Below are 57,671 nucleotides of genomic sequence, written 5' to 3' on the forward strand. Positions count from 1 at the left end.
CGTGGTGCTGTGCCTGGCGTGGATGCTGGGTGTGCGTGCCGCGGCGACACTGCTGGTGCCTTTCCTTGTTCTGGTGGTTGGTTTGTTCGCGGCGCTGTATTTCTTCCGTTCGAACTGGCGGGCCACCCTCGCCGGTAGAGCCCTGCTGTATTCGAAACTTTCGCTGCTGGTGCTCAGCAGCTACGGCGCGACGGTGCTGATCCTCGATGAGTTCCCGGCTCGTGACTGGGTTCGCTTAACGGTGTATCTGGTGGTCGCTTTGACGCAATTGAATCTGCTTTTGACGTTTATACGTGTTCAGAACGAGAGGGAACGGTCCCGATGACTAGTGCGCTGGATTTGGGCAAGGTGTTCGGTTTCGATGTGGTGAAGGAGATTCACCCTCGCATCAAGATTTGCCGTATCCCCACCGAGAACGGGTTGCCGCTTGAGCAGGCGTTCATGGTGCTCACCCCGGCTGATGGGGCGCTTGGTTTGCCTGCTGGGGATAAGGGCGATAAGGGTGATCAGGGTGAGCCTGCCCCGGCGTGGAAGCTGGAACCGGATATTCTTCCGGGGCGTTCGTCGCTTCCTGACTGGCTGACGAACGCGCCCGTGGATCGGGGTAAAGCGTGGTTCGTCAAAGACGGTGATGATTACGAGCTCGCGTATTGGACGGGCACTACCTGGAACTATTACCCGAGCATTGTGATCCCTGGGCCGAAGGGTGACCCGCCGGTCATTGATGGTGTGACCGTTGAGATGCTGGACGCGGAAGCTGAGCCTGTCGGTTCGGTGACTGGTGAGGACGGATCGTACGCGATTCATGTCGGTATTCCGGTGGAGCCGGGACCGCCAGGCCCGCAGGGCTCCACGATCATCAACGCATCATCGTTCACGACCACGCCGGACGAAGGATCGCTGCTGGGGTGGGACGCGGACGCGCAGAAGCTGAAGCCGATCATCCCGACCATCCCGATCGGTCCGATCACGATCCCGCCGAGCGGGTTCACTGGTGCAGCGATCCCCTCGAACCAATCGAACACACGCGTCACTGTCGCGACCCTGCAGCTCCCCTCGCTGCCGTTTTACTACTTCATCGACACCACCGGCTGGGTGGAGATCTCGTCAGGCTCCTCGACACGGATCGATGTGGAAGTCCGGCTCGGTGGCGATACCACGGCACAAAAACTCGTCGCGTATGGCGGCGGTGTGCGTGGCAACAACTGGCAAGCGGTGCGGTTTAGCACAGCGTTTGATGACCCGCTCGATCCGTTGTCGTCTCAGTCGGGGTACAGCGGTGTGATGATCCCACCGAACACGTCCGGCCCGTCAACCACGATCCATGTCGTGGCGGCGAAGATTGAAGGCCCAAACCAGTCATGGCAGGTCCGCCCGGATCGTGCGCAGTTAGTTGTGCGGATCATCCCGGCACCGATCCACCTGTGGGAGACCTGATGTATGGGTTCGGGGAGCTAGTCCCCCAGTCGATCCCGGATTCTGACAAGTTGTCGCGGGTGCAGGAGATCCGGGAACAGATGGCGCAATTACAGGATGAACTGAATCAGTTGTTGCGGGAAGTCAGGGGTGGACGCTGATGGACCCTCGTCTGCTTGAAGGGTTCGGTAATTTCGCGCAGCGTCAATACGTTGATGACCAATTGGATTCTAAGCTAGGCAAGTTCGGTGAAACGTTCACGGAGGATCTAGCGCGGAAGGCGGACCGGTCGCAGATCCCCGCGCCTCCTCTGTGGCAATCACTGGTGGAGTCGGAGGATGTGTCGTTCCCGCGATTGTTCCTGAACCGCAGAGTGCATAGCGTCGCGTCATCGACGGGCTTCACGAACTCGGGAAGTAACCACAATCATTCGATCTCATCGACGCAGGCACCGTTCTACACGCCGAACATCAACGAGATCCATCTCGCTTTTATCCGTGCCGCGCATGACCGGATCTATGACACGGTCGGTTTGATGGTCGGGAAAGCCCCGTTGCCGGTACGGAACTTGACGATCAGCCTGTACCGGATGCTGCCGAACGGTGACCTTGAGCATCTGTTCACCCAATCCAACATGAACCAGTGGATGACCCCAGGGCAAGCCGACCTTCGGCTACCGTTGCCGGTCGCGCTGGAGGCATACAGAAACGAGATCTTCGCGGTCGGTATCCACCAGTCCGGGTCGGGGAACACGCGCCCGTTGGCGGGGATTCAGATGGAGTCGTTCGAGGTGTCTCACACGGTGTATCCGCGCGGGCATTCAGCGGTGGCGTTCGTGTCTCCCGGCCAGAACATCAGCCGTTCCCAGTTGGGGTTTCACGATGTGCAGTGGCTTCCGTGGTGCGCTTTGGGTGAGTCCGGGCAGATCCTTGATTTCTCTACGCAGGCGTACGCGGACAGCTTCAGCCGCTCGAACTCCAAGGATCTGGGGATCAATTGGACGACGTTCGGGCCGATTGAGATTCACAATCAGAATGTGCGCCGTGAGTGGGAATCGGGTAACGGAACATCTGGCGCACTGTGGGTTCAGCCGCTGAATTATGACGACATGGAAGTTGAGTGCACGATCGGGTCGTGGGTGCAGGGTGACGCGCTCACACAGGTCCCATCGTGGCTGGTGCTTCGCTCGAACTCGGAGTTCACGCAGGGCATGGCGGTGCAGTTCGTGAACGCGAGCTTCCGGTTCGGGCTCGCAAGGATCACAGGCTTCAACACCACGTCGAGCGCGCTCGCTACTGCGTCGTCGTCCACGTCGTTGCAAACGGGGCAGCAAATCCGGTTCCGCGTCGAGGGCAACCGGTACCGCGTCTACCAGAACAACGTACTCAGGATTGACTGGACGGATCCGCAACCGAACTTCGCGAGGGGCCCAGAGAACCGGTTCTGCGGCTTCTACGTGTCCGGAGTGCATCCCGCGTTCGCGAACTATGTTCCATCGACTCATATCGGTGCGTGGGCTGCCCGCGACCTCGCCACCACAAGCTAAGGAGCGATTGTGCCTGCTGAGAAAGTATTCACGCATTTCGTGTTTCAGGGCGCGCAACTGAACCCTGACGGTGGTGACGCTGATGATCTGCCGGATAAGGCGTATTGGCGGGGCTGGGTAAGCCTGATCCCGCATGTGTCGCAGGGCGGGAAAATGGTGCCGATGCATGAAGCGCGGGAAGTGATCCGCGCGGACCTGCCCGGCGGTTGGGAAACCATCAGCCTGGCGCGTGAGTTCCGCATGTCCCTCGATGAGAACGGTGTCGCTAGGTACCGGGGGGAAGAAGGCATTTGGGTGCCTGCCCCGGGTGAATGGTCACCGGGTCAGGAGTGGGTGTATCAGGTCCGGTTCCGCGCGATCACGGTGAATGACGAGCCTGTTCCGGCGCCGCTGCCGTTCTTCGTGAACGCCCCGGTGAACGAGATGGTGGATCTGACGCAGGTTGGCCGTGTGATCGGCACGACCGGGCCGGGTGGCACAGCGATCGGTCCCCCTGGTCGGGGGATCGCGAGCGTGACCATCAAGAATGGTGCGTTCGTGTTCACGTTCGATGACGAGAACGCGACGACGAACACTGTGCCTCTGCCGGGGTATGAGGATCTCACCGAGTCTTTGATTGAGGCGCGGGACGCGGCGGAGGACGCGGCGGCATCGGCTACCGCGAGCGAGGGGAACGCGGCAGCGTCGGCTACGGCTGCGGGTTCGTCGGCGTCTGCGGCTGCTTCGTCGGCTTCTGAGGCTGAGGCGGCACGTGATGCGGCAGCTTCGTCCGCGTCTGCGGCGGCATCGTCGGAAACGAACACTGCAGCGAGTGAGCAGGCCGCGATAACCGCAGCATCGGGTGCGGCGCAGTCGGAGTCGAACGCTGGTTTGTCTGAGAGTAATGCGGCGGCGAGTGAGGGGAACGCGGCTCAGTCCGCGAGTGACGCCGCGGATTCCGCGACACAAGCTGCGAGTTCGGCTACCGCTGCTTCACAGTCTGCCTCCGAAGCGGCAGGGTCAGCGGACGCCGCGAACACATCATCGCTAGCAGCGTCGGAGTCTGAGAGTAACGCGGCAACGTCGGAAACGAACGCGGCGCAGTCGGCTTTGGAAGCGTCGGGGTATGCGTCGTCCGCAGGTTCGTCAGCAGCGTTGGCGTCGGACAGCGCAGGGGCCGCAGCGGCGAGCGAAGCGAACGCGGACGCGAGCGCTACCGCTGCGAGTGAGTCGGAAACGAACGCAGCGGACTCCGCTACCGCAGCCGCAACCAGTGAAACGAACGCGGCGCAGTCAGCGTCGGACGCGGCGGACAGCGCGGCGAGTATCGGCACCGCAGTCACCGACGCGCAGGACGCCGCGACTTTGGCCGGCCAGCATAAGGACGCAGCGGAAACCGCTCGGACTGGTGCGGAAACCGCGCAAGCAGCTGCGGAGCAAGCAGCGCAGGACGCGCAGGAAGCCGCGAATGTGGGGCCAGCAACGGACACCACAGCGGGTATCGTCCGGCTGCCGGGTAACGCGCCTGGCGTGCTGGGCGGCACCTCCAACAACCCCACCGTGACGGGGTGGGATGACAAAGCGGACGCCGATCACGATCACAGTGCAGATGACATTTGGGACGCTACCACCGTTGGTATTGATGTGTTGCGGGCATCGAACCAGCAGGCTGCCCGGGATGTGATCGGTGCGGGCACCTCGAACTTGCAGCTTGGGTCGAGTGGTTCGACCGCTGCTCCGGGTGATCACACGCACGGGCCGGGTGAGATCACGGGTGTGACCCCAACGGGTCAATCCCTAATGGAGGCTGCTGATGGTGCGGCGGCTCGGTCGGCGATCGGTGCGGGCACGTCAAGCCTTGAGCTTGGATCCGGCGCGAACAACGCTGCACCTGGTAATCACACGCACGTCGCCGCGCAAATTGATGACGCGACGACCGTGGGCAAGAACGTTCTTACCGCGGCGGACATGCAAACCGCACGTGATTCGATCGGTCTCAGCAATGTTGACAACACCAGTGATGCGGAAAAACCGGTGTCGACGGCGGTGGCGTACGAGTTCAATCAGGTCGCTAACGCTCTTGCGGACAAGGTGGATTCCGGTGATGTGGATGAGATGCAGCTGGTAGCGAACGAGGCAGCGGCTCTCTCTGCTGGTACTGGTGTGTTCGCGTTCTGGACGGAGTGAGCATGGGTATCGCGTTCAACGGGCAGAAACTAGCGGGGGCCGCATTCAACGGCGCAAAGGTCGCGGGCATCGCCCACAACGGGCAAGTGATCTGGACGTCAAGCCAAGCAGTCGCCATGGGCATGGACCTCGCTACGTATCAAACCCCACCTAGCCAGTCACCCCCAGACTGGACGACACTGACAGACTGGGTGGCATCCGCAGGGTTCCCTGAAACGGTCATCACGAGTGGCGCACTGATGCTCCCCGCTGGCACCTATGACCTCGACCTGTACCTTCACCTCAACAACCCGGTTGCCAGCACATACAGGGTGCGACTGATTGATAGTGACGACAACCAGCTGGTCTACAGCGAGAGCGGCTCCCACATCTCGATCATCACGTCCGGGCTCGTGGTTCCGGCTGGTGGCATCCGGTTCCAGGTGTCCAACTCGGCGGGTACAACGTCGCGTCGCGGTATCACGACCAACACGTATTGCAGGCTAGTTCCTTCGTCCTGATCGGCATTGAGAGAAACGACCAACTGCCCCTCACCTTTTTACCGGGTGAGGGGCAGCATTCGTCGTCTCAAGGGTCTAGTAGCCGCGTGAGTGGCAGATCTGTGGATGCACGTAGCCTTCAGCACAGCCCTCAGCGATCTCGCTTTCGCTCAGCCCGTCGGGTGAGTCGGGTGAGTAGATACGTACCTGGCCAGACGGACCGTGAACTTCAGGCGCAGGCGGGCCCGACTGGTAATTCTCGTTGGGGATCTCAACTCCCGTGTACGGGTTCCTGCACACCGCACCGTCGCACTCGAAAGTGTTCGCTTCTCGTTCCCCGCGTAGCACTTCGTCGTGTACTGATTGGCAGTAGTCGGAGTAGCCGGTGACGGTGCCGTCTGACCAGTACGTCACGATCGGTCCGAGACCTGTTTGACAGTCCACGATCACCGGTGGAGGTGCCGCTTCCGGTGCGACCGGTGCGGGCGGGGCTGGTGGAGCGGGTTCAGGTTCTGGTGTTTCTGTTGGTTCGGTGGTTTCAACGACCGTTGTCACGGTCGGCTCGGTAGTAGTTGGTGCGGGATCACGAACGTCGTTGTTCCCGCCGCACCCCGCGACCGCGAGAGCAAACACGATTACAGCGAGCGGTTTAAGCCGCTGCACGAGTAGCAGCCTCCACATTCCTCGCGGACGTGATCTCAGCAAGCGTGTTGATTCGGCGCTGTACATACCTCGGGGTGGACAGGAACCACAGCCCGGACCATAGCCACGTCATCACTGGTGAGACACGCACACTCGACCCCGCCTGCGAGTGCGCCGCATTCAAGCGTTTCGCTGTCCGCGATAGGGCGATGAGTCCGTAGAACGGGATCAACTGGGACCACCAGCGCGTCCATGCTGCACGCTCGCTACCAGTGACAGTGGCGAGTTCGGTGTTGATCCGGTCGAACCACACGAGATAATAGATCCCGAACGTGATCATGCACAGCCACCACAGGCCCCATGCGCCTTGTTTACGGATCGGGGCAGTTTCAATAGTCATACGATAGTCCTTACCCGTTCTTGAATGTTCCTGGTAGCCCCAGAACTAGGGGCACAGCTACGCCGCGCAGAGTCCGGGTCCGTCGCTGACATCCCTCAAAACAGCCGTCAATTCCGGTAACCCATCAACCAGGTCCGCTAGACGTTGCGGCGCTACCCGCGTGTACAACGACGTCATTTCAAGCGTCCTATGCCCCAGCATCTCCTGCACCAGACGTAAATCACCAGACATCTCCATAGCCCGAGTGCCAGCCCAATGCCGCAACGAATGCAACGTCGACGACGCCCCCGACTTATGCAGATGGTCGTTACACAACTGGCTCACATGCTGCGCAGTGACCGGGCCGGTGCCGCGTTCCCGCTGCCAGCACGGCCCGCTGTCCGCCATTAACGGTTCAATCACTTCCCAGATCTGCTGAGCAATCGGCAACATCCGCTCATCACCGCCCTTAGTGATACGCAGGTGCACGAACACGCGACCGTGGTGCCGAACGAAATCCTCCCGCCGAAGGTTAGCGATCTCCACGGCACGTAAACCGGGCCAGCACGCAAGCAGCAGCCACGGTAAGACACGCACCGGCGCGGTTCTGATCGCTGCCTGTAACTCCGGTGTCGGTATCGGTCGGGGGATACCCCGATTCGCTTGCGGTGTCACCAGCAGCGCAGCGGGGTTGTCCTCCCGATACCCTTTCTGGTGAATCCACTTGTAATACGGCCTGATCACGCTGGTTGAGTACCGGATGTTGCTCGGTTTCAGTGTGTCCTGCCAGTCTTCGAGTTCGTCAGTGCTGGCGTCAACGGGGTCACGTTTGAGGTGCTCGCTGAGGTAGTGCATGTACATGCGGCGCGCTTTGATGGTGTGTTTCGCGCGGCCCGCGCGTTTCATCCACCTGCAATGCTCATCGAGATACGACACGGCGTGTCCGTATTGTGCTCCTGGGATTAGTGACACGATGATGGCTCCTTCCCTGTAGGGAAGTTGATCATCACGTGCGTGTCGCGGGCATGTCCCAGGTTTGACTATTTCCACTATGCGGCAGTGGGGAATTGGATAAGCTGGCCTGGTTGACCAGTGTTATCGCGCCTACTCGATCAGCCTGCGGCTGGTTCCTGCAGACAGCTGATCAAGGCAATGCTTGGATGAGGCTCGCGGCGTCCACGCGCGGACCGGTAAAGAACGGAATCTCTTCGCGAACGTGGAGCCTCGCCTCCGTCGCACGGAGATCCCGCATCAGGTCGACAATGCGATGCAGTTCCGGAGCTTCGAAGGCGAGAATCCACTCATAGTCTCCGAGCGCGAACGAGCTGACGGTGTTCGCACGGACGTCAGGGTAACCGCGCGCAGCTTTGCCGTGGTCTGCGAGCATCTTGCGCCGCTCGTCGTCCGGGAGCAGATACCACTCATACGAGCGAACGAAGGGATAGACGCAGATGTATGCGCCCGGATCCTCCCCCGCGAGGAACGCAGGGATGTGGCTCTTGTTGAATTCTGCGGGCCGGTGCAAAGCCACTGAACTCCACACCGGCGCACTCACACGCCCCAATGTCGTAGTGCGCCGAAAATCTTGGTAAGCGGCCTGAAGATCCTCGACCTGTTCGGCGTGCGTCCAGATCATGAAGTCCGCGTCTGCCCGCAGTCCGGAAACGTCATAGACGCCGCGCACGACGATGCCGCGTTCTTCGAGCGACGCGACGAACGCATCGAACTCCTTGATCGCCGCGTCCCGCTCGTCACCGAGAATTCCCGGTTCAACCTGGAACACCGAGAACATGAGGTAGCGGATCGTATCGTTGAGTGCCTTGTAATCAAGCCGTGCCATGGCCCCTATCCTGCCACGTCGCCAATTGCTTTCGTGACGGCAGCGTCCGCGGAGGCGATGCACGCTGGTACACCCACGCCATGCAGGTAGCCGCCCGCCACCCCGATACCGGGCAACTGGAGAATGCCTTCTTCGATAGCCTTCACGCGGCGCTGATGGCCTGGCTCGTACTGCGGGAGGCCATCGGGCCAGCGCTGCACAGTCGCTGCCCTCGGATCCACATCGATTCCAGTTAGTACTCGCAAATCCGCCCGAGCGACCCGAACCAGGCTCTCGTCCGGGAACGCCGTGACAGGCGGATCGTCACCAAAGCGCCCGAGTGACACCCGCAACAGCCCGCGACCGCCCTGATGCGGCCACTTGCGGCTTGTCAGCGTGACAGCCTTAGCATCGAGCTTCTCACCGGCCGCAACGAGCACCCCCGACCATTCAGGCAGCACCGAGTCGTCTCCAAAAGAGAACGTCACGACTGCGCTGCTCGCATGTCTGATCTCACCGGCAGCTGCCGCAGCGGCAGGTGCATGACCGGATAAGAGGCCTGCGAGTGCGTGCCCCGGCAAAGCCAGAATGACGATATCCGCATCGCTCGCGACGTCTGTCCTCCAGCGTTGCCCCGCGCGGCTCAGGACTCGCGCCGAAGCGGAAAGCCGAACTTCGGCACCAGCCGCTCGCGCCAGCGCGTTCAGCAGCGTCTGGTAGCCGTTTCGGAAGGTCGCGAAAACCGGCCCGCTCCCCGCCGTGGGCGTGAACGCGCCGCGGACGGCTGCTGTCAGAGTCGCCGCACCTGAATCGAGTGCCCGGGCTAGTTCCGGGATCGCCGCGCGGACCCCCACCGTGCTCGAGTCACCGGCATACACACCAGCGATGAGCGGGTCGATGGATTTGCGGACGACTTCCTCACCGAAACGCTCGCGAACAAGCTCCGCGAGGCTCAGGTCCGCACCAGGTTCCCACGTAAAGGGGCGCTCAGCTTCCCCCGCTGCGTAACGCTCAGCTGCCGGACTGACGAGGCCTTTCAGGCCCTTGATGCTGGCTTCGGAGGCTGGTATCCCCATGAACGCACCTGGTGGCAAAGTATGCGCGGATCCGTCCGCCCAAATGACAGGACGAACGCTCGACGGCGTGACCAGCTCGGCACTCAGGCCGAGTTCCCCGGCAAGGCTGAGGACTTCGGGGCGCCGCCGAATGAAGGCTTCCGCCCCCACATCGACAGGTCCGCTGTCCATAGTGAGCGTTCGAAGCTTGCCCCCCACGCTCGCTGACGCCTCACATACGGTGATGTCGACTTCTGGTCCCAATGCCTGCCGCAGCCGGTAGGCGGCGGTGAGCCCAGCGATGCCACCACCGATCACGACTGCGTGCCGCACGCGAATACTCACGGGAGCCTCACAGCGAGTGAACGAGCTCCACAACGCGAGTGAGCACCGTCGGGTCAGTTTCCGGCAACACGCCATGACCGAGGTTGAAGATGTGCCCGCGCGCTCCGATTCCCACCGCGGCGTCAGCTTCCCGAACGATACGCCGCACTTCCCGCTCGATCGCGTCCCAGCCCGCGAAGAGCAGTGCGGGGTCGAGGTTGCCCTGCAGCGCCTTACCCTTGCCGACACGGCGCGCAGCCTCGTGCAGCGGGATGCGGAAATCGACACCGACGACGTCGGCCCCCGCCTCGCCCATCGCGCCGAGCAGTTCACCAGTGCCCAAACCGAAATGGATCCGCGGAACGCCGGCTTCCTCGAGCTCGTCGAAGATGCGGATCGAGTGCGGCAGTACGAACTCGCGGTATTCAGCGAGCGACAGAGCTCCCGCCCAGGAGTCGAAAAGCTGCACCGCATCTACCCCGGCCTGTGCCTGTGCCTTCAGGAACACGATTGCGATATCAGTGAGCTTTCCCAGCAGCTGATGCCACACATCGGGCGCGCTGTGCATCAGCGCTTTCGTTTGAGCGTGGTGGCGGCTAGGCCCACCTTCGACCAGATAGGAGGCAAGAGTGAAGGGCGCTCCCGCGAATCCGATCAGCGGGATCGAGCCCAATTCGCCTGTGAGCAGTGTTACCGCCTCGGCGACCGCCGCAACCTCATCTGGCTGCAACCGCGGAAGCCGCGCGACATCCGCACTGGAACGTATGGGTTCCGCGACAACGGGGCCCCGTCCTGCGACGATGTCGAGGTCAACACCGGCGGCCTTCAGCGGCACGACGATGTCGGAGAAGAGGATCGCCGCATCGACGTTGTGGCGGCGTACCGGCTGCATCGTGATCTCACAGACCAGCTCTGGGCGGAAACACGATTCGAGCATTCCGATACCCGCCCGGAGTTCGCGGTACTCGGGGAGCGATCGGCCCGCTTGCCGCATAAACCACACTGGACGGTGCGCGGGCTGGCGTCCGTCGGCGGCCGCAAGGAAAGGCGCGTCGGTCAGGACTCGACGGTGGGGGTAGGCGAGACTGCTATGCGAAGTGGCGCTCATGATGGCTCCATCTTCGCATGCGGGGCAGAGTGAGGTGCCACCAGATAACGCTAAGGACGCAGAGAAAATTCAATTCAGTACAGATCCACTCCACTCAGGCGTGGGTCGGCGCGCCTCCTCTAAGCGCAGTGTGATCCACACTACCGTCCGAACCTGTGACGACGCCAAGCCCTCATTCCGAACCGGAGCAGTTCCGCACCGCGGTTGAATCAATGTCGAGTGCGGCAGTCCGCCCAGAAATCGTGGTCGGCCCCATCCGGCCGCCACAGCGACTCGCGCCCTACAGCTACGCGGTCGGAGCGGAAGTCAAACACCCCGGCAGCGACATCGTGCGGGAGTTCTCAGAGGGCGACGCGTTCGGGCGTCTCATTCTGTTGTACGACCCCAACGGTGACGAAGCCTGGAACGGAATTTTCCGGCTGGTCTCCTACATCCAGGCTGACGTGGATGCCGCGCTGGCTGAGGATCCTCTGCTTCCCGAGGTCGCATGGAGCTGGCTCAAGGACGCACTTGATGCCCGGACAAACGAGTACACGGCGCTTGGGGGCACTGTCACTGCCACAACGTCAGTTCGGTATGGCGATATCGCAGGGCCGCCAAAAGCACACCAGCTGGAGATGCGCGCCTCGTGGACACCACAGACCCTGGACCTTAAGCCACAGGTTGAAGCTTTCTGCGAGGTACTCGAATACGCGGCAGGTTTGCCGCCCATCGGGATCACCTCGATCAACGGCCGCTTTCGGACGCAGTGACGCCAAGCCTCGTAGCCCAGTCTGCCTGCTCGCAGCCTATTCCTCCCGTACGCTAGCGCTTTATGAGCGAGGTCAGATCAGGCGGCGACGGTAGCGAACCCGTGCCGCTGTTAGCGCCGCGCGAGGGCCTTCCGCCGCTCATCGAACAGGCAAACGACCTTGCGGCGGCGGCTCGCGCAATCGAAGCTGGGACAGGCCCACTCGCGCTCGACGCGGAACGCGCATCGGCATATCGTTACTCCGCACGGGCCTACTTAATCCAATTGCGCCGCGCCGGGTCCGGAACATTTCTGATCGACCCGATCCCACTGCGAGGCTCCTTCGCGCCGCTCGCCACAGTCATCAACCCCCTCGAATGGGTACTTCACGCGGCGGACCAAGATTTGCCAGGGCTCGCGGAACTAGGGCTCACTCCGACCGCGCTCTTCGACACGGAGCTTGCCAGCCGACTCGCCGGCCTTGAACGCGTCGGGCTTGCAGCGATTTCCGAAAGTCTCCTCGGATTCACACTTGCGAAAGGGCACGGGGCAGCCGACTGGTCCTCCCGGCCCCTTCCCTCCTCGTGGCTCAACTATGCCGCCCTCGACGTCGAAATTCTGCTGGACCTACGCGAAGCACTCGATCAGGAACTCGCCGAGCAGGGTAAACGCGAGTGGGCTGCCGAAGAGTTCGAATTCGTGCGCACCCGGCCGGCTCTTCCGCCGTCACCCGAACGGTGGCGGCGAACCGCGAACATCCACACCATCCGTGACAAGCGTGGGCTCGCTACGGCACGCGAGCTGTGGTTCACACGCGACATGGTTGCCGAACAAGAAGACATCGCACCAAAGCGGATACTTCCTGACTCAGCTATCGTGGCCGCTGCAGCGCGGCGTCCGCGTACCGCAGCGGACCTCCGCACGGTTCCCGGGTTCGGTGGCCCACGCCAGCGACGCAGAGCCCGAGTCTGGCTGGACGCCGTCGAGCGGGCACGCACGCTCCCCGGGTCCCAGTTGCCGCCGCTTCGAGCGCCCGCTGATTCCACAGCCCGCGGCGCGGCGCGGCCCCGCCCGGGTACGGACGCCGCGAACCGGCTGTCAGCGGTGCGGAAGGAACTCGCGGTGGTCAGTGACGAGGTCTCAGTTCCGGTCGAGAACCTGCTTGCACCGGACCTCGTACGGAGATTATGTGCTAGCCCACCCGAGCCCGCTACCAGCGACTCTCTCATGCAGGCACTGAAGGAAGGCGAGGCGCGGCCCTGGCAGATAGCGCTCGCAGTACAGCCCCTTGTGACGGCCCTATCGGCCCCCGTCTCCGCATACGAAAAGGACGCGTAATGACGCGAAGAATTGCCTCTTCCGCTCTCTGTGCGGCGCTAGCCCTCGTTGCACTCGTTCCTGCATGTACAGGGGGCATTCTCGGCAACCGCGGCGGTGACACGCGATGCGGGGACTTCCTGTCGCAGGACGAGCAGGCGCAGCGGGAAACTATCCGGACCTATCTGAGCGAAAGCGGCGAAGATCCGGTCAATCTGCAGATTGACACCACACGGGTGGTCGTGATCGGCTTCTGCCGCACTCTCGGCCGTGACGATGACCCAATCCGCAGAATCGAAGGGTGAATTCGGCGCTGCTGGCGGCTAGGAGCCCGTGACGGGCGCTGAGCTATCAAGTCCAGCGTCGCTGATTGCTGTGCTTCCCAGTCGCGCGGCCCACCCAGTCACCTGCCGCGCGATGTTCTGGGCCGTGATCCCGAGTTCATCCAGCACCTGGTCGCGTGACGCGTGGTCGAGGAAGCGCTGTGGGATGCCCAGCTCACGGGTGCGGACATCGACCCCGCCCGCACGCAGCACCGCACCGACCGAGGACCCCACTCCGCCGTGCACGCCACAATCTTCGATTGTGACCACGAGACGATGCTCCTCGGCAAGCTTCACGAGCTCCTCGCTCACCGGCAGCACCCACCTCGGATCGATGACTGTGGTGCCGATCCCGTGTTTCTTGAGTAGGTCGACCACGTCGAGCGCAAGGCGCGCAAACGGTCCCACAGCAACAAGGAGAACATCCGCATCCGCGTCGCGATGGAGAACATCCACACCGTCACCAATGCGCTCGAGCGCGGGAATGTCCGGCCCCACCGCACCCTTGGGGAAACGCAGCGCTGTAGGCCCATCCACAATCGACACTGCTTCCGCGAGTTCCTCGCGCAAGGTGGCGGCATCGCGTGGGGCTGCTACCCGCATACCGGGCACAATGCCCAGGATCGACAGGTCCCACATTCCGTTGTGGCTGGCTCCGTCGGCGCCGGTTACGCCCGCTCGGTCGAGGACGAGTGTGACAGGCTGCTTCAGCAACGCGACGTCCATCAAAAGCTGGTCAAAAGCGCGGTTCAGGAAGGTCGAGTAAACAGCCACCACGGGGTGCATTCCGCCGAGAGCGAGGCCAGCCGCCGACGTAAGTGCGTGCTGCTCCGCGATCCCGACGTCGAACATGCGGTTCGGGTACTTCTTGCCGAAAGCGGCAAGCCCTGTGGGGCCAGCCATCGCTGCCGTGATCGCGACGATCTCTTCCCGTTCGCGCGCTAGTTCGATGAGTTCCTCAGAGAACACCGACGTCCAGTCACGAGGGGGTTTACTCTTCGCCAGACCTGTCTCCGGATCGATCACGCCCGTCGCGTGCATCTGATCGTCGATGTGGTTCTCGGCATGGAGGTAGCCCATACCCTTACGGGTGACAGCATGAACGATCACCGTGCCGCCGAAATCCTTCGCACGCCGCAGCGCGGACTCCACTGCGCCGAGATCATGCCCGTCGACCGGGCCGAGGTACTTGATTCCGAGGTCAGAAAACAGGGCCTGTGGACTAACGGCGTCCTTGATTCCCGCTTTCATTCCGTGCAACATCGCGTATGCCGCATCACCGACCATCGGGATACCTTTGATCGCTTTACGGCCGCTCGCCAGCATTTTCTCGTAGCCGGGCTGCAGCCGGAGCGCAGAGAGGTGATCGGCGAGCCCGCCAATCGTGGGCGCGTATGACCGCCCATTGTCGTTGACCACGATGACAAGCGGCCGCTGCTTGTCGAGTGCGATATTGTTCAGCGCTTCCCAGCACATCCCGCCGGTAAGTGCCCCATCGCCAACGATCGCAACCACGTGCCGGGAGTGCTGCCCGGTCAGGCTGAAGGCCTTCGCGAGTCCGTCAGCGTAGGACAACGCCGCGGACGCGTGTGAGGATTCGACCCAGTCATGCTCGCTCTCCGAACGCGCGGGGTAACCCGAGAGGCCACCCTGCTTGCGTAACGTGTCGAACTGGTCTGCGCGGCCGGTGAGAATCTTGTGCACGTAGGCCTGGTGGCCGGTGTCGAAAAGAAGCGCGTCGTGGGGGGAATCGAATACGCGGTGCAGCGCGAGTGTGAGTTCAACGACACCCAAGTTCGGGCCAAGATGGCCACCGGTGGCGGACACCTTGCGAACCAGGAAGTCCCTGATCTCGCCCACAAGAACCGCAAGATCCTCGGGTGCGAGCTCCTTGACGTCACCAGGAGTTCGAACGCGCTCCAGAAACCCCAACGAGCAACTCCATTCGTTCGAGCGGCACGGACCTCACCGTCCCAGCGTCATGGTTCTGTCCAGTCTACGGATATAGCGGGCTGCTTCCAGCCAATGTGGGCCAATCAACGGTTTCTCACGAACTTACCCACGCACTCGACATGGTGTGTGAGTGGGAACGCGTCGAACGCACGCAACTCTGCCAGACTGTAGCCTGCGGCGCGATACAGTGCGCAATCACGCGCGAAGGCAGCAGGGTCGCAGCCAATATGAATGATCCGGCTCGGGGCCGCGGCGGCGACTTTGCTGATTACCGCGCGGCCGGCACCCACCCGTGGGGGATCCAGAACTACTACAGCGGGGTTTGCCGAGAGGTTATCGATCACGCGCTCAGTTGCGCCCCGATGGAAACGGACCTGCGGAAGGTCCGCGACGGCGGCCGCACCGTCGTGAACAGATTGCGGTGCAGCCTCGACCGCCTCGACGTAACCTCCGCTGCCGGTCTGAGGTCCGAGTACCGAGGCGAAGACTCCAGCCCCGCTATAGAGATCCCAGGCGCCCTCACCCGGTCGCAGATCGGCCCATTCCGCAACGATCCCAGCGTACTGCTCCGCTGCGTTTTTGTGTGCCTGCCAGAATCCAGATGCGGCGATCTCAAAAGGTCGTCCATGCACGTATTCGACGGCGCGACCCGACCCTTCGCGCACCGCCTCCGAACGGGGACGGGCGCGTGCGGCACGGCGGGCAGCCGCTGAACGCCGTTGCTGCTCCGCCGAGTCGGTACGGCTGGGCCGGCGTCCCCCCGCGTGAGCCGGTGCGATCTCGACGATGTGCCTGGTGCCATTACCGTCCCGAACCACCTGAAGCTCCGCCCCCGGCGTCCATTTGCGGGAACCGATGCCGGACAGAAGGTCAGGCACAGGCTGTGGGCAATCGAGCCGCGTCACGAGGTCGTTGCTCCGGTGGCGACGGAAGCCAGCAGCGCCCGTGCGGTCCACGCCAAGCCGGACCCTCGTCCGCCAGCCACCGATGCTGACCGCTCCGGGGCTCAGGTCTCCCTGCAGCGCCTCGACACTGACCACCCGGTCAATGTGCGCAATCCGCCGAAGCTGGCCTGATACAACAGCAGACTTCACGTCGAGCTGCCGACCGGGACGAATATGAGCGAGATCGCAGCAGCCCGCTCCCGCGTCGCTGACTGAACACACAGAATCAACCCGGTCGGGCGACGGGTCCACAACTTCGACCGTTTCGGCGAAGCAGTGGCTTCCGCCGCGGTCATCGGTGATTAGCGCGCGAACCCGCTCACCAGGGATACCGCGGCGCACAAACACGACACGCCCATCGTGGCGCGACACGCACCAGCCGCCATGTGCCGGATCACCAAGTGTTACTTCGACGGTCTGCCCACGCCAGCTCTCTGTGGCATTGTCCACTAGAGCCTGGTTCCTTGCTCACCGCTGTGCGGCGCAGCTTCGTCCGGGTCGCTTTCACCGGAGGCTGGCGCCTCGGTGCCACGGCTAGCGTCCTCGATCGCCTGATCAGCCTTGCGGACGGCGATCACGCAGACGAGGAATGCAACAGCCGCGAGCGGCCACCCCATCGCGAGCCGGGCGAACGCGAGCATGCCGGTCTGGTCAGTGTCGTAAAGGTGCGCTTGAACGAGATAGCGCGCACCGAAGACAAGCACCCACACTCCGGTCGCCAAGTCGTAGTACCGCAGCGCGGTGCGATTTCGTCGCCAGGCGGTACCGCGCTCGTTGAGGAAGCTCCACAGGACCCCGACTAGGGGCCAACGCACCAGGACCGAAAGCAAAAAGACCGAGCCGTAAACGAGACTCGTGTAGATACCAAAGAGGAAGAACCCCCGCGCCTCCCCAGTGCGGTGCGCGATAAACGCACAGATGCCCACGCCAATGAAGCCGGAAATAGCGGGCTGAATGGCATCCTTGCGTATCATTCGCCACCCCAGCACCGCCACCGCCGCTCCCAGCGCGACCCAGATCGCAGCGGTGAGGCCCGCGATGGTGTTGGTGACGATGAAAACCACGATGGGCACCGTCGACTGGATGAGACCACTGACCCCACCTAGCTGGTCGAGCCGTGACTGCTGCTGATCGAACACACTATGAGGGTGCCACATCTCGGGCACACCGCGCGCCATCCGATCGGTCGAAGTGCACGACAAGGCACGATAGACAGGTGTCTAACGCACAAGAAAGCCAGTCTCCAGCTCTAGACAGAGTGCAAGCGGACCTCGCTGTGTTGCTTCCAGGCTCGGGTTCTCGCGCGGATTTTGTGCGAAGAGCCTTCGGACCCGCGCTCGATGAAGCAGGAATCCCGCTGGTCGCAGTGCAGCCAGACCCACGGCGCCTCATCGCGTCGTCGCTCGAAGCGCTCAGTCAGGCAACTCAGGGCGGCCGTCGCGTGCTCGCCGGGGGCGTGTCCATCGGCGCTGCTGTCGGTGTACTTTGGGCAGCCCAGAATCCGCACAGCGCTGCAGGCGTGGTCGCGGCATTGCCCGCCTGGACCGGCGCCCCCGACGCCGCGCCGGCGGCCAGAAGCGCCCGCCATACTGCCGCACTGCTACGAGAGCACGGAATTGACGCTGTGATCAGAGAAATGCGCGCGTCAAGCCCGGACTGGCTGGCAGATGAACTCGAGGCGTCGTGGCGAGATCAATGGCCCGCGCTTGCCGACGCACTGGACGAGGCGAGCCGGTTCGGCGCTGTGACCGACGATGTGCTCAGCTCGGTGCGTGTGCCGGTGGGCATCGCCGCGGCGCCGGACGACCCGGTACACCCGTGGGAAGCGGCCGCACAGTGGCAGGCACACCTCGCACGGGCGCACATCACCCCAGTTACTCTCATCGACGCGGGCCGTGACCCAGCGGTGCTCGGTCACGGCTGCCTCGACTCACTGCGGGCGCTCGGCGCTCTCTGACGAATTCCCGGCGTCCGCGTCACCCGAATCCGGAGGATCTACCGGCGCCGCTTGCTGCGGCGATTGCTGGGCCGCGCTTGCCTTGGCCGCTTGCATGGCTTGTTGTTGCTGCATCGCCGCTAATTGCTGCTGGAGCGCCTTCGGCAGCGTGATGGGCAGCGGTGTACGGACAGGCAGCGGCGCGTCACCACGGGAGACGATGGTGCCCGACAGTACTTCGCGAGCCGTTCTAGCGAGATCACCGTCATGCGCACCTGTCCCGGAGGGTCCTGCAGCGACGAGCCGGATCATCCAGCGGGGCCCATCTACCCCTATGAAGCGGATGTCCGCGGACTTCGTGACCCCGTTGACTTCCGGTCCCCACGGGCCGGAGTCGGTCGTCACCTCAGCACCGTCGCGACGCAACGACTCGGCCAGTTCACCCGACACCTCCCGCCACATCCCCGACGACCGTGGTGCTGCGTAGGCGGCGACGGTAATTCGGCCGAATTGGGTGGCTAGGTGAATGCCCTGCACTCCACCGCTCTTGGCCATCTCGACCTGGACCTGCGCACCTGCGGGCAGAGGCACGGAAAACGCTCCGAGATCGAGGCGCTTCTCGCCTGTACCCGGCTGCTCTATTTCGCCCGAGTCGAATGGCCCATTCGAGCGGTCGGATTCACGACTCCCCGGCGCATCGCTTTCGCTGGCCCCCGTTTCGGGAGGCGCTTCTGGTTCGGGGTTCACTTCTGACTTTTTATTGCGACGAAGAAAGCCCACTTCACTTCCCTTCCTGATGCGTCGCGCGCAACCGGGCACGCTGCGGGGTGTGGCGCACACGCCACGAGCTATGCATCAGCAGCCAGACTCGCGTGTCCGCCGCTCGAGCCGTAGCCACCGTCACCCCGCGCTGTCTCACCCAGCGACTCGGCTTCCACGAACGCGGGGAGTTCCACCCGCTGCACCACCAGTTGCGCGATCCGGTCTCCGCGGCGGACATGTATTGCCGTACGGGGATCGTGGTTGATGAGGCAAACCTTGATCTCACCCCGGTATCCGGCATCCACAGTACCTGGGGTGTTCACGATCGAAAGACCGGTCCGAACGGCGAGACCCGACCGCGGGTGAATCAGTCCGACGGTGCCCTCCGGGAGGGCGATGGCGATGCCCGTACCCACGAGAACCCGCTCGCCGGGCTCGATCGTCACATCAATCGCGGAGAACAGGTCAGCCCCGGCGTCGCCTGGATGGGTTCGCGATGGGAGCGGCAAGCCCGGATCGAGCCGCACTACGGGGATCGCTAGATCAGTCATGTTTTCGGTGCGCACGTTCGGCGAGACTACTCTTATTCTCGTGCCCGAACACGCTTCACAGTCCCCCAAGAAACAAACGCAGGCCGAATTCACCGAGCAGCTGTGGGTTCCCTGGTGGTGGTGGCCACTGGGACTCGTAGCATCTTCCCTGGTAGCCACACAGTTCGCATTGGGCATCAGCGCTCTGCCTGCATGGCTGCCCTATGTGGTCCTCGCGCCTGTCCCGATCTGGGTGTTGTGGTATCTCTCGCGTACCAAGCTGCGGGTGACCCACCACGGACCAGAAGGCCCCGCACTGCACGTGGGGGACGCGTACCTCCCAACGAGCGTCATTGCCCGGACCGCGGTCATTCCGCCATCAGCAAAGCGGGCAGCTATGGGCCGTCAACTCGACCCAGCGGCGTACGTTCAGCACAGGAACTGGGTGCGGCCAATGGTGCTTGTTGTCCTCGACGACCCCGACGACCCCACGCCATACTGGCTGGTCAGCACCCGTCGTCCGGAACGCCTGATCGAGGCAATCGACTCTGCCATCCGCCGCTAGGACCTGGAGGGCCGAGACGCGCGCGCGATGCTCAGCCCGTCGGCGCACGTCGCCCAGCTCGCCTGTCCCTCGCGGCGAGCTGGTTTAACTCACACCCCTCATTGGCGAAGCCGTCAGATGCAGTCCTGGCACACCAGCGGACCGCCCTCACTGCTCGCAAGGCGGCTTCGGTGAAACACCAGGAAGCACTGCGAGCAGGTGAATTCATCGGCCTGCTTCGGGATCACCCGGACCGAGAGTTCTTCACCGGAGAGGTCAGCTCCAGGAAGTTCGAAGGACTCGGCGGTGTCCGAGTCGTCGATATCGACAGCTGACGATTGAGCCTCACGGCGCGACGTCAGCTCGTCCAGCGAGTCCTCGGACAAGTCGTCCGCTTCGCTGCGCCGCGGCGCGTCGTAATCAGTCGGCATTTACTTTCATCCCCTATCCACGTGCGCTGTGTTACCAGGCGCTTGTGCCATATTCTCAATAACACGCCGCCGCGACCGGACATTTCCGGCCAGGCCCTCAAGAGGGACTGCTCCGGCAAGCGGGCACAGAGTACGTGTGCGGGTGGGTAACGTACCAGTCGGGCATTTTATGCCCGACCTCAGCGCCCTGTGGTTTGTGACATACCTCTCACATAGCGTGTCGTCGAGAACAACCAGCCGCCAGACAATAGCGAACCTACCCAGAATTCCGGCGGCAAACCGACAGGGTGCAACCAAATCTCTATTCTTCTGTACCCTTGCCCGCTTCCCCCGAGCGCTTTTCGTCGAAGGCTGCGGTGAGCCGCACCGCGACTCGTGTGATTTTCCGGCCTGTCGGCATGCCTCAATGCAGCCGGCCGCAGTCTAATGGCTAGACTCCCCCACAACGAACTGCGCTGCAGAGTTGTTCCGCTTGAGGAAGGACCCACCAGACTGTGGTCTCGCTGATCACCGAAGGGCACGCCACCGATCCACACGGCAAGCCGTACAGGCGCCGCCGGCCCCTGCCCATCCTCATCCTTGTAGCTGTGCTGGGCTTCGCGGCAGCGATCGTCTGGATTCAGGTTCTTTCTATTGAGAAAGCGCCCGTGAGCGCGATCGACTGCAATGATCCACCACCCGGCGCGCCGCCCCTCGGGGAACGATTTGCGCGATCTGAGATGGTGAAGGTTCCGCCCGCACCCTTGCCACAGACTCAGGTGCGGGTCTTCAACGCGAACGGCGAAGCCGGTCAGGCATCGGCGGTAGCGGCCCAACTCAGCGACCTCGGCTACGAGTCAGCTCCCGACGTCCAGGCTGGGAACGATCCCATTTACACGGATCAGAACCTTCAATGCCACGGCCAGATCAGGTTCGGACCTGGAGGTCTCGCTGCCGCGAGCACGTTGTGGCTGGCAGCCCCCTGCGTCGAACTCATCGAGGATGAGAGGGGCGACGCTACGGTCGATCTCGCACTTGGTACCTATTTCCGGAATATTTCACCGTCACCTGACGCTGAGCTTGCGCTCCAGCTGCTCCGCGGAGGCGACGGCCCTGAGAAGGAGACCATCGACCTGGCCCGCGCGGCACTTTGCTGAACGAGGTCCTACAGCGGCTCTAACGCCCCTTTGCCCTCCAGCAGGCTCAGGAACTCCGCCGCTATTCCTGGAGCCGCGGCAACGGTGACGTGCGTCGTCCCAGACTCCGTTGCCGCGGGTACACGGACCACGGCGCCAGCTTCGGTCGCGATCAGACTCCCTGCCGCCCAGTCCCACGGGTTCAGGCTGTGCTCATAGTGGGCGTCAACCTGCCCCGATGCCACCATGCACAGGTCCAGGGCCGCTGAGCCGATCCTGCGGATGTCGCGGACCACAGGGAGGATCGAAGCGACAAGTTCACCCTGCCTGCGACGGTGTTCCGCCGAATAGGAAAATCCCGTGGCGATGAGGGCGTGGCCCAGGCTGGTTTCCGCGCTGCAGCTGAGTGGCTCCGCGGCACCGCTGCTTCCCTGCCGGCGTGTCGCTCCCTGCCCTAGGGCGGCGGAATAGATCAGGTCCGCGGCGATGTCGATGACTGCGCCAGCCACCGACCGGCCGTCAATCTGCGCGGCAACGGACACCGCGTACGCACGGATGCCGTACATGAAGTTGACTGTCCCATCGATGGGATCGACCACCCACCGCACGCCGTCGGTCTCATTTGCGTCCCCACCGCCTTCCTCGCCAAGGATCGCGTCGTCAGGACGGTGCTTACGAAGCTGCTCGCGGATGAGCTGTTCCGATTCCGAATCAACGATGGTTACCGGGTCAGTAGGCGTGGATTTCGACTGCACGGCACCGGCCGCGGCACCCCCGCCGGGGACGCCAAACACTTCCGGCCGGCGTCGCCGTACGAACGCGGCAGCCTCCATAGCTACTTCCTCGGCCACAACACGGAGATCGGTTGCGAGGTCGGCGATGTTGCTCTGTTCCGGCACGCGTCTATCGCAGCACATGCGCGCCTTCCGCGCCACCGAGGGCGCTAAGGTGACACGAGGAACTAGCAGGTGCCGGCCAAACCGCAGCAAGGGGGCGCACTAATGCACACCGAGCCACAGACACCGTCCGTAGACAGCCCGCCTCCCCGGCTTGGCCTCGGTGTTGATATCGGCGGCAGCGGCGTCAAGGGCGCCGTAGTGAACCTGGAGACCGGAGTACTAGCCACCGAGCGCATCCGGATCGACACCCCTCAGCCCGCGACCCCGGAAGCGGTCGCAGCAACTGTTGCGGCGATCGTGAAGGAGTTCGATTGGGACGGACCCGTCGGCATCACTGTTCCCGCGGTCGTCAAACATGGCGTGACGTATAGCGCCGCAAACATCGACCCCACGTGGATCGGAACGGACGCTCGAGCACTCTTCACGGCTGAACTCGACGGGCGGAAGGTCACGGTCCTGAACGACGCTGATGCGGCGGGACTCGCCGAACAGAAGTTCGGATCTGGCCGCGACGAAAACGGCCTCGTCATCCTTCTGACTTTCGGGACAGGCATTGGTTCGGCGCTGCTCTACAACGGAACTCTGATCCCGAATAGCGAGCTGGGGCATCTGGAAGTCGGCGGGAAAAAGGCGGAGCACCGTGCCGCGGCGTCTGTACGTGAACGCAACAATCTGAGCTGGACGGACTGGGCTGCGGAGGTATCTACGGTGCTCAGCACCTATGATGCGCTCTTCTCCCCGGACCTCTTCATTGCGGGTGGCGGCGTGAGTAAAAAAAGTGACAAGTGGATCCCGCTCCTGACCACTCAAACGCGCATCATCCCAGCCCAGCTGCGTAACACCGCGGGAATCGTGGGCGGAGCCGTCGCCGCATATTCGGACTAATCGGGCTTTTTGGGAGCCTCAGCGCCGATCGCTCACTCGTCACTCGCGCAGGATCGTTACAATGGAACGCGGCCTGTTCACTGCGGGCCAATCCGAAGGACTTTCCGCCAGCACGGTTCTCCCGACGAACCTGGCTCAACGCCGCACGACGAAGTCACGAAAGGGCGTACGTGGCATCTACCGAAACCCCGGGCACTGCCGGCTCAGATTCCGACTCTGGGACTGGTGCAGTTACCGCTCCCCAGCGCACTGCAGCCCGCAAGGCCCCCGCTAAGAAGTCGCCAGCGAAGGCCGCCAAGCAGGCGACTGCCGCGAAGACTGCTCCTGAGCAAGCAGCCCAGGAGGAGGCACTGACTGCTGGCTCAGCACCTGCTGCCGAAAATGGCGCATCGGCCCCCGCTAAGACAGCTCGCCGGGCAGCCAAGAAGACAACACGTTCGGAAGGCGCTCCAAAGAAGGCGCCGCGCAAGACCACGCAGAAGCCTGCGCAGGCTGCAAAAGATCCCGCATCAGCCGATGGGGACGCCGAGGCCGAAGAGAATGGTCTTGCCGACATTGAGCCCGGTGAGGACCTGGCCGACGCTGAGATCGAACTCAGCGATGCCGAGCTCGACGCTTCTGACGCGGCGACTGCCGCGCAAGGTCGCCGCCGCCGCAGCCAAGCGCCAAATAAGGACGAGAAGGATCCGTCCGGGGACTTCGTCTGGGACGAGGAGGAGTCGGAAGCCCTGCGCCAGGCGCGCAAGGATGCCGAGCTCACCGCGTCCGCTGACTCCGTACGCGCCTACCTGAAGCAGATCGGCAAGGTTGCACTTCTCAACGCCGAGGAAGAAGTCGAACTCGCCAAGCGAATCGAAGCTGGCCTGTTCGCGGCAGAGAAGATGCGCCGATTCGCCGAGGCCGGTGAGAAGGTAGCGCCACCGCTGCGGCAGAACCTGAGCTGGGTGGTGCGAGATGGAAACCGTGCGAAGAACCATCTTCTCGAAGCAAACCTCCGGCTCGTTGTGTCGCTGGCAAAGCGATACACCGGCCGCGGAATGGCCTTCCTCGATCTGATTCAGGAAGGCAACCTGGGCCTGATCCGTGCAGTCGAGAAATTCGACTACACGAAGGGGTACAAATTCTCGACGTACGCCACGTGGTGGATCCGGCAGGCCATCACCCGGGCAATGGCCGATCAGGCTCGCACCATCCGTATACCGGTGCATATGGTCGAGGTCATCAACAAACTGGGCCGCATCCAGCGCGAACTTCTGCAGGATCTGGGCCGCGAGCCCACCCCTGAGGAACTCGCCAAGGAGATGGACATCTCCCCGGAGAAGGTCCTTGAGATTCAGCAGTACGCTCGCGAGCCGATTTCGCTCGATCAGACGATCGGCGACGAAGGGGACAGCCAGCTCGGCGACTTCATCGAAGATAGTGAAGCCGTTGTCGCTGTCGACGCCGTGAGCTTCACACTGCTGCAGGATCAGTTGCAGTCGGTGCTTGAAACCCTTTCTGAGCGCGAAGCCGGTGTTGTGCGGTTGCGATTCGGCTTGACAGACGGCCAGCCCCGCACACTGGACGAGATTGGCCAGGTGTATGGGGTGACCCGTGAGCGCATCCGGCAGATCGAGTCAAAAACCATGTCGAAGCTGCGTCACCCTAGCCGCAGCCAGGTGTTGCGCGACTACCTCGACTGATTTCCTGGTTAACGCCCGGACAACCATTGGTTGCCCGGGCGTTTACTGTTGCGTAAACCACATCCGGGCAGGATGCGGGAACAAGATGGTCGCCCCGTTCGTATATTCGGGTAAGGGATGCGGGTTATGGCCCTGAGCCACGGACTGACCGCGTGTCCACACACAGGGAGCCTCCGGGCACCGGAATGGAGGAGACATGACCGCAACAGCGACCACCGTCCGGCTAACTGCGACTGATCGCTGCGACCGGTGCAGCGCCCGTGCCCGGGTAATGGCGACACTCCCTTCGGGCGGCGAACTCCTCTTCTGCAACCATCACGCGAATGAGTTCCAGCCCAAGCTCACGGAGCTCGAAGCCATCGTCGCGGTAGCAGCAGACGACGACTAACGTCCCAATCCGTCGGAACCTTCAAAGTGGAGCCCCCAATCGGGGCTCCACTTTTTTCTTCCTGAACTGGCTACCAGTTGCGTAGCAGCGCGATCCTGTCGCGGATCTGCTCTGCGGTCGCCATAGCCGTGGGCGGTCCCCCGCATGTCCTGCGTAGCTCACCGTGGATCGTGCCATGCGTTTTACCAGTACGGTGGTGATGCAGTGCAACCAGCGTGTTCAATTCCCGCCGCAAGTGCGCGAGCTGCTCGGCGGTCGACTCGTTTCGCTCAGGCACGGGCCGAGCACCCTCCGGCTCTCGCACTGGCGCAGTTTCCTGGGCCCGCTTCTTGATCTGACCGCTCTGACGCTGCTGCAGCAGCGCGCGCATCTGATCAGCGTCGAGCAAACCGGGCAGCCCTAGATAGTCGGCCTCTTCATCGCTGCCCGCAAACGTCGCGGTGCCGAACGAAGAACCGTCGTAGATCACCTGATCTAGTTCGGCTTGCGCCCCGAGTGACGTGAAGGCTTTTTCGTCTTCCCCTGGTTCATCCTTCTGCTGGTTGGCCTGCGCAAGAAGTTCGTCGTCAAAGCCCTCTTTATCTCGGTGGGGCTTACCGAGCACGTGGTCGCGCTGCGCCTCGAGCTTGCTTGCCAAGTCGAGAAGGACTGGCACCGATGGCAGGAAGACACTCGCCGTCTCGCCTGGTGTCCGGAGCCGCACGAAGCGTCCGATGGCCTGCGCGAAATACAGTGGCGTCGAAGCGCTAGTGGCGTACACACCGACAGCGAGTCTGGGCACGTCAACACCCTCCGACACCATGCGGACCGCGACCATCCACATGTCGCCGCTCGCGTTGAACTCAGCGATGCGGCCTGATGATGCAGGGTCGTCCGACAGGACCAGGACAGGCTTCTCCCCTGTGATCTCCTCAAGTGCCTGCGCGTACGCACGGGCCATTGTTTGGTCGGACGCGATGACCAGTCCACCTGCGTCCGCCATGCCGCGTGCGCGTAACTGACCGAGTCGAGTGTGTGCCGCCGAAAGCACGGAGGGGATCCAGTCTCCGTTCGGGTCGAGGGCGGTGCGCCACGCCCGGGCGGTTTGTTCCGCATTAAGCGGCTCCCCGAGCCGCGCAGCGAACTCCTCGCCTGCATTGTTCCGCCACCGGGCTTCACCCGAGTAGGCAAGAAACACCACTGGACGCACCACGCCGTCACTTAGAGCATCTGAGTAGCCGTAGGTATGGTCGGCCTTCGATCGCGAGAGACCACCACCCTCCGGTTCATAGATCACGAAAGGGATGGGACTGTCGTCGCTGCGAAACGGTGTTCCGGTGAGCGCGAGGCGCCGCGTCGCATCCGAGAAGGCCTCGTGCAAGGCCTCACCCCAGCTTTTCGCGTCCCCCGCGTGGTGAATCTCATCGAGGATCACCAGCGTCTTGCGGTTTTCCGTGCGGACGCGATGCTTGAACGGATGCGACGCGACCTGCGCGTAGGTAACAGCGACGCCGTGGTAGTCACGCGAGGTCTGCCCGGTCGAGTTGCTGAACCTCGAATCGATCGAGATCCCGAGTCTGTGCGCAGCTTCTGCCCACTGATGCTTCAAATGCTCTGTGGGCGCGACGATCGTGATCTGGTCAACTGTGCGGTCCTCAAGCAGTTCAGCCGCAACGCGCAGGGCGAAGGTGGTTTTACCCGCACCAGGCGTTGCCACGGCGAGGAAGTCCCGGGGCTTGGTTGCCAGGTACTTCGTCAGAGCGCGCCGCTGCCAGGCACGCAGCGTCACCACTGACGCTCTGACGCCGGACTGCACCGTTTCAGCCTGCACACAAACTCCTTGTCAGATCGCACTTTCGCCGCAGACTCTGCGCGGCAGCCATGTTGCACGCTAGCCGCAGCGCCGCACAGAGAACGAACATGGTCTCATCACGTGGGCACCACCACACTCGCGTGCTGGGCGGGACGCTAGCGCGACCCATATTATTTCACCGGACCGCCTATCCCCCGCCGCAGACACGACAGACCGCTTCCCCGCCCTGCTCCGGCCCGTCGAGCATCCTAGAGAGGCCATGAGCGAACAAGAAACGCCAACACGCGGTGACCGCCCCGCCCGGGCCCACCGCTGGCACCCGATCCGCCGCACCGGCCAGGTCATCGGGCGCACGACGGTGAAGGCATGGGACGACTCGATCTTTTCCCACTCCGCCACCGCTGCATTCTGGCAGGTGCTTTCGCTCCCGCCCCTCTTCCTCGGAGTGCTCGGGATGCTCGGTTACGTCGGCGACTGGTTCGGGCCGAACACGATCGACATCATTGAGGGCAAGATCATCACTTTTAGTGGCGCAGTGTTCAATGAGAGCGTCGTTGACCAGATCATCCAGCCCACAGTCAACGATGTGCTCGTCCGCGGCCGCCTTGAGTTCGTGTCCGTGGGCTTCGTGCTGTCGCTGTGGGCGGGTTCCTCAGCGATTTCCGCATTCGTCGACGCAATCGTGGAGGCGCACGGCCAGAACGAGCATCGCCATCCGGTGTGGCAGCGCCTTTTCGCGCTGCTCCTCTACGTCGTGTTTCTGTTCCTCGCGGTCTTCACCATGCCACTCGTTGCGCTCGGACCTGCGCTGATCATGGACCTCATTCCTGATTCGTGGGATCAGCTCGGTTCGGAGATGGTGCGCACGTTCTACTACCCGGCGGTTGCGGTTCTGCTGCTGTTTGGCCTGACCACGCTCTATAAGGTCGCGCTGCCCCGCAGCTTGCCGTGGCACAGGTTACTCGCGGGCGCGATCCTCGCCGGTGCAGTCTTCTACGCGGCCAGTACGGGCCTGCGCGTATACCTCGGTGCAGTCACGCGAACCGGCTACACGTATGGCGCACTGGCAACGCCGATCGCGTTCCTGCTTTTCGCGTTTTCCCTCGGCTTTGCCATCATGCTGGGCGCCGAGTTCAATGCGACGATCCAGGAGATCTGGCCGGCACGCGCGACACGAATCGAACAGGTGAGGCGGTGGCTCGCGAACCAGGCGCAGGCAGCGTCGGAGCGTCCCGACGAACAACGGCCCGTCACGTCTCAGTTGCTGCGGCTTGCGTCGGGATCGATCAGAGTGGTCACCGATCAGCCGGCCAGTGAGCTGCGCAGCCACCATGGCAGACACGAAGCTGATCCGGCTGATGACGACGAAGTGGTGGAACAGCTCAAAAAACCCTAGGGCGTTCCCGTATGGGGCGCACCGGCGAGGCAAGCGCGCCTTGCCCACCTCTGAGCGACAAACTTACTCGGGAATCGCGATTGTCGCTCAGAGGTGGGCCAACAGAACTCGAGCCAGGTGGTCCAGCTATTGCGAGCGCATACGCTCGTAGATCTTTTTGCACTCCGGGCACACTGGCGATCCGGGTTTGGGTGACCGTGTTACGGGGAATACTTCTCCGCATAACGCCACGACGTAGTTTCCTGTCACAGCACTTTCTGTAATCTTGTCCTTACGCACGTAGTGGAAGAACTTGGGTACATCGTCGCCGGTTGTCTCGTCCGTCCGCGTATCGGGACGTTCCTTGGTTTCGGTGCTCACATTTCAATAATGCCGTACTCGGATTCGAGGCCGAAGTGGCTTCGTTCTCACCGGAGTGGGAGAGTAGAAGCATGACGAATCATCCGCGCAGTTCCCAGGGCGGATTCTTCACCGGGGACGAATCCACGGCGAAGGCATTTGGCAAGCCTTCCAAACCGTTGCTGATCACGGGCGCAACAGAGTCGTTCGAACAGCAGCACCGGGCCAGAGTGCGGAAATACACGATTCTCATGTCGTTCCGCATCCCCGCTTTGATACTTGCGGCGATCGCCTACTCGGTCACGGGCACTGGCTGGGTCCCCCTCCTCATCGTTGCGCTGTCGATCCCTCTTCCATGGGTCGCTGTTCTCATCGCCAACGACCGTCCGCCTCGGCGGAAAGGTGAACCAGACCGCTACGACGCGCGCAGGCGCGCCATCAAAGAGGAGCAGCGCGCGATCGAACAGCAAAAGCACGAGACAATCGACGGGTGACGCACGACAACACCACTGCGGTCTGGACCACGCTGCGCGAAATCTTTGAGAGCATCAGCTTCACTGCCGACGGCGTGATCGAGGTCCTAGGCGACTCCGGCCTCGCTGCGCTCGACCGGGGCGAGCCGGGAGCAGTCCGCCGATACTGCCGTGATGCCGGGCAACTCGGGTTGCTGATCAGGTACTTCATGCTCGGCGATCCGCTGCCCGCAGACGATGTCGTGCACGCCCTCGCCCCGCTTAGTGCGAGTGAGCTGATTCATGCGGGCCTTTTCGCGCCGAACGAGGCGGGGGTTGCGGAATCACCAGTCGATATCCGTCCACTCGACACCGGCAGCGGTACGCGGTGGATCGTGTCGGACTTCGACGCGTCGATGAGCGATCGTGAACTGAGTACGGACCACGTCCTCGGCGTCGGTGCAGCTTCCCTGTCTCTTCTGAGGGCAACCCCGACATGGCCCGCAGAGCGAGTCCTCGATCTTGGCACTGGCTGCGGGATTCAGGCAGTCCACGCGGCAACCTACGCGGGCTCGGTCATCGCCACCGACATCAGTGCCCGCTCGCTGCGTCTCGCTGAAGCAACATTCGCGCTCAACAACATCGATGTCGACATGCGCGCTGGCTCATGGTTCGACCCCGTCGAGGGTGAGCTCTTCGATCAGATCGTCGCGAATCCGCCCTTCGTAGTCAGCGGACCGTCCGTGGAACTCACCTACCGAGATTCGGGTCTGGAGCTCGACGGTGCGAGCGCTTTGGTGGTCCAGAAGAGCGTCGAGCATCTGCGCCCCGGCGGCACTGCCGCTCTGCTCGCATCCTGGGTACATCAAGAGGGCGCTGATTGGCGTGCCCGTGTAGCGTCCTGGCTGCCAGACGAGGGTGTAGACGCTTGGTTCGTGCAGCGGGACATCGCCGACAAGGATCTCTATGTCTCCACCTGGCTCCGTGATACCGACGTTGACCTGCGCACTCCAGCAGGGATCGCTCGCCAGGAACAGTGGCTGACACATCTCGACCATGCAGGGGTCGATGCGATCGGTTTCGGGTTCGTCTTCCTCCGGCGAACCGACGCACCTTCCGACATTCTTTGCGAGGACCTGCGCCACTCGTTCGACGACCCTCTCGGCAACGAAGCTTCTCAATATCTGCAGCGTGTCGCGTGGCTGCGAACACATGACCTGCTGGCCGCACGTCTGGCCCTGAACCCCAGTAGCGCACTCGAACGAGTTTCGGTGCCGGGGGCAGACGGCTGGGATTCAGTGGTGACACGCATTCACCGCACGGAAGGTCCTCGCTGGCAGCACGAGATAGACGATCTCGGTGTGATGCTGCTATCGGGTCTGCGCGGCGATGAGGGCCTGCCCTTCGGCGACGTGCTCGAACTGCTTGCGGCCACCACTGACGAGCCTTCGGAGGAAATAGTCGCCAGCGGCCTCGCGCTCGCGGAAGCGCTAATCCGGCACGGCATCGTTCTCCCTGCCGAAATGCGGAACCGCTTTTCCTCAAACCAAGATGGAGCCGCATGATCGCCGTCATTTCCCGTGTCACTCGAGCGTCTGTGACCGTGGCGGGCGACGTGGTAGGCGAAATTCAGTCACCTGGTTTGCTGGTACTGCTCGGTGTGGCACGCGACGACGGGCCGGCGCAGGTTTCGATCATGGCGCGCAAGATCGCCGAACTGCGAATACTCCGCGACGAGAAATGCGCGCTCGACATCGGGGCGCCGATCTTGCTGGTGAGCCAGTTCACGCTACTGGGAAACACGAAGAAGGGCCGCCGTCCATCCTGGGTCGCCGCCGCGGCACCGGACGAAGCTTCGCAGCGTTACAGCGAAGTCTCCCAGGCGCTGCAGGCACAGGGCCTGAAAGTCGAGCATGGGGAGTTTGGCGCCGACATGGCGGTCGAGTCTGTCAACGACGGGCCGTTTACCGTACTCGTGCACACCTGAGTCGCTCAGCTCCGCAACTAGCCAGTAACTTTGGTTCCCCCGAGGGCGCCATTCTCAGCAACTTCTCAGTTCCGTGGAAGATCAACGCAGGTCAGCGTCGCCGCACGCGAGAACGCCCGGGAACTATTTCCGGGGTGCCGGCCGTTGTTGTTATGTACGGCAACCGATGAGGAGGCACGCAATGACCAGCCCCGCGACCACTCGCCGCAGGAATGGAGCTACGGATCTCACCGCAGCTGAGCTTGATTCGCAAAGCCCCGCCGCTGACCTCGTTCGTGTCTATCTCAATGGTATCGGGCGCACAGCACTCCTGACGGCCGCGGACGAAGTAGAGCTGGCGAAGCGCATCGAAGCAGGCCTCTACGCGACACATATTCTGCAGACTGCACCGAAGCTGACTCCTGCGAAGAAGCGGGATCTCGCCTACATCGTGCGTGACGGGCAGAAGGCGCGCAGCCATCTGCTCGAAGCGAACCTCCGTCTCGTCGTCTCACTAGCGAAGCGATACACCGGCCGCGGAATGCCATTGCTGGATCTCATCCAGGAAGGCAACCTCGGGCTAATTCGTGCGATGGAGAAGTTCGATTACGCGAAGGGCTTCAAGTTCTCGACATACGCAACGTGGTGGATCCGGCAGGCCATCACCCGTGGCATGGCCGATCAGAGCCGCACCATCCGGCTCCCAGTACACCTTGTCGAGCAGGTCAACAAGCTCGCTCGCATCAAGCGTGAGCTGCATCAGCAACTCGGGCGCGAAGCCACAGAAGCAGAACTCGCGCGGGAATCTGGAATCCCGCAGGAGAAGATCCAGGATCTCCTCGACCACAGCCGCGATCCAGTGAGTCTCGATATGCCCGTCGGAAATGACGAAGAGGCTCCGCTTGGCGACTTCATCGAGGACTCCGATGCGACTGACGCGGAGACCGCAGTGATCACCAGACTGCTGCACAGCGACATCCGCACGGTGCTCGCAACCCTCGATGAGCGGGAGCGCCAGGTCATCACATTCCGCTATGGGTTAGAGGATGGCCAGCCTCGCACACTCGATCAGATCGGCCGGATCTTCGGCCTCTCACGCGAGCGGGTCCGCCAGATCGAACGCGAAGTGATGACGAAGCTGCGCCAGGGCGATCGCGCGGAGAAGCTGCGCGGCTACGCGTCATAAGCACATGTTCACGGCGCGGGACAGACTTGTCGGGAGTCTGGCCCGCGCCTTCGTTTCTCTATCGCAGGCGCCGCGCACCCGCTGCGTTATCGAGGTCAAGGTAAGCGACCTCCCTGCCGATGCGTATTTGGGCACCGATGACAGACGCCTCGTCCGGTGCCGCGAGCACCGGGTGAAACAGCAGTTCCCGCACCTCCGGCAGATCGACCGCGAGCGCCGACACACGCTGAGCCAGTTCGACGAGTGCAGCTTTGTCCGCCGGCGGCGCACCACGGATACCGTCGAGCAGCGGCGAGGCTTTCGGCGCATTGATGAGGGCGCTGGCTGCTTCTTCGGTGAGCGGCGGCACCTGATACGCGCGGTCGCCGACTAATTCGGAGATCACGCCCGCGAGCCCAAAAGTGATGAGGGTGCCGAATGAAGGGTCATCCTGGAGGCCCAGCGTGCAGCCGATACCTTTCGCAGCCATCTTTTGCACCCGCACCATAGACGAACCAGTGATCTCGGAAATTGCTTCATACGCCAGGCGCACCGAGGTTTCCCTCGTGAGATCAAGGCGAACCCCAAGCAGATCAGTTCGGTACTGCCACTGCTCGCCGACCGCTTTGACGGCGACGGGAAAACCCAGTTCAGCTGCGGCCGCGATTGCCTCGTCCGGACTATGGACGTCGCGGAACTGGACAACCTCGATTCCGTAGCATTCGAGCAGGCGGTTGGTTTCCTCGTCAGTGAGCCAGCGGTGACCTGAGACCGGCAGCCAGCTCCGGATCATGTCTCGGGCCTTGTCAGGGTCCATCCGCTCCGGTCGCACGACTTTCGATATCGGCTGACTCCGCCACCGCGAGTACCGCCATGCGCGCGCGAGCGCCGTCACAGCCCGCTCGGGGCCAGGGTACGAGGGTACGGAACCGCGCAGCGGCGCACCGCTGTCATCAAGAACAGCGAGTTCGTTTGGGATGCCTTCGCTGCCCAGGAAGGTTGTCAGCAATGGTTTTGCCGCTCCCCTCGCCGTTTCGCGCAGCGCTGCCGCGTACGGCTCCGCTGGCACCGCGACGGGCGGTACGAAAACCGCGATTACAGCGTCGACGTCATCGGCCCCTAGGGCCGCGGAGATCGCGCTCGCAAATTCGGAGGGCGTTGCGTGCGGTCCGACGTCAACCGGGTCTGCAGCGTCGAGTCCTTCACCGCGCGCCGCGTCGACGGTGAGGACGCCGAGAGCAGTCGAGTTCCCGACCACGGCCACGCGCGGCCCGCCCGGCAGCGGCTGGTAGCCGAACAACAACGCGCAGTCGAAAAGGTCGGAGATACTCGCGACCTGCACAACGCCAGTTTGTTCGAACAGGGCCGACACGCTCGACTCATCAAGCGCGACGCCCGTTGCGGCCAGCGCGAACGGTGCAGCATGTCGCCCACTTTTCACGGCGACAACCGGCTTGCTTCGAGCGACGCGACGAGCGATGCGGGAAAACTTCCGAGGGTTACCGAAGCTTTCCAGGTACAGCAGGACCACGTCGGTTTCAGGATCAGAATCCCAGTATTGGAGCAGGTCGTTTCCCGAGAGGTCGGCGCGGTTTCCCGCTGAGACGAAGGTGGACAACCCGAGCTGGCGGCGCCGCGCGGTATCAAGGATTGCGATGCCGAGAGCGCCGGACTGGCAGAAGAACCCGATTCGCCCCCGCGGGGGCAAGATGGGCACCAGGGACGCATTCATCGCGACAGCTGGGTCAGTGTTGGCAACGCCGAGCGCGTTCGGGCCGATGACGCGCATCCCGTGCGCTCGCGCCGACTGCACGAGGCGACGTTCAGCCTCGACACCATCGAGGCTGGCCTCACTGAACCCCGCCGACACGACTACCAGCGCTTTGACTCGTTTCGCGAGGCAATCGTCAAGCACTTCATCGATGGCGGGCGCTGGCACGGCAACCACGGCGAGATCCACCTCATCCGGGATATCGCGCACCGTCGGATAGGCGCGCACGCCTCGAACAGACACCCGGTCCGGATGGACAGGAAACACCGGACCTGTGAACCCCGCGGCAAGCAGGTTCTGCAGAACCGCGCCACCCACTTTCGACGGATCGGTCGATGCGCCGATGACGGCGATCGACCCTGGGTGCAGCACGTTGCGGACGCTGCGCGCCTCCGACATGCGTTCCCGCGAATCACGGACGGTGAAACGCGCCTCTGTTGGATCGATGTCGAACGCCAGGTGGGCGATGCTCCCGTCGTAGCTGCGTGAGACTTCATATCCAGCTTCTTTGAACACCGCGATCATGCCGCGGTTCTCCGCAAGCACTTCAGCCTCGAACCGCGTTATGCCGTTCTGTGCTGCCGCGTCGGCGAGGTGCTCGAGCAGAATCGAACCAAGACCTCGGCCCTGGTGTGCATCGGCAATGACGAAAGCTACCTCAGCGGATTTGTCAGTCCCCGAGTAGTGGAGGCTTTCGTACAGGCCGACGCCGATGATGTCATCACCGAGTATGAGTACGAACGAGACGCGATCGCGATGGTCGACGTTCGTGAAATGCTTGACGTCGCGATCAGACATTCGCGGGTACGGACCAAAGTAGCGAAGGTAGCGTGTCCGCTCTGAAAGGCCCGCGTGGAAACGGACAAGCGCATCGCTGTCAGCGGGAGTGATTGGGCGCAGGTGTACCACGCCACCGTCAGAGGCGAGAACGTCCGCTTCCCAGCTGACCGGATAAGACGGTGGTGGTTTGTGATTTCCGGGGAGGTTCTCAGTCACGTGGGTCATCCGGGTCGAGGCCAAGCAGCGGGAAAACTGCACGACGGGTTTCGAGAATTGCGGTATCAATTCGCGCTAGTTCACGTTCGGCGCTCGGGGGCCCGGTAACCGGCGCGACCACGGAGCCGCTCCACCGGTCAAATTCCACTCTGCCCTCATCGCCCATTCGCTCCGGTGGTCTGATGTCGGGCGCGAAACGCCTGGCCCGCTCTTTCCACGAGTCCGGTACCGCCGTCGCGGGATCGACATCGATCCCAGCGGCGAGCGCGATGAGATGCGTCCACGATCGTGGCACCACGCGGATCAGCCCGTATCCTCCGCCACCGACCGCGAGCCACCTTCCCTCACAACATTCGTCCGCGAGGTCGCGCATGGCGCGGAATGCGAGCCGCTGGCCGTCGACTGTAAGTGCGAGGTCGGCGAGGGGGTCCTCGCGGTGCGTGTCCGCGCCGCACTGGCTCACGATGATTTGTGGCTCAAAGGCCCTGATGGCGCCGGGGACGATCGCATGGAATGCACGTAGCCAAAGTGAATCCGGAGTACCCGGCAGCATGGGCACATTGATCGATGTCCCCTCGGCCGCTCCGTCGCCCAATTCCGCTGGCCATCCGGTTCCCGGCCACAGGGTGGCGGGATGCTGATGCAGTGAAATCGTCATAACCCTCGGGTCGTCGTAGAACGCGTGCTGGACGCCATCCCCGTGGTGAACATCGACATCGATGTACGCGATCCTGCTGTATCCATGCTCGAGCAGCCAGGAGATCGCGATCGCACAGTCGTTGTAAATGCAGAAGCCGGCGGCATAGTTGGGCATCGCATGGTGCATACCGCCCGCGATAGACACGACCCGCCGCGCCTGGCCTGACTGAATCTGCTGTGCGGCGGCCAGCGTGCCGCCAGCGACGATCATGCCTGCGTCATGCATCGCTGGGAAAACTGGATTGTCATCATTGCCGAGCCCGTGCGCCAGGCCGATGACCCGGTTCTCCCGGTGCATGCCCGAATCTGGCGCCGACACTTTCTGCACGGCAGCGAGATATGCGGGCGTGTGGATTCGGAGCAACTCTTGCTCCGAGGAACGATCCGGACGGATTATTTCGCTTTCCGCCAGAATTCCAAGGGACTCAGCCAATTCGATTGTCAGCTCAAGGCGGAGCGGGTTCATCGGGTGCGAATCGCTGAGCCGGTAGCTGAGGAACTCCGGCGTCCAGATGACGCTGTGCGGAACGGGTTCCGGGTGCTGCCTCATAGTCCTCCACGCTACTGCGCACTCGGGAATTGTGTGGCTTTCCGCACTGTTTCGCTGGGGGCACGACACGTGCACACGGCCTCCGTTAGCGGCACGTTGCGGCCCCAGGGCACCAGGAGCCCCCAGGAAGGTTGTGGTGAAGGTAAACTCGCGTTCGACAGAGGGGTGTGAGAGTGAGAGAACTAGTTGACACGACGGAGATGTACCTCCGGACCGTCTACGAACTTGAGGAAGAGGGCGTGGTGCCGCTGCGCGCCCGCATTGCCGAGCGTCTAGAACAGAGTGGCCCAACTGTTAGTCAGACAGTCGCGCGTATGGAGCGTGATGGACTTCTGTCCGTCGCGGGAGATCGCCATCTCGAACTCACGCCCAAAGGGCGGGAACTCGCCGTCGCGGTCATGCGCAAGCACCGGCTGGCTGAACGGCTGCTCGTCGATGTCATTGGCCTGAGTTGGGAAAATGTGCATGCTGAGGCTTGCCGCTGGGAACACGTGATGAGCGAAGATGTGGAGCGGCGCCTCGTCTCGGTGCTGAACCATCCCACTACGTCTCCGTATGGCAACCCCATCCCCGGGCTTGAGATGCTCGGCCTCGATCTGCCATTAGAGCAGGAGCCCGCACTAATCAGGCTGTCGGATATTCCGCAAGGCACGCCAGCGCATGTGATGATCCGGCGGCTCGCGGAACACGTCCAGGTCGACACCGAGTTGATCGCCAGGCTTCGCCACGCCGGTGTGGTCCCGAATGCTCGCATCACAGCGCAGGCATATCCGGGTGGAATCCGTATCACCACGCCAGGTCATGAGGGTCTCGACATCGCTGATGACATGGCGCACGCAATCCAGGTGGAGAAGGTCTAGCCTGTGAATCTCCTCGTCACTGGCGGTGCCGGTTACGTAGGCAGCGTCTGCGCCACCGTGCTCCTAGAGCGGGGACATCGCGTTGTTGTCGTCGATGACTTGTCGACGGGAAACCGGGAAGCGGTACCCGAGGGTGCCGTATTCGTGGAAGCGGATGCGGGCCAGGCCGCCGACGAGATCTTGAGTGGCGGATGTGGCGGCGGCCCCTTCGAAGGTGTGCTTCACTTCGCGGCGAGGTCACTGGTCGGTGAGTCGGTCACCGAACCTGACCTCTACTGGCACGGAAATGTCGTCACCACATTGTCGATTCTCGATGCGATGCGCCGCCATTCAGTGCCCCGCCTGGTGTTCTCGTCGACCGCCGCAACCTACGGCGAACCTCCCACCGTACCGATCACGGAGGACTGTCCCACACAACCGACCAACCCCTACGGCGCTTCGAAGCTCGCCATCGACCATGCGATTACTTCGTACTGCAAAGCCTACGGGCTCGGTGCTACCAGCCTGCGCTACTTCAACGTTGCTGGGGCGTACCGCTCCGCTGGTGAGAATCGCGTCGTCGAGACGCACTTAATCCCGTTGATTTTGCAGGTAGCGATGGGTTTCCGGGAGAGCATCTCAGTGTTCGGTTCCGACTGGGAGACACGTGACGGTACGGCGGTACGGGACTACATTCACGTTCTGGATCTTGCTGAGGCTCACCTCCTGGCACTTGACGCATCCCAGCCCGGCAGGCATGGCATCTATAACCTCGGCTCGGGCGAAGGGTTCACCGTTCGTGAGGTTATCGAAGCATGCCGCCGCGTGACCGGTCGTCCCATTCCCGCGAAAGATGCTCCACGCAGGCCCGGTGACCCAGCCGTGCTTGTCGCGTCGAGTGACCGCGCGATTACAGAGCTGGGCTGGTCGCCGACACATACAGCGATCGACAAGATCGTCAGCGATGCGTGGGAGTTCACTCAGCAACTCGGCGATCGCGCACACGCCGCGCGGGCCTCCTAGCGTCACCCACGTGGACCGGGATCCAAGTCTGCCTCCGCCAGGGGCGGGAGTACCACACCGATATCCGCGGCGAGTTCCCAGCCGATAGTTGCGATCTCAGCGACGTGCTGCGGCGGGAAGCCCACGCAGAGCGCCGATAAGAGCATGTTCGCCATTTTGTGGTCGGGTTCCGTTTCGAGAGCAATATCAAATGCTGCCCCGGCACGCGTACCTTCACCGCGGACGTAAGCGGAGTATCCGAGCAGAACAGCAGCCTCCGCGCGGGCTGGCGGAGGCAGGGTGCGAGTCAGATCTAGCCAGAAGTGCTCGGCCTCGTTAGCAGAGTCGGTGAGGGCGAGTGTGAACAAACAGTCGCGGACAGGCACGCGCAGGAGAGCTTCTCCGAACTTTGCATACTCGGCATCGTCGAAACATGCTCCGGATGCCATCGCAGCAATTGCCGAAAGCAACGTGTGGAGCCGGTCGCTGTCCGTGTCCGACCGCACTCTGCGCGCCCCCTCGCCCGGGACTGAGATCATTTGGTCAATCCTGCGCATTCGGGCGCCATCAGCAGTATCCAGTTCGGCGATCATGTCGGCGCGGCTGCGCTGAATCACGCGCCCCGCAACAACGAGTTCCGCTGCCACCTCAGAATCGCGCGGATCGGTGAGCCACCCCGCGTCTTCCACCGGAAAATGACTGAACCAGCGCTCGCCTGCCTCGATACGCGCTGTCATGTACGCCGCGCCTACGGAGATCCCGGCTTCCTCAAGTCCCGCGCAGATCCAGGAGGCGAACTCCGCCTTCACAAGAGGTGCAACGGTGCTGACAACAGTGATGAGTACTGTCTCAACTTCGTTTCGATAGCAGAATTCACGGAACGAGGCGAGCATTCTTTCGACTGATTCCCAGTCTGGGGTGCCACCGGTCTCCAGAGGGATGTCGGCGCGGACAAAGCCCTTCATGTCTGTGTTGCGCGGACCACCCATGCAGATCACCACCACGGATTCCTCTGGGTAGTACCCCAGCAACGCCGGCAGGGCACTCAGCAGCTCACTCGGGTGGGTTAACCGAACATGGGGACGCGCACGGCGGGAGGAACTGCCACGCTGGGCGGAGCCTGATTCTGCTGGCTGCAGGTGATGGGATGTCATGGACACAGCATGCTGGCGCCACGGGCACCGCAACATGCCCAGCCCTGGGAATGTGGACAACCCACCAACCTGTGGACAACTCGCGCCAACGGTGAAGGCACGGCGCTCAACTGTCAGCGCCTCGTGCTAGTGGGCGAGAGCTTCGCTGCTCTACCCGGCCGTGGCTGACCGGACTCGCTCTACCGCGTTCATGAAGAGCACGTGAAGAAGAGTGCTGTCAGGATCACCGTCGGCGTACTGCGCACCGATGGCCATGATGCGGTAATCATCAATCTGAGCGGCAAGGACTAGCTGCGTGCTGCTGGCACCGATGTCAGCCCGGCTGACGGTCCGTGAGTACGCGAGCGTGTCATCCCCATTCACTGTGGGCGGCGGAAGCAACTTCGTACTTATGTCAGTGACACTCCCAGAGGTATCGACTGCCTTCGCGAACCGGCATTCTGCGAGCAGATCTTCCACTGCGGCGAGTGGCTCGTCTGTCTTGCTCAACACAAAATTGAGTGAGGAGGCGCCATCGTACGCAGTGGCCGTACGCACGACCACGGATTCATCAGGCGCGCCCACCATACAGTCGTGTGGCGTGAGCACAGTCCCCCGTGGCGCCCCCGCGAGTGACGCGAGAACCCGCTGCGCCGCCGGTCCGCTGCGGTCACTCATGACATAAGGATCTGGGAACGATGACACAGGCAGCATGAGTGCCCACAATTCTGGAGCTTCCGGGTGTGCATCATCAAGCTGAACGAACTGGATTCTGTCTGTATTCAGCGGCACCTCGACAGAGGTGCCGTGTGGTCCCTCGCCATTGTGCGATGGGCTCGGCTGTGCTGCCGCGCCGGCGCCTGCGGTGAGCGACGCAACCGAAACGATCAGTGTCACACCGGCTGCGGCCCTAGCGAAGCGCAGACTAGCGCGAGCGAATCGTGGAATCGAACTCATGACCCTCTACCCCTTCCGAATCACCGAGTTACGCCCGGCTGCCCGGAGCCAATTGACTCTGGTGCTGCACAGACCACCTAGTGGTTCTGCCTGCTCACGAAACGGAACCGGCGGTTCGCGGAAGTAACACGGCACAAGGCAGCATTACCAGCGCACTCCCCTTTACGCGCTTTACTGCTCACCGAATACCACTGCCGTGCAGTCACTTCCGCTTGCTCCCTCAGACCTTGATCTTATCGGCCGTAGCAGCACCAAACTCAGACAAACTAGGCTCCAGCCTTGTCATGCGTCGTCTCGAATTGGTTGCAATTGGATCTCTAACCGACGGCTCCGAATCCGTGGAAACATCTGAGCCCCGTCGTGCGTTCTATCAGGTAGCAGGTCGAGTGCCGAGTGGAACTTGAGGCACCGAGTGCGAGATACTGCCGGGGCACGCGGCAGCGCTTGGATGCGCTGCCGCGCGTTATCTGGCACAGGGTCCGAAAGGGGGCATACGGTATGGATGATCAGGCACGGATCTATGAGCTCGAGTTCCCAAGCCCGCACATCGAGGTCAGCGACGATACGACGCTGGTGCTCGTCCACGGGCTCGAAGGATTCGCCGACGCTGGGCAGGCAGTACGACTGGCAACTGACCACCTGCGGCAAAGCCTCGAAACAGAACTCGTTGCGTCGTTTTCCGTAGACGACCTGGTTGACTACCGCTCACGCCGCCCACCGATGACGTTCACGTCGGACCATTTCTCCAGCTACCAGGCGCCAGAGCTCAGCCTGTACGCCGCCAAGGACAACAACGGCGTACCGTTCCTGCTGCTTAGCGGAATGGAACCAGATTTCAAGTGGGAGAAGTTCACCTCGGCTGTGCGGCTGCTCGCCGAACAATTCGGAGTGACCCGCAGTGTGGGTCTGTCCGCCATCCCGATGGCGACGCCGCATACGCGGCCGCTGGGAGTCATTGGGCATTCCTCCAACCCTGGCGCGGTGCCGGCCGAGCAGCGCCTGGGCACCGAGGTTCAGGTACCTGGCAGCGCTTCGGCGCTGCTGGAATACCGGATGGGACAGCATGGCTTCGATGCCCGTGGCTTCTCCGTCCATGTGCCGCATTATCTGGCGCAGTCACCGTATCCCGCAGCTGCGGTAACGCTGCTCAAGCACCTCAGTGACGTGAGTGGGCTTTCCGTTCCTCTCGCCGCTCTCGAGGAGGCTGCCGCGGATGTGACCCGGCAGGTCGAAGAGCAGGTTGAGGCAAGCCCCGAGGCGGTTGCGGTGGTGCGTGCGCTTGAACAGCAGTACGACATCGGGGCCCGGCAATCGGAGGAAACCAATCTCCTGGCCCTCGACGGGGATTTGCCGTCAGGCGATGAACTCGGCGCGCAGTTCGAGCAGTTCCTCGCCGAACAGAACGCCGAGAGCGACGATGCGGACGGTACCAATCCCGATGACGACGATCGCCTCGAGTAGCGCGATCAGGCCCTAGGCCTCACAGTAGGTGATTGTGAGCGCATATTTGCAGCAGCCTGGTCAGCACGGGGTACAGCGTCGCGATGTGTACTCGCGGATCGAAATGGAGGTTCAGCAGCCTGCGCGAATCTTCGCTCAGGTTGCGGTCGCCGAACATCCCGGTGCGGAACTGACCGAGAAGCTGGTCATCACACGAGACGGGTACCCCCTCGAGCCGCAAGTCATTCAGACCCCGCACCGTGGGCGGCTGCATCGGTTCCGTTCCCAGCCTGGGCACGTCGTGATCGAGTATTCAGCGTCGATCACCGGCCAGGCTGACACGGTCACCGCCGAACCACTCGACGATGCTCTGTATCTGCGCCCGAGCAGATACGCGGAATCGGACGAGTTGCTCGCCAAGGCTTATGAAGAGTTCACCGGCGTGAAAGAGCCGCGTGAAATTTTCAGCGCCATCACCGAATGGGTCTCAACGCACCTGAGCTATGTGCCTGGGAGTAGCGGGCCCTCCGATGGCGCTGGCAGCACGCTCCTGCATCGTCAGGGTGTCTGCCGCGACTATGCGCATCTCACCACAGCGCTCTTGCGTGCGCTCGACGTGCCCGCCCGGGTTGTCGGAGTCTACGCGCCCGGCATTAGCCCGATGGACTTTCATGCTGTCACCGAGGCGCTTGTCGATGGTGAATGGATCGTTGCCGACTCGACTCGGCTCGGCCCCCGCCAGAGCATGGTCCGGATGGTCACTGGCCGTGACGCGGCGGACACTGCATTTCTGTCGACGTACGAAGGCTTCGTCGACCTGAAATCAACGCGCATACTCGCCACCGTCGATGGCAACCTCCCCGTTGACGACCACACAGCCACAATGCAGCTCACGTAAACCGCCAAAACCGGCAAAACCGGCCGCACCTGGCGTCACACCACCGCAACGGAGCTGGAACACAGTGTTACACCGCCCGAAGTTGTAAATCGGGCACAACGCGCTACCGTGTGAAGTGCTCCGTGCCGTACAGCCGCGTTGGTCCGGCCTGTGCAGCCCAACGAGGAGGAGGACCTGTGGCCGCCCTGCCCTTTCGCGCTCTGCGACCGGTTCCCGATGCGGAACCGACTGTGTCGTACCGCGTTATCCACGGTTACCGCCGCGCCTACCGGATCGCTGGCAGCGGACCCGCAATTCTGCTTCTCCACGGTATTGGCGACAACTCGTCGACGTGGACCGACATCATCCCGCACCTCGCAAAGTCGTTCACCGTTATCGCCCCTGACCTTCTAGGCCATGGGCTTTCGGACAAGCCGCGCGCAGATTATTCGATCGCTGCGTACGCGAATGGCATGCGTGATCTGCTCTCGGTTCTGGAGATTGACCGCGTCACCGTCATCGGCCATTCGCTCGGTGGTGGCGTCGCCATGCAGTTCACCTATCAGTATCCGCAGCTCGTAGAACGACTCATCCTGGTCGGGGCGGGTGGGATCACACGCGATGTGAGCCCCCTGCTCAGGCTGGTGTCGCTGCCGGGAGCCGCCAAACTGATTGAGATCTTCCGTCTCCCCGGAATCGTGTACGCGGTTGGCGCGCTCGGCAAAGCGCTCAAGCCAATGAGCCCACATTTCCACGACACTCCGGACTTGCTGCGGATACTTTCGGATCTGCCGGATCCCGTGAACCGAGCCGCATTCTTACGGACTCTGCGTTCAGTTGTTGACTGGCGGGGGCAGGTCGTCACCGGACTTGACCGCTGTTATCTCGCCGAAGCGATGCCTGTTCAGATCATCTGGGGTGAGCATGACAACGTCATTCCGGTCGCTCACGCCCACCTCGCGCACGCCGCAATGCCGGGTTCCCGCCTTGAGATCTTCAAGAGTTCCGCGCATTTTCCCTTCCATGACGATCCCATGCGGTTTCTGTCGATCGTCGAGGAGTTCATCGCATCCACAGCTCCTCACACATTCGATGATGTGCGCTGGAAGCGGCTCCTCAACCGCGGGATCAGCGATTCGTCAATCATCGGCAACTCATGGACCCGTTCCGCCGTTTTCCACGCGATGGGCAGTTCCGAGCGAAGCGCGACGTAAGCTCCGAAGCAGCTAGCCTAGAGCTGTGCTTCTTCCTGACGAGATCCCCAACCAGCCCGAAGTCATCTACGACGCGTTCGAAGCGTGGGCTGGTGAACAAGGTCTCACACTGTATCCCGCACAGGAAGAAGCGCTACTGGAGATCGTGTCGGGTTCGAATGTCATCCTCGCGACACCGACGGGCTCTGGCAAGTCGCTCGTGGCTACAGCAGCGCACTTCACTGCCCTCGTCCAGGGATCGCGCACGTTCTACACCGCCCCCATCAAAGCACTGGTCAGCGAGAAGTTCTTCGCCTTATGTGACGTTTTCGGCGCCGAGAACGTCGGCATGATGACCGGCGATGCCGCTGTCAACGCTTCCGCCCCGATTATCTGTGCGACCGCAGAAATCCTCGCAAACATCGCGCTTCGCGAAGGCGTCGACGCCAACGTCGGACAGGTCGTGATGGATGAATTCCACTTTTACTCAGAACCTGACCGGGGGTGGGCCTGGCAGGTCCCGCTCATCGAGCTTACCGGTGCGCAGTTTTTGCTGATGTCCGCCACGCTCGGCGACGTGAGCTTCTTCGAGAAGGACCTGACGCAGCGTACAGGCCGCAACACTGTGCACGTTACGGGCGCGGAACGCCCAGTGCCGCTGGTGTTCTCGTATGCGATGACGCCTATCCACGAAACGATTGAAGAGCTCGTCAGCACCCATCAGGCGCCGGTCTATGTTGTTCACTTCACGCAGGCGGCCGCGCTTGAACGTGCCCAGGCCCTCACCAGCATCTCCGTGGCGAGCCGGGAGGATCGTGACCGAATCGCCGAAACAATCGCGGGCTTCCGGTTCACTACCGGTTTCGGGAGAACCCTGTCGCGGCTTATCCGGCACGGCATTGGGGTGCACCACGCGGGGATGCTACCGAAATACCGTCGGCTCGTGGAACGTCTCGCTCAGGAGGGGCTACTGAAGGTGATCTGCGGGACTGACACTCTCGGCGTTGGCATCAACGTTCCCATCAGAACAGTTCTCTTCACCGGCCTGACCAAGTTCGATGGAACACGCAACCGGATGTTGCGCGCCCGGGAGTTCCACCAGATCGCGGGACGTGCGGGCCGGGCGGGGTTCGACACCACGGGCAGCGTCGTCGTCCAGGCACCTGATCACGAGATAGAGAATGCGCGAGCGCTGGCAAAGGCGGGAGATGACCCCAAGAAACGTCGAAAAGTACAGCGCAAGAAGGCTCCTGAGGGTTTCGTCAACTGGACCAGTCAGACGTTTGAGAAGCTCGTCGCAGCGGAGCCAGAGCCACTCGTGTCACGTTTCCGCGTCACAAACGCGATGTTGCTGAACGTCATATCGCGGCCTGGCAACTGCTTCACCGCGATGCGGCACCTGCTTGAGGACAACCACGAAGCGCGCCCCGCTCAGCGCAAACTGATCCGCCGCGCAATCGCCCACTATCGGGGTCTTCTCAACGCGGGCATTGTGGATCGGCTTCCGGAACCCGATGAGCAGGGCCGGTGGGCTCGACTCACAGTCGACTTACAGCGCGATTTCGCACTGAACCAGCCGCTTTCGCCCTTCGCGCTGGCAGCGATCGAACTGCTCGACCGGGACTCTCCCACATATGCTCTCGATGTCGTGTCCGTCATCGAGAGCACTCTCGACGATCCGCGCACATTGCTTCTCTCTCAGCAGCACGCGGCGCGCGGTCAGGCAATCGGTGAAATGAAGGCCGACGGTATCGAGTACGACGAGCGTATGGAACTCCTTGAAGACATCACGTGGCCTAAGCCGCTTGAGGAGCTCCTCGTTCCTGCGTTCGAAATGTACCGGGCGGGGCATCCATGGGTAGCGGAGTTCAGTCTGTCCCCGAAGGCTGTCGTGCGTGACATGGTGGAGAAAGGCATGACATTCTCCGACTTGATTTCGACCTACAGCCTGAACCGCTCAGAGGGTCTCGTTCTTCGCTATCTGGCTGATGCCTACCGCGCTCTGCGGCAGACGGTCCCCGCTGATGCTCGTGACAGCGAGCTGGAGGACCTGACGGAGTGGCTCGGTGAGCTGATTCGTCAGGTCGATTCCAGCCTGATCGACGAGTGGGAGCAACTGGTCAACCCCGATGCGAAGCCAACAGATCAGCGCGCTTTCACAGACGACTCAGCGCGCCCGATAACCGCGAATTCGCGCGCGTTCCGGGTGATGGTGCGAAACGCAATGTTCCGCCGGGTGGAGCTCGTTGCGCGCGGACGCTGGGCAGAGCTTGCTGAACTGGGCGACCTCAGTTCGGAAGAATGGGCATCGTCATTCGATCCCTATTTCGACGAGTACGGCGAGATCGGAACTGGCCCGGCCGCACGCGGACCCGCACTTTTTCAGGTCGACGAGCAAGCGAGCCGGTGGGAAGTCCGGCAGATACTCGATGACCCCGAGGGCGATCACGGGTGGGCGCTGACCGCCGCGATCGATCTTGCGGAATGCGATGCTGCGGGTGAAGTCGTCATCGAGGATCTCGCGATCGTTGCGGGCTGACCCGCGAGCCGGTACCGGATCAGTCGAGAACTGTTGCCCACCACAGCAACTGATGACGCGTTGTGCAGGATCGCGGCAAGGACGGGTGAGAGTGCGCCCGCTGCGCTGACCAGTAGCCCGGCGGCATTCACCGTGATCGCCATCCCGTAGTTCTGTCTGATGACGCCGACGGTATGGGTGCCGAGTTCACGAAGGTCGATGAGTCTGCGCAAATCGTCTGTGGCTAAAGCGATGTCCGCCGTTTCCACTGCAACATCAGTCCCGGAGATCCCCATCGCTATACCGATATGGGCGCCCGCGAGGGCGGGCGCATCGTTGGTTCCGTCGCCGATCATGGCGACCGTGTGGCCTTCGCGCTTAAGGCCCTCGATGAGATCAAGTTTTTCGTCCGGCATCACGCCTGCTCGCCACTCCGTGATACCCAGTTCGCGCGCTACAGCGGCCGCGGTGTCGGGGTGATCACCGGTCAGCATGATGACGCGCTCGACACCTGAAGATCGCAGCGCATCAAGGACTCCGGGTGCTTCGGCACGCACCTCGTCGCGCAAGCTGACAAGCCCCACGAGTTCGCCATCCACAGCGAGGAGCAGCGGTGTTTCCGATCCTGACCGCAGGCGTGCCACCCAACTGAGGGCTTCCTCGCTGACTTTCACGTTCTCATTTTCCAGCAGCGTGGGGCTGCCGAGCAGCAGAGTGCGGCCATCAGCCCAGGTGCGCATTCCGAGGCCGACGAGCACTTCGCACTGCTCGTGCGGCGGGATCACAATGCGGCGTTCTTCGGTCGACCGGATGACTGCCTGTGCAAGCGGGTGGCGCGAGTGAATTTCAGAACTCGCCGCGTAGGCGAGGACTTGGCTGGGATTCCAGTCGGGGTGGAAGCTAACGATGTTCGTCACTACGGGCCTGCCGACGGTTAGCGTGCCTGTCTTGTCGAAGACGATGACGTCAACCTTGCCCGCTAGTTCGAGGTGTGACCCGCCCTTGATGAGGATCCCGCGGCGCGCACCGTTGCCGATAGCCGCGGAAATTGCGGTGGGGGTGGACAGTCCAACCGCGCACGGGCACGCGATCAGGAGCATTGTCATCGCGCGCCGTACGTCGCGCGTCAGTACTAGCGTCGCGCCCGCTAGCAGGAAGGAGGCCGGAACGAATCGGCGCGAGAAGGTTTCTCCTACCGTCTGGATCGGCGCGCGATCCGATTGAGCTTGCTCAACCCGGCTGATGATGCGGCCAATTGCGGTGTCCTTGCCGACGGCTCGCGCCTCGATGACGATCTCGCCCCGCATCAGGACCGAGCCTGCATGCACGACTGCACCGTTACCCACGGTCACGGGAAGGGGCTCACCAGTAATCGCCGACTGGTCGATGATGCCCTCACCGTTGATGATCACACCATCAACGGGCAGTGCGATGTGCTCGTGAATGACGACACGATCCCCGACCCGCACGGTGTCGATATCGACTCGTACTTCCTGACCATCGGGCGTCTGGATCCACGTGGTGTCTTGTGCGCCGCTGAGCAGGTCGGAAATCGCCCGGCGTGTGCGCCGGAGTGTCAGCTCCTGCAGGTACTCGCCGATATTCAGCAGCCACAGCACCGTGAGAGCCACGACGTTCTCGCGCAGCAGCAGACTCGCTACGGTCGCCGCCGAGACGAGTGTGTCCGTGCCGCCCACACGGGACTTCGTGAGCGAACGGACGGCGCCTTTGAGGAAGGGATAGCCGGTGACGATTGTGACGCCGGTAGCGAACGTGCGGCTGGCCGGCCCCAGGACCGGTGGGCGCCTCAGGACGTATCTGCGGATCCCGAGCAGCGCGAGGGCGGCGCCACCCAATGCCATCCGCGTGAGATCTCCAGTGCTCACCTCGGCGGAATATGGAGCCCGCGGGGGCGCGGCATGCCGTTCAACGTCGCTGGTTTCCGAGACCGCATGAAGGATCGTGTCAGCGTCAACGCGATTCACCGAGTACCAGACGACGAGCGATGACGTTCGGGGATATGCGTGAACCGCGCGTACCCCGTGCACAACCTCGACTGCATTCTCAACTGCAACCGCACGCGCCGGGCTCCGGTACATCCACGGAACTGTGACGCGCATGCGGCCCGCCGAATTCGATCGGATAGCCAGCCCGTCGGCTGGACCGTGCACCTCTGCCGAAGGATCGCTCATCGTCGCACGTTAGTGCGCGTGACCGTGGCCCGCGGGATGGCTCGGTGGGGGTGGGGCTTCCTCCCCTACCCGGCCACGCGCCTCCGCAACGATGTCGGCGGCCGTGAGGCGCACGTTCTCTGCACCTTCTTCAGCCTTACGCGCACCCTTGATGCCCAGCGCCGTTGCGGAAACTGCGATCTCACGAGTGGGTGTCTTTTTGGCTACCCATCGAGCGCCGTTGTATGCCGCGACGCCGACAACGCCAGTGACGACCGTTCCCAGCGCCTTTCCGATTAACACGCCGTGAATCACGATGCCTCCTTACGGTCCTGTCCGAGATGTTCGGGACCTCACCTTGATTCTGCCCCATTCCGGCGGGTTTGTGGCATCAGAGGGATAACTCGGACTGACTATGCGCTGATTCCCGCAGTCAGGATCGACGCGAGTTCCCGGTAGGCGCGGGCATCGTCGAGTCCTGTCGCCTCACGCACTCCGCCTTGCTGGATGCGCACCATCATCGTGGCGACCAAGTCGGCGGCGAACGCGGCATGCACGTCCCGGAACTCGCCGGCGGTAACGCCTTCTGTGATCAGCGCCTGCACGCGCCGCGCGGCAATTCTCGTATTCCGCTCGTATACCTCGCGGGCTGGAGCGAACGCATCGAGATCTGCCATGAACTGGTCTGACGCGGGCGTGAGCACGGCTCCCACGCCAGAGAGGTATGCGACGATCCTGTCGCGCGCTCCCCTGACGCCAGTGATCTGCGCTTCGATGCTGTCGGTAGCTCCGCGGAAGTAGTGCACCGTAACGGCGCGGACGAGCTGCTCTTTGCTGCCAGCAAGTGTGTAGAGCGTCGACTTGGAGCAGCGCAGCCGGCCAGCTATTTCGTCAAGCGTGAGGTGCGCGAAGCCCTCTGCGAGGAACAGGGCAAGCAACTCGTCGAAAAGTTCGCTGCGCCGCTTCGTCGCGAAGCTCGAGGGCCGGTTCATGAGGCCAATAGTACTGAGATGCTTGTTGCAGTACTAGTTTGTTGGCAGTACTGTAGTTCGTAACACAGTACTATTTCGCGTTCCAGGGGTGATTTCGTGGCAGTCGACCGACTTTTGCCAACAGAAGAAGCACGAGACCTCATCGCGCTGACGCGCGATGTTGCCGACAAAGTACTCACGCCCCGCGTCGATGAGCACGAGAAGACCGAGACCTACCCCGAAGGGGTCTTCGCCACACTCGGCGAAGCAGGGCTGCTGAGCCTCCCCTACGCGGAGGAATGGGGCGGCGGTGGCCAGCCGTACGAGGTCTACCTGCAGATGCTCGAAGAACTCGGAGCGCGCTGGGCCGCCGTTGCGGTCGCCGTCAGTGTCCACAGCCTCTCCTGCCACCCCCTCAACGCGTTTGGTACCGACGAGCAGAAGCAGAAATGGCTGCCGGAATTGCTGGGTGGCAGCACAATCGGCGCCTACAGTCTTTCCGAGCCCCAGGCTGGCTCCGACGCATCCGCGCTGGCATGTAAGGCCACACGAACCGACGGCGGGTACATCATCAACGGCGCCAAAGCCTGGATCACCCATGGTGGAATCGCCGATTACTACAACCTGTTCGCGCGCACCGGTGAGGGTTCGCGCGGCATCTCGTGCTTCCTGGTCCCCCGAGACACCCCCGGGCTTACCTTCGGTAAACCCGAGGAGAAAATGGGCCTGCACGCCGTACCTACAACAGCGGCGCACTACGACGACGTGTTCCTTCCGCACGAGTGCCGTATTGGAGCGGAAGGCCAGGGACTGCAGATCGCCTTCAGTGCACTCGATTCCGGTCGGCTCGGAATTGCCGCTGTCGCAACAGGACTAGCGCAGGCCGCTCTTGACGAAGCGGTTGCGTATGCGAAGGAGCGTCAGACTTTCGGCAAGCGCATCATCGACCACCAAGGTCTGGGTTTCGTACTGGCCGATATGGCAGCGGCAGTGGATTCGGCACGGGCCACATATCTCGATGCTGCGAGACGCCGCGACGCTGGACTCCCTTACTCGCGCAACGCTTCTGTCGCGAAGCTTGTCGCCACCGATGCCGCCATGAAGGTCACCACCGATGCTGTCCAGGTGTTCGGCGGGTACGGCTACACGCGCGAGTTCCGCGTCGAACGCTTCATGCGCGAAGCGAAGATCATGCAAATCTTCGAAGGCACCAATCAGATTCAGCGACTGGTGATCAGCCGGTCACTCGCACAGTAGTTTCAGCGATACAAGGAAGGCCCTCCATGACCAATCCGCAATCGAGCGCGGCGGAATCTCGCACTGCCGTCATCGTCGCAGGCGCGCGTACTCCTACTGCCCGGCTGATGGGTGCACTCAAAGACTTCACCGGCGCCGACCTCGGAGCGGTCGCGATCTCGGGTGCGATGCAGAAATCCGGTGTCGCTCCGGCTGACGTCGAATACGTCATCATGGGTCAGGTCCTGACCGCCGGTGCAGGACAGATGCCCGCACGCCAGGCCGCCGCAAAGGCCGGAATTCCCATGAGTACGCCTGCGCTCAACATCAACAAGGTGTGTCTCTCTGGCGTTCAGTCGATCATCCTCGCGGACCAATTCATCCGGTCCGGCGCATACGACATTGTCGTCGCCGGAGGAATGGAGTCTATGAGCCAGGCACCGCACCTGCTCCCCCGCTCCCGGGGCGGGTACAAGTATGGGGACGTCACGATGATCGACCACATGGCGTTCGACGGCCTCCACGACGCCTTCACCGATCAGCCGATGGGTCTTCTCACCGACGCCGGCACCGCCGACAGCATCTCACGTACCGAGCAGGATGAGTTCGCTGCCCGGTCGCAACAGCGCGCGGCCGCAGCCTGGGAGAACGGAACATTCGACGAAGAGGTCGTTCCCGTCGAAATCCCCGGCCGGAAGGGCACGAGCACCTGGCTCTCGCGCGACGAGGGCGTGCGCGCCGAGACCACAGCCGAGAGCCTCGCGAAACTGCGGCCAGCGTTCAGCTCGAACGGAACTGTAACGGCGGGGAATGCGTCCCCCATCAACGACGGCGCATGCGCGGTTGTGGTCATGAGCAAGCAGCGCGCCGAAGCACTGGGGCTGACCTGGATCGCCGAGATCGGTGCACACGGAATGGTGTCTGGGCCTGACTCTGGCCTGCACACGCAGCCGTCCCGCGCGATCGCTGCCGCGTGCAAGGCAGAGGGAATCGATCCGTCGGACCTCGACCTCATCGAAATCAATGAGGCCTTCGCAGCGGTAGGAATCGCTTCGACCCGTGACCTCGGCGTCGATGCGGAGCGGGTCAACGTCAACGGCGGGGCGATCGCAATTGGGCATCCGATTGGCATGTCTGGTGCCCGGATCGCCCTGCATCTCGCACTAGAACTGCGCCGCCGCGGCGGCGGATCCGGCGCCGCCGCACTATGCGGTGGTGGCGGACAGGGTGACGCACTGATCCTGCACGTGCCAGCGGTCTAACGGCGAAAGGGAGAGTTCGTGGATATCAACGGTTCTGTCGCGGTGATTTCCGGTGGTGCGTCCGGTCTTGGACACGCCACCGCGAAAGCGCTGAACAAGCTCGGCGCTAAGGTGGTCCTTCTGGACCTGCCCTCGTCCAGGGGTGAGGACGCGGCACGTGAGATCGGTGACGGCGCGGTCTTCATTCCCGCCGACGTGACGTCCGCCGAGCAGGCTGAGGCTGCCATCGGTCAGGCAGCCGAACTGGGAGACATTCGTGTGGCGGTCAACTGCGCCGGTGTCGCGACTCCCGGTAAGGTACTCGGCCGCAGGGGCGTACTGCCGCTCGAGGACTTCGAGCGGGTCGTGCGCATCAACCTCGTCGGCACTTTCAACGTCATCCGCCTGGCGGCTGAGAAGATGTCCCAGACCGAGCCGATCAATGGTGAACGTGGCGTCATCATCGACACCGCCTCTGTTGCCGCGTTCGACGGCCAGATCGGCCAGGCCGCCTACGCTGCCTCCAAAGGCGGCGTCGCTGCTCTGACGCTTCCCGTTGCGCGTGAGCTCGCCAGCCACCTCATCCGTGTTGTCACGGTTGCACCTGGGATCTTCGAAACCCCCATGCTCCTCGGCCTCCCCGAGGAAGCGCAGAAGTCGCTTGGTCAGCAAGTCCCCCACCCTTCGCGGCTCGGGAAACCCGGCGAGTACGCGGCACTCGTCACCCACATCATCGACAACCCGATGCTGAACGGCGAAACCATCAGGCTCGATGGCGCGATCCGGATGGCGCCGAAGTAAAACACCTGCACAATTGATGCGTGGCTACCTTCACGGACGCACTCCAGGCACGGGCGCTCGTCTGCGACGGTGGTCTCGCCACAGCACTGGAAGCGCGCGGCCATAACCTCGCTGGAGGGTTGTGGTCCGCGCGTTTGCTGTTCGACACCCCCGACGAAATCGCAGCCGTGCATCGCGCCTTCTTCGCGGCCGGTGCCGACATCGCGATAACCGCGAGCTACCAAGCCTCGTTCCGCGGTTTCGCGAACTGCGGTATCGGCCGGCGCGGGACGGAACGTCTGCTGCGCCGCAGCGTCCGGATCGCAGTTGACGTACGGGACGAGTTCGGCCGGGGATTTATAGCGGCATCGATCGGCCCCTACGGTGCCGCAGCGGCCGACGGGTCCGAATACAGGGGACGATACGGGCTGAGCGTTCGGGAACTCCGTGCGTGGCACCGCCCGCGATTCGAGATCCTGGCCGACACGGGGGCTGATGTGCTCGCGGTCGAGACTATCCCCGACCTTGACGAGGCCGAGGCGCTGGCATCGTTGATTTCTGAGTTCAGGGTTCCGGCCTGGCTGAGTTACACCATCTCCGGTGAAAGAACTCGGGCCGGGCAGCCCTTGTCCGATGCTTTCGAGGTGGCGTCTGAGATCGACTCGATCGTGGCGGTCGGGGTCAATTGCTGCGCTCCCGCCGACGTAATCCCCGCAATCGATACCGCGCAGCATGCTGGTAAGCCTGTGATCGTCTATCCGAATAGCGGAGAAGGCTGGGACGCGGAGTCCGGACGCTGGGCCGGAGAATCCGAATTCAGCGTCCAGCTGGCGCGCCAATGGGCCGCCGCCGGTGCGCAGATTATCGGGGGTTGCTGCCGGGTTGGTGCGGGTGACATCGCGCAAGTGGCGAGTGCGCTTTCCCGTCCCACATGACAGGCAGTTGGCCGCCTTAGTTGCCGACTTCAAGGAAGCGAAGATGCCCGAGGCGTTTGACGTATGCCCTGCCGTCAGTCGAGTCAATCTTCTGACCTTGATTCTTCCGTCTACGGCGGATGCTTGGGCATATCTCAGATGCTTCAGCACATCTCGATCGCCGTGACACCGAGCCGTTATCCTTGTCGAAGAATGAATCCCACAACGAGCCAAGCAGACGCCCACAAGGATCTGCCCTCACGTCACGAGCTGCGCACACTCCTCGATTCGCTCACCCTTCGAGATGCGCATCGACTTCACCAGCGGCTTCGGCATGCCAAGAACGCCGCTGATCGCTCGAAGATTGCGGCGGCCGCTCAGAAAGCCCAGCTCCGTGTCAGTGCCCGGCATGAAGCTGTACCCACCATCTCCTACCCACCTGAACTACCGGTATCAGAACGCCGCGATGACATCGCCGCCGCTATCCGCGACAACCAGGTAGTGATCGTCGCGGGCGAGACCGGGTCCGGTAAAACGACACAGCTCCCCAAGATTTGCCTCGAACTCGGGCGCGGAATCCGCGGGACCATCGGCCATACTCAGCCGCGCAGACTCGCCGCCCGCACAGTGGCAGAACGCATTGCGGAAGAGCTTGACTGCGATCTTGGCACCGCAGTCGGATACACCGTTCGCTTCACCGACCGCGTCTCCGACACCACGCTCGTGAAGCTCATGACGGACGGCATTCTTCTCAACGAGATCCAGCGCGACCGGATGCTGCGCAACTACGACACACTCATCATCGATGAGGCCCACGAGCGCAGCCTCAACATCGACTTCATTCTCGGATACCTGAAGCAGCTGCTGCCCCGCAGACCCGACCTGAAAGTGATCATCACTTCGGCGACAATTGACCCAGAGCGGTTCGCCCAGCAGTTCGCGACCGACGGCGTACCCGCGCCTATCGTCGAGGTCTCCGGTCGCACCTACCCCGTCGAGATTCGATATGAGCCCTTGACTGAGGAGCTACAGCCGGATGCCCGCGACGACGACACACGCGGCAGCAGGACGACCGTCGAGAAGGACCCGGTTGACGCTATCTGCGATGCCGTTTCCGAGCTGTTGAGAGAAGGCCCCGGTGATATTTTGGTCTTCCTTTCGGGAGAGCGCGAAATTCGGGACACAGCCGATGCTCTGCACGACCGGAAGCTTCCGCGGGTCGACGTGCTTCCCTTGTATGCGCGACTTTCTGCCGCTGACCAGCATCGCGTATTCACCAAACACTCTGGCCGGCGTGTTGTGCTTTCCACCAACGTCGCCGAAACGTCGCTGACGGTTCCCGGCATCAAGTACGTCATAGACCCCGGTTATGCGCGTATCTCACGGTATTCGCTCCGGACCAAGGTGCAGCGACTGCCAATCGAACCGATCTCGCAGGCATCGGCACGCCAGAGGGCAGGGCGTTGCGGGCGCGTATCCGACGGGATTTGCGTACGCCTCTATTCTGAGAAGGATTTCGAGGAGCGGCCACTCTTCACCGATCCTGAAATTCTGCGCACAAACCTTGCTGCAGTGGTCCTGCAGATGGCGGCACTTGACCTCGGCGACGTCGCGGACTTCCCTTTCATCGATGCACCCGATCCGCGCAGCGTGCGCGACGGTGTCCGGCTTCTTGAAGAACTCGGCGCCCTCGCCAAGCCTGGGGCCGGAAAACGTGGCCACACGCTCACCGAGGTGGGGCGCCAGCTTGCCGCGCTGCCCATCGATCCCCGGCTCGGGCGCATGCTGGTCGAGGCGCACGCCAGTGGCTGTCTGCGTGAAGTGCTCACTGTAGTGGCGGGACTTTCGATTCAGGATGTGCGAGAACGCCCGAGTGAACAGCAACAGAAAGCTGATGAACTACATCGGAGGTTCGCTGAGTCAGGCTCCGACTTCCTTGCCTACCTCGACTTGTGGAACTACCTGCGTGAGAAAAGGACCGAACTGTCGTCCAGCCAGTTCCGGAAACTTTGCCGAGCCGAGTTTCTGCACTGGCAGCGTATTCGCGAATGGCAAGACCTTCGCGGCCAGCTGAAACAGATCTGTTCCGGGCTCGGCTGGTTGCAGAATGAGAACCCCGCAGCCCCAGACACTATCCATCAAGCCCTGCTTTCGGGGCTGCTGTCGCACATTGGTATGCGCGAAGCAGATACGCGTGAGTTCCTTGGCGCACGCGGGGCAAAGTTCATGGTGTTCCCGGGCTCCGCGCTCGCGAGGAAGCCACCCCAGTTCGTGATGGCCGCGGAACTTGTCGAAACATCCCGGCTCTGGGCGCGCACGGTGGCGAAAATCGAACCTGCCTGGGCGGAACGCCTCGCCGGGGACCTCGTAAAGCGCACGTACTCCGAGCCGCACTGGTCGAGCAGACAAGGAGCAGTGCTCGCGTACGAGCGCGTCACCCTTTTCGGCGTCCCGCTCGCGGCGAAACGCCGCGTGAATTTCGGGTCAATCGATGCGGAAACCTCTCGTGAACTGTTTATTCGTCACGCACTTGTCCAGGGCGAGTGGGACTTTCGGCACGAGTTTTTCAAGCGGAATCGCGAACTGCTTGCCGACGTCGAGGATCTCGAACACCGGGCAAGGCGCCGCGACATTCTCGTTGACGACGACACACTGTTCGACTTTTACGATGCCAGACTCCCCGACACCGTCGTCTCAGCCCGGCATTTCGACAGCTGGTGGAAGAAGAAGAAACAGTCGAACCCTGAGTTACTGACCTTCACCACAGAAACGGTGGTGAACACAGATGCTGCAGCGGTGCATGCCCGAGACTTTCCCGATGCATGGAAGCAGGCCGACCTGCTATTCCCGCTTTCGTACCACTTCGAGCCTGGCCACCCGCGCGACGGTGTGACAGTACAGATTCCCCTCTCCCAGCTGGAACGGGTGCGGCCGGTAGGGTTCGAATGGCTCGTGCCCGGGCTGCGAAACGAACTCGCGGTCGCACTGATCAAAACACTCCCCAAGGCCCTGCGCCGCCAGGTCGTTCCCGCGCCAGACTTCGCTGCTGCCGCGTTGTCAGCCGTGAAGCCGCGCACGGAACCGATGCCCGTTGCTTTCGCGCGTGAACTGTCCCGACTCGGCGGGTTGCGTATCGAGCCGCATGATTTCACGCTCACTGAACTGCCTGATCACTTGCGGATGACTTATGCCGTGATTGATGACAACGGCGACACCATACGTACAGCGAAGGACCTCGATGAGCTGAAAGACGGTCTTGCCACAGCTGTCACGAAGGCGGTAGCGCGGGCCGGTTCTTCGGCAGAACGTCCGCCACGCTGGTCGTGGCCGGAACTTCCAGGTGGCCGCATTCCCCGGGTGGTCGACCATCGCTCGGGCGGCAACATTGTCCGTGGCTACCCGGCGCTAGTTCTGGAGCCCCAGGGCATAGCAGTGCGTGTACTGAGTACCGCTGCCGCTCAGGATCATTCGATGGTCACCGCAACACGAGCACTAATCGCGCGTGAAGCAGGTGCCCTGCCGAAATCAGTGTTCAGCGGGTTTCCCGCAGCGCAGCGCCTCATATTGAACCACGCCCTAGCGGGCGGAATCGCACGCATTGCCGAGGACTGTCGTGAATGTGCAATTGATGCGCTTGTCGCCCAATTCGGCGGTGTCGCCTGGGATGGCGCCACATTCGCCTCGTTATCGGCGAAGGTGCGGTCAAATCTCACGGAACAGACTCGGCACGTCCTCTTGCGTGTGGTACCGGTTTTGGAGGAGGCACACACCCTGAGTGTCGTCCTCTCGGGGCGAACAGATGAAGCCGCACAGGACGTTTCCGATCAGCTAGCCGATCTCGTTTACCCTGGTTTCGTCACCGAGAGCGGCGCGGATCGGCTTCCCAGCCTCGTACGGTAC

52 protein-coding genes (1 of these 52 running past the window's edge) are annotated in these 57,671 nt (G+C 62.6%); 30 read left to right on the top strand and 22 right to left on the bottom strand.

Annotated elements, in window-relative coordinates:
• From FHU29_RS14085 to FHU29_RS14105, 5 genes are all read left to right on the top strand, one after another.
• On the top strand, positions 1-325 hold a 325-nt coding region (locus FHU29_RS14085), incomplete at its 5' end, for a putative phage holin (RefSeq protein WP_221195061.1).
• A complete protein-coding gene (locus FHU29_RS14090) occupies positions 322-1,437 on the top strand; it encodes a hypothetical protein (RefSeq protein ID WP_064442678.1) in 1,116 nt (371 codons plus the stop codon). The genes FHU29_RS14085 and FHU29_RS14090, both read left to right, overlap by 4 nt.
• Before the next feature lie 139 nt (positions 1,438-1,576).
• The gene (locus tag FHU29_RS14095; RefSeq protein ID WP_064442679.1) at positions 1,577-2,962 is read left to right on the top strand and encodes a hypothetical protein; all 1,386 of its coding nucleotides are present in this window, start codon (positions 1,577-1,579) and stop codon (positions 2,960-2,962) included.
• A gap of 9 nt (positions 2,963-2,971) precedes the next feature.
• Positions 2,972-5,128: a hypothetical protein gene (locus FHU29_RS14100; protein WP_064442680.1), complete on the top strand. Its 2,157-nt coding sequence runs from the start codon at positions 2,972-2,974 to the stop codon at positions 5,126-5,128.
• A 2-nt stretch (positions 5,129-5,130) separates the two neighbouring features.
• The gene (locus FHU29_RS14105) at positions 5,131-5,628 is read left to right on the top strand and encodes a hypothetical protein (RefSeq protein WP_183377519.1); all 498 of its coding nucleotides are present in this window, start codon (positions 5,131-5,133) and stop codon (positions 5,626-5,628) included.
• A 75-nt stretch (positions 5,629-5,703) separates the two neighbouring features.
• Here FHU29_RS14105 and FHU29_RS14110 read toward each other — a convergent pair whose 3' ends face one another.
• From FHU29_RS14110 to hemE, 6 genes are all read right to left on the bottom strand, one after another.
• Positions 5,704-6,270 (bottom strand): hypothetical protein, encoded by a 567-nt coding sequence (locus FHU29_RS14110; RefSeq protein ID WP_183377578.1) that lies wholly within the window; start codon positions 6,268-6,270, stop codon positions 5,704-5,706.
• Positions 6,257-6,649: a DUF4234 domain-containing protein gene (locus FHU29_RS14115; RefSeq protein ID WP_064440377.1), complete on the bottom strand. Its 393-nt coding sequence runs from the start codon at positions 6,647-6,649 to the stop codon at positions 6,257-6,259. The genes FHU29_RS14110 and FHU29_RS14115 overlap by 14 nt, the downstream gene beginning before the upstream one ends.
• Positions 6,650-6,706: 57 nt before the next feature.
• Complete coding sequence (locus tag FHU29_RS14120; protein WP_232322963.1) at positions 6,707-7,600, bottom strand: tyrosine-type recombinase/integrase; 894 nt, start codon at positions 7,598-7,600, stop codon at positions 6,707-6,709.
• A 172-nt stretch (positions 7,601-7,772) separates the two neighbouring features.
• Positions 7,773-8,468 carry a hydrogen peroxide-dependent heme synthase gene (gene hemQ, locus FHU29_RS14125; protein ID WP_064440379.1) on the bottom strand — a complete coding sequence of 232 codons (696 nt, stop codon included), beginning with the start codon at positions 8,466-8,468 and terminating at the stop codon, positions 7,773-7,775.
• 5 nt (positions 8,469-8,473) lie between these two features.
• Positions 8,474-9,847: a protoporphyrinogen oxidase gene (gene hemG, locus FHU29_RS14130; protein WP_064440380.1), complete on the bottom strand. Its 1,374-nt coding sequence runs from the start codon at positions 9,845-9,847 to the stop codon at positions 8,474-8,476.
• A 7-nt stretch (positions 9,848-9,854) separates the two neighbouring features.
• Positions 9,855-10,934: a uroporphyrinogen decarboxylase gene (hemE, locus tag FHU29_RS14135; protein WP_064440381.1), complete on the bottom strand. Its 1,080-nt coding sequence runs from the start codon at positions 10,932-10,934 to the stop codon at positions 9,855-9,857.
• 155 nt (positions 10,935-11,089) lie between these two features.
• On the opposite strand from hemE, the gene FHU29_RS14140 reads away from it, so the two are divergent.
• The 3 genes from FHU29_RS14140 to FHU29_RS14150 all read left to right on the top strand — a co-directional run bounded on the left by FHU29_RS14140 (position 11,090) and on the right by FHU29_RS14150 (position 13,286).
• Entirely contained in the window at positions 11,090-11,686 is a 597-nt protein-coding gene (locus tag FHU29_RS14140) for a DUF3000 domain-containing protein (RefSeq protein ID WP_074390859.1), read from the top strand.
• Positions 11,687-11,748: 62 nt separating this feature from the next.
• On the top strand, positions 11,749-13,002 hold the full coding sequence (locus FHU29_RS14145; protein ID WP_064440383.1) for an HRDC domain-containing protein: 1,254 nt from the start codon (positions 11,749-11,751) through the stop codon (positions 13,000-13,002).
• Positions 13,002-13,286, top strand: coding sequence for a hypothetical protein (locus tag FHU29_RS14150; RefSeq protein ID WP_083962320.1), 285 nt, complete (start codon positions 13,002-13,004; stop codon positions 13,284-13,286). Before FHU29_RS14145 ends, FHU29_RS14150 begins: the two co-directional genes overlap by 1 nt.
• Before the next feature lie 18 nt (positions 13,287-13,304).
• On the opposite strand, the gene dxs is transcribed toward FHU29_RS14150, so the two are convergent.
• The 3 genes from dxs to FHU29_RS14165 form a co-directional block, all read right to left on the bottom strand.
• Positions 13,305-15,236: a 1-deoxy-D-xylulose-5-phosphate synthase gene (dxs, locus tag FHU29_RS14155; protein ID WP_064440384.1), complete on the bottom strand. Its 1,932-nt coding sequence runs from the start codon at positions 15,234-15,236 to the stop codon at positions 13,305-13,307.
• Between the two features lie 104 nt (positions 15,237-15,340).
• Positions 15,341-16,651 (bottom strand): class I SAM-dependent RNA methyltransferase, encoded by a 1,311-nt coding sequence (locus FHU29_RS14160; protein WP_064440385.1) that lies wholly within the window; start codon positions 16,649-16,651, stop codon positions 15,341-15,343.
• A complete protein-coding gene (locus FHU29_RS14165; protein ID WP_064440573.1) occupies positions 16,651-17,358 on the bottom strand; it encodes a DUF3159 domain-containing protein in 708 nt (235 codons plus the stop codon). Before FHU29_RS14165 ends, FHU29_RS14160 begins: the two co-directional genes overlap by 1 nt.
• A 59-nt stretch (positions 17,359-17,417) precedes the next feature.
• Between FHU29_RS14165 and FHU29_RS14170 the strand changes: the two genes are divergently transcribed.
• On the top strand, positions 17,418-18,158 hold the full coding sequence (locus tag FHU29_RS14170) for an alpha/beta hydrolase (protein ID WP_232322964.1): 741 nt from the start codon (positions 17,418-17,420) through the stop codon (positions 18,156-18,158).
• Here the strand turns inward: FHU29_RS14170 and FHU29_RS14175 are convergent.
• A complete protein-coding gene (locus tag FHU29_RS14175) occupies positions 18,132-18,884 on the bottom strand; it encodes a DUF3710 domain-containing protein (protein ID WP_232322965.1) in 753 nt (250 codons plus the stop codon). The genes FHU29_RS14170 and FHU29_RS14175 overlap by 27 nt on opposite strands.
• Before the next feature lie 101 nt (positions 18,885-18,985).
• Complete coding sequence (gene dut / locus FHU29_RS14180) at positions 18,986-19,450, bottom strand: dUTP diphosphatase (RefSeq protein WP_013806568.1); 465 nt, start codon at positions 19,448-19,450, stop codon at positions 18,986-18,988.
• Between dut and FHU29_RS14185 the strand changes: the two genes are divergently transcribed.
• Positions 19,449-19,994, top strand: coding sequence for a DUF3093 domain-containing protein (locus FHU29_RS14185; RefSeq protein ID WP_083962321.1), 546 nt, complete (start codon positions 19,449-19,451; stop codon positions 19,992-19,994). The two genes, dut and FHU29_RS14185, sit on opposite strands and share 2 nt — an antisense overlap.
• Positions 19,995-20,107: 113 nt before the next feature.
• Here the strand turns inward: FHU29_RS14185 and FHU29_RS14190 are convergent, their stop codons facing one another.
• Positions 20,108-20,404, bottom strand: a complete 297-nt coding sequence (locus tag FHU29_RS14190; RefSeq protein WP_013806566.1) for a DUF4193 domain-containing protein — start codon at positions 20,402-20,404, stop codon at positions 20,108-20,110.
• Between the two features lie 494 nt (positions 20,405-20,898).
• Between FHU29_RS14190 and cei the strand changes: the two genes are divergently transcribed.
• Entirely contained in the window at positions 20,899-21,540 is a 642-nt protein-coding gene (cei, locus tag FHU29_RS14195) for an envelope integrity protein Cei (RefSeq protein WP_064440388.1), read from the top strand.
• Between the two features lie 8 nt (positions 21,541-21,548).
• Here cei and FHU29_RS14200 read toward each other — a convergent pair whose 3' ends face one another.
• Positions 21,549-22,436 carry an inositol monophosphatase family protein gene (locus tag FHU29_RS14200; RefSeq protein ID WP_064440389.1) on the bottom strand — a complete coding sequence of 296 codons (888 nt, stop codon included), beginning with the start codon at positions 22,434-22,436 and terminating at the stop codon, positions 21,549-21,551.
• 84 nt (positions 22,437-22,520) lie between these two features.
• On the opposite strand from FHU29_RS14200, the gene ppgK reads away from it, so the two are divergent.
• The 3 genes from ppgK to FHU29_RS14215 all read left to right on the top strand — a co-directional run bounded on the left by ppgK (position 22,521) and on the right by FHU29_RS14215 (position 25,373).
• Complete coding sequence (ppgK, locus tag FHU29_RS14205; RefSeq protein ID WP_064440390.1) at positions 22,521-23,303, top strand: polyphosphate--glucose phosphotransferase; 783 nt, start codon at positions 22,521-22,523, stop codon at positions 23,301-23,303.
• A gap of 170 nt (positions 23,304-23,473) precedes the next feature.
• Positions 23,474-24,985, top strand: coding sequence for an RNA polymerase sigma factor (locus FHU29_RS23285; RefSeq protein ID WP_064440391.1), 1,512 nt, complete (start codon positions 23,474-23,476; stop codon positions 24,983-24,985).
• Positions 24,986-25,181: 196 nt separating this feature from the next.
• Entirely contained in the window at positions 25,182-25,373 is a 192-nt protein-coding gene (locus tag FHU29_RS14215) for a DUF7455 domain-containing protein (protein WP_041450962.1), read from the top strand.
• 70 nt (positions 25,374-25,443) lie between these two features.
• Here the strand turns inward: FHU29_RS14215 and FHU29_RS14220 are convergent, their stop codons facing one another.
• The gene (locus FHU29_RS14220) at positions 25,444-27,183 is read right to left on the bottom strand and encodes a DEAD/DEAH box helicase (RefSeq protein WP_064440392.1); all 1,740 of its coding nucleotides are present in this window, start codon (positions 27,181-27,183) and stop codon (positions 25,444-25,446) included.
• Between the two features lie 241 nt (positions 27,184-27,424).
• On the opposite strand from FHU29_RS14220, the gene FHU29_RS14225 reads away from it, so the two are divergent.
• Positions 27,425-28,561, top strand: a complete 1,137-nt coding sequence (locus tag FHU29_RS14225; RefSeq protein ID WP_064440393.1) for a YihY/virulence factor BrkB family protein — start codon at positions 27,425-27,427, stop codon at positions 28,559-28,561.
• A 126-nt stretch (positions 28,562-28,687) separates the two neighbouring features.
• On the opposite strand, the gene FHU29_RS14230 is transcribed toward FHU29_RS14225, so the two are convergent.
• Positions 28,688-28,921, bottom strand: coding sequence for a DUF3039 domain-containing protein (locus FHU29_RS14230; RefSeq protein WP_074390860.1), 234 nt, complete (start codon positions 28,919-28,921; stop codon positions 28,688-28,690).
• A 71-nt stretch (positions 28,922-28,992) separates the two neighbouring features.
• Here FHU29_RS14230 and FHU29_RS14235 point away from each other — a divergent pair, with 71 nt between their 5' ends.
• The 4 genes from FHU29_RS14235 to FHU29_RS14250 all read left to right on the top strand — a co-directional run bounded on the left by FHU29_RS14235 (position 28,993) and on the right by FHU29_RS14250 (position 32,504).
• Positions 28,993-29,394: a DUF3099 domain-containing protein gene (locus FHU29_RS14235; protein WP_232322966.1), complete on the top strand. Its 402-nt coding sequence runs from the start codon at positions 28,993-28,995 to the stop codon at positions 29,392-29,394.
• Positions 29,391-30,917, top strand: coding sequence for a N5-glutamine methyltransferase family protein (locus FHU29_RS14240; RefSeq protein WP_064440394.1), 1,527 nt, complete (start codon positions 29,391-29,393; stop codon positions 30,915-30,917). Before FHU29_RS14235 ends, FHU29_RS14240 begins: the two co-directional genes overlap by 4 nt.
• The gene (gene dtd / locus FHU29_RS14245; protein ID WP_064440395.1) at positions 30,914-31,339 is read left to right on the top strand and encodes a D-aminoacyl-tRNA deacylase; all 426 of its coding nucleotides are present in this window, start codon (positions 30,914-30,916) and stop codon (positions 31,337-31,339) included. Before FHU29_RS14240 ends, dtd begins: the two co-directional genes overlap by 4 nt.
• A gap of 181 nt (positions 31,340-31,520) precedes the next feature.
• On the top strand, positions 31,521-32,504 hold the full coding sequence (locus FHU29_RS14250) for a sigma-70 family RNA polymerase sigma factor (RefSeq protein WP_064440396.1): 984 nt from the start codon (positions 31,521-31,523) through the stop codon (positions 32,502-32,504).
• Between the two features lie 58 nt (positions 32,505-32,562).
• Here the strand turns inward: FHU29_RS14250 and FHU29_RS14255 are convergent, their stop codons facing one another.
• The gene (locus tag FHU29_RS14255; RefSeq protein WP_064440397.1) at positions 32,563-35,259 is read right to left on the bottom strand and encodes a bifunctional acetate--CoA ligase family protein/GNAT family N-acetyltransferase; all 2,697 of its coding nucleotides are present in this window, start codon (positions 35,257-35,259) and stop codon (positions 32,563-32,565) included.
• A complete protein-coding gene (locus FHU29_RS14260; protein WP_064440398.1) occupies positions 35,243-36,499 on the bottom strand; it encodes an acetoin utilization protein AcuC in 1,257 nt (418 codons plus the stop codon). Before FHU29_RS14260 ends, FHU29_RS14255 begins: the two co-directional genes overlap by 17 nt.
• A 173-nt stretch (positions 36,500-36,672) precedes the next feature.
• On the opposite strand from FHU29_RS14260, the gene FHU29_RS14265 reads away from it, so the two are divergent.
• Together FHU29_RS14265 and galE are read left to right on the top strand one after the other, a co-directional pair.
• Positions 36,673-37,359, top strand: a complete 687-nt coding sequence (locus FHU29_RS14265; protein WP_064440399.1) for an iron-dependent transcriptional repressor DtxR — start codon at positions 36,673-36,675, stop codon at positions 37,357-37,359.
• A gap of 3 nt (positions 37,360-37,362) precedes the next feature.
• Positions 37,363-38,361 carry a UDP-glucose 4-epimerase GalE gene (galE, locus tag FHU29_RS14270; RefSeq protein ID WP_064440400.1) on the top strand — a complete coding sequence of 333 codons (999 nt, stop codon included), beginning with the start codon at positions 37,363-37,365 and terminating at the stop codon, positions 38,359-38,361.
• Between the two features lie 2 nt (positions 38,362-38,363).
• Here the strand turns inward: galE and FHU29_RS14275 are convergent, their stop codons facing one another.
• On the bottom strand, positions 38,364-39,494 hold the full coding sequence (locus FHU29_RS14275) for a DUF4192 domain-containing protein (RefSeq protein ID WP_074390861.1): 1,131 nt from the start codon (positions 39,492-39,494) through the stop codon (positions 38,364-38,366).
• A 150-nt stretch (positions 39,495-39,644) separates the two neighbouring features.
• Positions 39,645-40,430, bottom strand: a complete 786-nt coding sequence (locus FHU29_RS14280) for a hypothetical protein (RefSeq protein WP_064440402.1) — start codon at positions 40,428-40,430, stop codon at positions 39,645-39,647.
• Between the two features lie 498 nt (positions 40,431-40,928).
• On the opposite strand from FHU29_RS14280, the gene FHU29_RS14285 reads away from it, so the two are divergent.
• The 4 genes from FHU29_RS14285 (at position 40,929) to FHU29_RS14300 (ending at position 46,479) form a co-directional block, all read left to right on the top strand.
• Positions 40,929-41,891 carry a proteasome assembly chaperone family protein gene (locus FHU29_RS14285; protein ID WP_064440403.1) on the top strand — a complete coding sequence of 321 codons (963 nt, stop codon included), beginning with the start codon at positions 40,929-40,931 and terminating at the stop codon, positions 41,889-41,891.
• A gap of 34 nt (positions 41,892-41,925) precedes the next feature.
• Positions 41,926-42,768 (top strand): transglutaminase-like domain-containing protein, encoded by an 843-nt coding sequence (locus FHU29_RS14290; RefSeq protein ID WP_083962335.1) that lies wholly within the window; start codon positions 41,926-41,928, stop codon positions 42,766-42,768.
• Positions 42,769-42,944: 176 nt separating this feature from the next.
• The gene (locus FHU29_RS14295; protein WP_064440404.1) at positions 42,945-43,961 is read left to right on the top strand and encodes an alpha/beta fold hydrolase; all 1,017 of its coding nucleotides are present in this window, start codon (positions 42,945-42,947) and stop codon (positions 43,959-43,961) included.
• 25 nt (positions 43,962-43,986) lie between these two features.
• Complete coding sequence (locus FHU29_RS14300; protein ID WP_064440405.1) at positions 43,987-46,479, top strand: DEAD/DEAH box helicase; 2,493 nt, start codon at positions 43,987-43,989, stop codon at positions 46,477-46,479.
• Here the strand turns inward: FHU29_RS14300 and FHU29_RS14305 are convergent.
• From FHU29_RS14305 to FHU29_RS14315, 3 genes are all read right to left on the bottom strand, one after another.
• Entirely contained in the window at positions 46,386-48,650 is a 2,265-nt protein-coding gene (locus tag FHU29_RS14305; protein ID WP_064440406.1) for a heavy metal translocating P-type ATPase, read from the bottom strand. The genes FHU29_RS14300 and FHU29_RS14305 overlap by 94 nt on opposite strands.
• A gap of 9 nt (positions 48,651-48,659) precedes the next feature.
• Positions 48,660-48,944, bottom strand: a complete 285-nt coding sequence (locus FHU29_RS14310; RefSeq protein ID WP_157095107.1) for a DUF1490 family protein — start codon at positions 48,942-48,944, stop codon at positions 48,660-48,662.
• 98 nt (positions 48,945-49,042) lie between these two features.
• A complete protein-coding gene (locus tag FHU29_RS14315) occupies positions 49,043-49,621 on the bottom strand; it encodes a TetR/AcrR family transcriptional regulator (protein ID WP_064440408.1) in 579 nt (192 codons plus the stop codon).
• A 96-nt stretch (positions 49,622-49,717) separates the two neighbouring features.
• On the opposite strand from FHU29_RS14315, the gene FHU29_RS14320 reads away from it, so the two are divergent.
• From FHU29_RS14320 to hrpA, 5 genes are all read left to right on the top strand, one after another.
• Positions 49,718-50,857, top strand: coding sequence for an acyl-CoA dehydrogenase family protein (locus FHU29_RS14320; protein ID WP_064440409.1), 1,140 nt, complete (start codon positions 49,718-49,720; stop codon positions 50,855-50,857).
• A 26-nt stretch (positions 50,858-50,883) separates the two neighbouring features.
• Positions 50,884-52,098 (top strand): acetyl-CoA C-acetyltransferase, encoded by a 1,215-nt coding sequence (locus FHU29_RS14325; protein WP_064440410.1) that lies wholly within the window; start codon positions 50,884-50,886, stop codon positions 52,096-52,098.
• Positions 52,099-52,116: 18 nt separating this feature from the next.
• The gene (locus tag FHU29_RS14330) at positions 52,117-52,878 is read left to right on the top strand and encodes a 3-hydroxyacyl-CoA dehydrogenase (RefSeq protein WP_064440411.1); all 762 of its coding nucleotides are present in this window, start codon (positions 52,117-52,119) and stop codon (positions 52,876-52,878) included.
• A gap of 20 nt (positions 52,879-52,898) precedes the next feature.
• Entirely contained in the window at positions 52,899-53,792 is an 894-nt protein-coding gene (gene mmuM, locus FHU29_RS14335; RefSeq protein WP_064440412.1) for a homocysteine S-methyltransferase, read from the top strand.
• 192 nt (positions 53,793-53,984) lie between these two features.
• Positions 53,985-57,671, top strand: partial view of an ATP-dependent RNA helicase HrpA gene (gene hrpA / locus FHU29_RS14340; RefSeq protein ID WP_064440413.1) — the 5' portion only. Its footprint extends 270 nt past the window's final position; only the first 3,687 of its 3,957 coding nucleotides appear in the window; the start codon lies at positions 53,985-53,987; the stop codon falls past the right edge of the window.

The sequence above is a fragment of the Hoyosella altamirensis genome, assembly GCF_014191505.1.
GTDB classification, from domain to species: domain Bacteria; phylum Actinomycetota; class Actinomycetes; order Mycobacteriales; family Mycobacteriaceae; genus Hoyosella; species Hoyosella altamirensis.

What these genes read in the sequence shown, in the direction of transcription:
- dut (WP_013806568.1), bottom strand. Translation starts at nt 19,450, where the DNA reads ATGACTGATCTAGCGATCCCCGTAGTGCGGCTCGATCCGGGCTTGCCG.
- FHU29_RS14315 (WP_064440408.1), bottom strand. Translation starts at nt 49,621, where the DNA reads ATGAACCGGCCCTCGAGCTTCGCGACGAAGCGGCGCAGCGAACTTTTC.
- FHU29_RS14115 (WP_064440377.1), bottom strand. Translation starts at nt 6,649, where the DNA reads ATGACTATTGAAACTGCCCCGATCCGTAAACAAGGCGCATGGGGCCTG.
- FHU29_RS14280 (WP_064440402.1), bottom strand. Translation starts at nt 40,430, where the DNA reads ATGAGTTCGATTCCACGATTCGCTCGCGCTAGTCTGCGCTTCGCTAGG.
- FHU29_RS14305 (WP_064440406.1), bottom strand. Translation starts at nt 48,650, where the DNA reads ATGAGCGATCCTTCGGCAGAGGTGCACGGTCCAGCCGACGGGCTGGCT.
- FHU29_RS14190 (WP_013806566.1), bottom strand. Translation starts at nt 20,404, where the DNA reads ATGCCGACTGATTACGACGCGCCGCGGCGCAGCGAAGCGGACGACTTG.
- dtd (WP_064440395.1), top strand. Translation starts at nt 30,914, where the DNA reads ATGATCGCCGTCATTTCCCGTGTCACTCGAGCGTCTGTGACCGTGGCG.
- FHU29_RS14275 (WP_074390861.1), bottom strand. Translation starts at nt 39,494, where the DNA reads ATGACATCCCATCACCTGCAGCCAGCAGAATCAGGCTCCGCCCAGCGT.
- FHU29_RS14325 (WP_064440410.1), top strand. Translation starts at nt 50,884, where the DNA reads ATGACCAATCCGCAATCGAGCGCGGCGGAATCTCGCACTGCCGTCATC.
- FHU29_RS14165 (WP_064440573.1), bottom strand. Translation starts at nt 17,358, where the DNA reads ATGTGGCACCCTCATAGTGTGTTCGATCAGCAGCAGTCACGGCTCGAC.
- FHU29_RS14285 (WP_064440403.1), top strand. Translation starts at nt 40,929, where the DNA reads ATGGATGATCAGGCACGGATCTATGAGCTCGAGTTCCCAAGCCCGCAC.
- FHU29_RS14095 (WP_064442679.1), top strand. Translation starts at nt 1,577, where the DNA reads ATGGACCCTCGTCTGCTTGAAGGGTTCGGTAATTTCGCGCAGCGTCAA.
- ppgK (WP_064440390.1), top strand. Translation starts at nt 22,521, where the DNA reads ATGCACACCGAGCCACAGACACCGTCCGTAGACAGCCCGCCTCCCCGG.
- FHU29_RS14105 (WP_183377519.1), top strand. Translation starts at nt 5,131, where the DNA reads ATGGGTATCGCGTTCAACGGGCAGAAACTAGCGGGGGCCGCATTCAAC.
- FHU29_RS14200 (WP_064440389.1), bottom strand. Translation starts at nt 22,436, where the DNA reads ATGTGCTGCGATAGACGCGTGCCGGAACAGAGCAACATCGCCGACCTC.
- hemE (WP_064440381.1), bottom strand. Translation starts at nt 10,934, where the DNA reads ATGAGCGCCACTTCGCATAGCAGTCTCGCCTACCCCCACCGTCGAGTC.
- FHU29_RS14250 (WP_064440396.1), top strand. Translation starts at nt 31,521, where the DNA reads ATGACCAGCCCCGCGACCACTCGCCGCAGGAATGGAGCTACGGATCTC.
- FHU29_RS14145 (WP_064440383.1), top strand. Translation starts at nt 11,749, where the DNA reads ATGAGCGAGGTCAGATCAGGCGGCGACGGTAGCGAACCCGTGCCGCTG.
- hemQ (WP_064440379.1), bottom strand. Translation starts at nt 8,468, where the DNA reads ATGGCACGGCTTGATTACAAGGCACTCAACGATACGATCCGCTACCTC.
- FHU29_RS14255 (WP_064440397.1), bottom strand. Translation starts at nt 35,259, where the DNA reads ATGACCCACGTGACTGAGAACCTCCCCGGAAATCACAAACCACCACCG.
- FHU29_RS14150 (WP_083962320.1), top strand. Translation starts at nt 13,002, where the DNA reads ATGACGCGAAGAATTGCCTCTTCCGCTCTCTGTGCGGCGCTAGCCCTC.
- FHU29_RS14235 (WP_232322966.1), top strand. Translation starts at nt 28,993, where the DNA reads ATGACGAATCATCCGCGCAGTTCCCAGGGCGGATTCTTCACCGGGGAC.
- FHU29_RS14225 (WP_064440393.1), top strand. Translation starts at nt 27,425, where the DNA reads ATGAGCGAACAAGAAACGCCAACACGCGGTGACCGCCCCGCCCGGGCC.
- FHU29_RS14260 (WP_064440398.1), bottom strand. Translation starts at nt 36,499, where the DNA reads ATGAGGCAGCACCCGGAACCCGTTCCGCACAGCGTCATCTGGACGCCG.
- FHU29_RS14185 (WP_083962321.1), top strand. Translation starts at nt 19,449, where the DNA reads ATGTTTTCGGTGCGCACGTTCGGCGAGACTACTCTTATTCTCGTGCCC.
- FHU29_RS14090 (WP_064442678.1), top strand. Translation starts at nt 322, where the DNA reads ATGACTAGTGCGCTGGATTTGGGCAAGGTGTTCGGTTTCGATGTGGTG.
- FHU29_RS14215 (WP_041450962.1), top strand. Translation starts at nt 25,182, where the DNA reads ATGACCGCAACAGCGACCACCGTCCGGCTAACTGCGACTGATCGCTGC.